Consider the following 57,671-nt stretch of genomic DNA (forward strand, 5'->3'; position numbering starts at 1 on the left):
TTTTAGTTTTATTATCAGTAATTTACGGCTCGTAGTTCGATCTATGTGATCAATGTTCTATATTTTGCATGTTATTTAAGTATATTCTGGAAAAATCGGTCAAAAGCGAGCAATATTACTATCGGGGATATACTTGTTGGGAATGCTTTAATCAATTTATTATTACAATTAGCTCAAGTTAAATTTATTAAAGTAGATAAACACGTTATATAAATCCTAAATTATACCAATTAAATTAATAACTTATTATATATGTACCAGTGAGGGGAGATTATATTCACTGGTATTTGTTTGGATATAAAGGGTAAAAATCATGTCGAATGGCAATAAATCTTCAGCAGAAAAGATCCTTGAAGGGATTGGCGGTGCTGGTAACATTAAGTTTCTGACGTGCTGTGCAACGCGTTTACGTTTTGAATTAAACGATAATTCAATTGTAGATAAAGCCGCATTAGATGCTATTTCTGAAGTAATGGGTTGTGTTCCTCAAAGTGGTGAGCGCTACCAAATTGTTGTTGGTGGCGGTGTTGCGACGATGCATAGTGCACTGCAACAATTACTGGAACAGAGCAAAGCAAGTGGTAGTGCTGATAACACTGAAACTAAAGCAGCGGCATCAAATGATGATGTAAAAGCCTCGCTACGTTCAAGTGGTGTTCGAGGTAAAGTAGCTTGGGTTGATGGTTTCTTTGAGTACCTTTCAGATTCGTTCCGTCCCATTTTAGGTATTTTACTTGGTGCATCATTAATTATTGCATTATGTGCGGTATTAGATGCGCTACACATTGTTGATTTCCGTGGTGATAAGTCTGCAGGTTGGGTTTTTGTCGATTCAATGTGGCATTCTGTATTCTACTTCTTGCCAATCATGGTTGCGTATAACGCATCGAAAAAACTTAAGGTTGACCCTTGGTTAGGTGCGGCGATCATGGGTGCATTAATGACACCTGATTTCCAAAAGCTAACATCGCTAGCATCTACATCATCAATTAAAGATGCAACACTAGGTACTGTCTCTCACGTCGCTCACGTGTTTGGTTTACCAATGCAGCTTAATGATTACTCTGGTAACGTATTCGTACCGTTGATCATGGTTGCTGTATTAGCGCTTGTTTACCGCTTCTTAAAGAAAATTATTCCTGAAAACCTACACATGGTATTTGTACCATTCCTTTCTTTGATCATCATGATTCCGCTAACAGCGTTCTTGATTGGTCCACTAGGTGTATGGATTGGTACTTATTTAGGTCTTGGTTTAGCTTGGTTAAATACGCACGCACCGTTTGTGTTCGCGATTCTAATCCCGTTATTGTACCCATTCCTTGTTCCATTGGGTCTACACTGGCCGCTAAACGCACTAATGTTAATGAACATTCAAACGTTAGGTTATGACTTCATTCAAGGCCCTATGGGTGTGTGGAACTTCGCGTGTTTCGGTGCAACGGCAGGTGTATTGCTGATTTCTCTTCGTGAAAAAGATGCAACAATGCGTCAAACGGCTTCTGGTGCGTTAGCCGCAGGTCTATTTGGTGGTATTTCAGAGCCATCACTATACGGTATTCACTTACGCTTTAAGAAAGTGTACCCACGCTTACTTGCAGGTTGTTTAGCCGGTGGTGTTACGCTTGCTGTTCTTAGTTCTATGTACGGCAGTGTTAAAACTCAAGCGTTTGCATTTACGTCACTATTAACGATTCCTGTGTTCCACCCAATGTGGATTTACGCAGTATCAATCGCGGTTGCTTTTGTTATACCAATGGTACTGATTGTTCTCTTTGATTATCGTACTGCAGAAGAAAAAGCAGAGCATAAAGAATAAGTTTATTTTTATTCATTAATCTATAAATCCCGTGATGAAAATCGCGGGATTTTTTTTATCTATAAAATAGCGAGTGCTTAATCTTTGTTATTATCTTTTGAGATTAGTCTCTGTTCGAGAAGACTGCTATTTTTATAGGTTATCAAAAGTTGAGTATAAACAACCTTAGTAAATGGCCAACGAAAGTATTACTTAGGGATTATTTTAATAGAAATATTAATTATGGTTTAGGACTTTTTAATTAGAGGATGGGTTTGATTGTTTATTATAATTTATAAATTAAGCGTATGGTTTGTCAGATTTATTCTATCCAAAGTTAAATATTATATTAATATTACAACTGATTAACAAATATCACTTATTATTCATGTTACATAGGTTACAAAGGTTACTTATTAGAGATTAAATAAATTGTTTAAAATAGTGCGGTTTTATTGCTTTTATCCTTTGTTATCATTGCGTTATGTTTTATCTGTTATAGTTAAATACATTTGTTTCATTGTGATCTGTATTATAATTTGAAATTATAATTAATTACTTATTTGTAACTTTGACAGCCATCAAGTTATATTATCCACCGCATTTTATACTAATGCTCGAAATAGACATTAAAGAAGTGTTAGCAAATGACTACGGGGGTATGTCGCTAATACTTAGTCTTATTTTGAATTTTTATACTCAGGAGCAAGCAATGTTCACTAACGCAATTACCATTGGTAATTGGAGCTGGTCTCTAACTGCGAAAGTGTTCACCAAATGCTTATTTGTTTTTAAAAATGATTTAGAAAAAAGACGTAATTAAAGTCTTATATTTATTTCATTGACAAGTTTAGAGTCCATCTCAAGGAGAGAAGGTAATGAAAGCCTTTTTTAGTAAGTTATCTCAGGCGGTAATGCTACCTATAGCCTTGCTACCAGCTGCTGGTATTATGCTAGGGCTTGGTGGTAGTTTTACTAACCAAAGTATGATTGATGCGTATCAAATTGGTATTTTGCAAGACGGAACACTTTTAAATAGTTTCCTACAGGTTATGACCGCAGCTGGCGGTATCGTCTTTGCAAACCTACCATTAATGTTCGCACTTGCTATTGCTATTGGTTTTGCGCGTGCAGAAAAGGGTGCTGCTGCACTTGCTGCTACGATTGCATACCTTGTAATGAACGTTGCTATTGCAAAAACACTGACTGTTGCGGGTATGGTTGATACTACCAACAATACTGTTGTGCTAATGGGCAATCATTATGCGGGTGTACTTGCTGATGTACTTGGCATTCATAATACGCTGAGTATGGGTGTGTTTGGTGGTCTTATTGCTGGTGGTATTACTGTTATACTTCACAATAAATACCATGATATTAAGTTACCTGAATTTTTAGGTTTCTTTGGTGGCGCTCGTTTCGTACCGATTATTAGTGCATTCTCAGCATTATTCTACGGTATTGTACTAGTATTTGTATGGCCATACATTGGTGCTGCATTTGGTTCTATTGGTGCAATGCTTGGTGAAATGACAGCTTCTGGTCACGGTTACATTGCTTCGTTTATCTTTGGTATTATCGAACGTGCATTGATCCCTGTTGGTCTACACCATGTGTTCTATCTTCCACTATGGCAGACAGAGATTGGTGGTACAGCTGAAATCGCAGGTCATGTATACAAGGGTACTCAGAACATTTTCTTTGGCTCTCTAGCTAACGGCGATTACTCGCAATTCTCTTCAACTAACTTCATGAGCGGTAAATTTACATTCATGATGTTTGGTTTACCTGCTGCAGCTTACGCAATGTACACTGTTGCTGATAAAGAAAATAAGAAAGAAGTTGGTGGTTTATTGTTCTCTGTTGCACTAACAGCGTTCCTAACTGGTATTACAGAACCAATTGAATTTACGTTCTTATTCTTGTCTGCACCTCTTTACTACTTTATTCATGTGCCACTAGCAGGTCTATCATTTATGCTAATGGACTTGTTAAACGTAAAAGTTGGTATGACATTCAGTGGTGGCTTCATTGACTTCTCATTGTTTGGTATGTTGCCAGGTCTAACGGGTACTGAAAACCATTGGTATTATATTCCACTACTAGGCCTAATTTATGGTCCAGTATACTTCTTATTGTTCCGTTGGTTCATTCTGAAGTATGACATTAAAACTCCAGGCCGTAAGGGTAGTGCTGTTGCTGTTGTTCGCAAGCAAGATTACCACGCATCAAAAGCTGTTGGCGGTGCAAATGACTCCCAAGCTGATGAGATGATTAACGCTCTAGGTGGCAAAGATAATATCGTTGATGTAGATGCATGTATTACTCGTTTACGTATCACCGTTAAAAATGGCGATTTAGTAAAAGACAATAAATACTGGACAGAGCATTTAGGTGCAAAAGGTTTAGTGAAGATTGGTAATACAGGTATTCAAGCTATCTACGGTGCACAAGCTGCTGGCTTTAAAGCGCAGATTAACGCTAAACTAGGTAAGTAAGAACACGAATGGGCTTTAAATTGAAATACCGGCGTATCGGTACCTTCATGATTGATATGGCAATTGTTCAGATGTTCGCGATGGTTGGTCGCGACATCTACCTTGGAGTGATTGCTTATATTTCTGATGGTACAGGAATGACGCTTTCGTTAAACGATAGAATAGCGTTACCCGCATTATTGTTATTGTTTATTGGTTTAATGTTGTTATTTATTGGTGTCTTTATGGGTTATCAATGGATCTGTTATCGCTTATTAGGAACGTCATTATCACGTTATTTATTGAGTGTGCAGGTGGTTTCGACAGATGATAAGCCATTAACGAAGCAACGTTACTTAAAGCGTGAGTTTAATAAAATTTACCTTTGTGTCGCAACGTTGGGGTTATATCCACTTTATAGTGGTGCTCAATATTTAGCTTTTTCAAATCCACCAAAGCATGATCGTACCAATCATACGACTGTTGTTGACGGTTGATTTAATCCAGTCTTGGTTTAGATTGAATGTAGAAACCGCAGCCATAGTGCTGCGGTTTTTTTATGGTGGTAAATAGGTAAATAGGTAAATAGGTAAATAGGTAAATAGGTTAGTTATAGTAGCCATAGATAAAACATTTACACACTGTAAGATAAAAAATTAGCGCTAGCAGTAATGATATATGAAGATAATGATTAGAGAGGAAAAAGCCAGCACTAGGCTGGCTATGAGGACTGAAGTAGAGTTTATAAAGAGATAAAGAACAGAATTAAAACCGGTACTAATAAACTTAAAATGAAGCCACTAACGATTGCAATCGGTACACAACGAATACCGCCACAGTTTTGAATTACGGGTAACGTAAAGTCCATAGCGGTAGCACCAGCATAACCAATCGCGGTGTTTGGATAGCGATTAATAAAGAGTGGAATCATGATCAGTGCTAGTATTTCACGAAGTAGTTCATTTAAGAATGCAGCCCCACCATAAATACTGCCTAAGCCGTCACCAATCAATATTCCCGCTAATGAATACCAACCAAACCCTGATGCCATTGCTAAGCCATTATTAATTGGAATGTCGAGTAATAACGCTGCAATAATACCGCCAAGTAAGGATGTCACTAAAATCACTGCCGCAATAATGACGCCTTTTTTATTGAGTATAATTTGCTTAAGGGTCATGCCACTATTTCGTAGTTGAATACCAACAAAAAATAGCAGTAATAATAAGATGTTTTCACTGGCTTGCTCTACCCATGACAGATCAACGTTTAACAGTAATCCGATAATTAATCCTAGTGCAACCACAATAACTAATTTTCCAGATTCCAGTAACATTTTAGCTAATGGTAATTTACGATGTACATGTGATGTGGGCGTTGGCCATAAACGATCTAGCCATGGTAAAGCGAGTAGGTTACATACCGAAATTGAGATAAAAAAGGTAAAGGTATATAACAGAATTTGGCCTAAATTCTGACTAAGGTTATCGAGCCCAGCCAAACTTAATCCCATTAATGCTAATATTACTAGTACTAAGCGACTGGTTTGGGTATTAATAAACTCAAGAATATTGGTTTTTTTTATAGGGATTAAATACCCCAGTACCAATGGCAAAAAAATGAGCAGAATCCCCGATAACATATTTATCCCTATTATGTATAAACAGCGTTGAAAGTGAAATTGTAAATATCTTAATATAATGCAGCTTCACAACATCATAAGTGATTAAAGATTAAGCATTAAATTTGTGACGAATATAACATAAAGTAGTAGAAAGAATATAGATATCAATAGGAATGATACTGATTAAACGAGCTGAAAAAGTGTATATATATGTGTCAAAACGTATCGTCTAACAGGGAGAGTTAGACGAACGCTGCCATTTAACAAGAAAAGTGCTCAAGAGGACTAAATGCCATAGCTATGAGTGATCTGTTTTAATTGATTATTAAATTCAAGTTCTGACATATTGGTTAATTCATACATCACTTCTGCTCCAGCAAGATCTAATTCAACTTCATGTTCATTCATTGCTGCGGCATTATTAGTTTTAAACAATAAAAAATGATGTGTCATACGAGCGATAGTTAAATAGCTAATATCACTATCATGATTGGTGGTTATTGGATTAGTAGCGACAGCAATATAGTCACTATCAAATCCCCATTGACTGAGGACAATCTTACTGGCTAGCGCGCAGTTTTCTTGGAAAATATATTTAGCAATATTAAAATCCAGATAATTACCTTGTTCAATAAAATGAGAATACTCATTAATTAATCCAAACAAACCAATATCAGCCAAGAGGCCTGTTAGTAGTGCTTTTTCTGGTTCAAGTTTGAGAGGTTTATTACTATAGATATGCATTTTTTGACAAATAAGTGCCATTGTTGCTGCAAATTGACGCGAATGAAATGCACTATTTTTAAGTAATTGGTTACATTCAATGTTTTCAATAGTGGTATTTTTTAATGAGTATATTGTTTGAGCTGTAATGATATCTCTAATTCGAATAATACCTAAGCGAGATACCGCAGTAAGAATATCGTGGCAGATAATATTACGACGATTAAATATCGCAGAGTTGGCAGCTCGAATAATGTTGGCTGTTAATACCGGATCATCAATTAATAAGTTAGCAACATCATGAACCGTTGTTTCAGGATCTTCGCACAATCTATTCAGGGTTAATAGTGTATCTGGAATGGATGGTAAGGTTAGCCTGTTATAGCGTGCTGCTCTTTTTATGGAATGGCAAAGATCTGACTGAATCGCACGAATATGATGGTGGTTATTAGCTTCCAGCCAAAAAAATGATAAATGTGGCATCGAATAATTACAGTGGTAAGAGGTGTTATGAGTGTACTTACTGTTGGTGAATGTACAAAGCGTAAACTGCTGTTTTTTTGACACAGTTAACGCTTGAGTGGTTGAATAATGGCATTGTTTTTAATTATTAATTAAGTGGTGATCTTGCAGCAATTGTAATAGAAAGCTAATTGTAATATCTGCGGTTGGATAATAAATTAAAGATTGTTTATGTTTTATATTTATCGGCAATACTTCTAACCAACGTTGGCTAACCCATGCCGCATCTTGATAGTTAGGTTGCTGATAAAGCTGACTAAGTTCTGGCATTGATGCAAATAAGAGTTTAAGTTTATTGGCTAATATTTGGTTGGCTGGATTTATCGCAATAGCAGGCCAATTGGAGCGAGGTTCATAAGCGGCGGTAAGTAAATTGTCATAGGCCATTGAGAGTGTTGAAACTGAAATTTTATTAGTGCCTTCAACAATAATTTCTAATAATCCACCATCACAGCAATTAAAATCGATAATAGTAACCGTTGTGGCGATGGAGGGAATATTGGTGATAGTTTCTGGTGAGCTATTTGGAGCGATCATCCCTAATGCGAATGGATCATTGTTAGCCATTGCCTCTGTTACCATTCGAACATCACAGACTCTTGAAATTACCAATTTTAGTCGCCCACCGGGCAATAAATGTTTGCTATGAGGTAATAATGCGACGGTATTCATATTTTATCCTTGCCATTTTTGATCTGCTTATAAGAAACCCTACTAAGGTTAGCACGATATATTTAATTGAGAGCAAGTATAAAAAACGGCTAATTGTTAATTCGTTTCATAAATTTTCGACTAAAAATATGCGAGTAATCTCATATTCGAATGCTAGCTGTATCATCTATTATTGCTATGGGCATAAAATAGCTCGTCAAATCATTGACACTGAAAATAAAAAATTTTTGATGTGTTTTTAGTTGTTATGGATAATATCTGGAGCATAAGTTATGACGTCAATAAAAGATGATTATTTAAATTATTTATCTAAATTTGGCCGACAAGAAAAAAGATCAATGTTTGGTGGCACTGGTATTTTTATTAATAGCGCGATGTTTGCTATCGTAACACCAACCTCAATGTATATACGCGGAGGAGATAGTCTTGATGAGGAATTGGTTAACTCTGGTTGTGAAAAATTTAGACATGTAAAAAAAAGTAAAACAGCAACGGTTAATTATTATGAAATCAAAAATTTATTCTTAACGGATCAATCTAAATGTGATCGGTTTGTGAAAGCGTCGATTGCTTTCTCCTGCCGCGATAAATCTTTTAAATCTTCTGAGTCAAATCGTCGTTTGCGTGATTTACCTAATATGCGTTTGACACTTGAACGTATGGTAAAAAAAGCAGGTGTACTAGATGTTGATACTTTTATTAACGTTGGTGCTGTTAATGTATTTCGGCGTGTATGCGAACATAATGGCCAAGAATTAGATCATAAATTATTGTGGATATTTGCTGGTGCTATTCATGGCGGGCATTGGCAGTTATTAAGCGAAGATCATAAGCAACAGTTATTAGATGAATATCATCAGCAAGTTCATTAAATGCATAGCTAATTGATAATATAAGTCTACTTAAGGGATGTTGCTGAGAAGAAGTGATTTTTTTGTTATGCTGATAGCAATTATGTTGTTGTGGCTCAATTATGCAATTATCTAAATTGTCAGGTTCTGTTCTCTCGGGATTACATTGTTTTTTGATTGCAGCAGATCAAATGAGTTTTACTCGCGCTGCTGAAATTTTATGCCTTACCCAGAGTGCTGTAAGTCATAAAATTAAAAATTTGGAAGATATTTTAGACGTCCAACTATTTATTCGACAACATCGCAAGTTAGTATTGACTGATGAGGGCTTGCGTTTAAAACAAGTATTAGCATCTAATTTTGGTGATATTATTCATGAAATTCGTGATTTAAAAAGTGCTGAATTAAGCGGTGATTTGACAATATCAGTGCCACCAACTTTTGCACAAACATGGTTAGTTCCTCGTTTAGCTTCTTTTATTGATAAGTATCCTAATTTACGGATTCATTTACGAACGCGAAATGATCTCGTCGATTTTCAAACCGAAAGTTTTGATTGTGCTATTTATTTTGGAAATGGTGTCTACCCTAATTTAGCCGTAGATAAACTACTTGAAGAAAGCATGTTTCCAGTATGTAGCCATGAGTATGCGGTTAAATATCAGCTTTACCATCAGCCTGAAAACTTAATTCATTGTTTATTACTGCACGATGCAGCCCCGTGGGCAAGAGCTGGGCGTAATGATGAATGGCAATTTTGGGCACAACATTTTAAGGTTGTATTGCCTGAGAATGGCTGTACTTTTGATCGAGCTGATTTAGCTATTAAAGCGGCAACTACAGGAATGGGGGTGGCGATGGCAAGACAGTCATTTGTTGCTGAACAGTTAGCGACATCTCGTTTGGTTTCACCTTTTGATATGATAGTAAGTTCTGCACATAGTTATTACGTTGTTTGCCGTAAAGATATGCAAACCTCACCAAAAATCAAAGTATTTAAAGATTGGCTTCTTAATGAGATCAATACTTAATAGTGAATAAGCTGTGTAGTCATTATCAAAAAAGGCGCTAGTGCGCCTTCTTTCATTACTTATTAACCATTCGGTTTATTTAATCAGTTCATTGCCTGATAGTTCACCTTTTTCAAAGCTGGCTAAATTTTCTAAGGTAGTTTGAGCAATACTGCCAAGTGCTTCTTCAGTTAAAAAAGCTTGATGGCCAGTAAATAGTACGTTATGACATGACGATAAACGACGGAAAACATCATCTTGAATAATGTCGTTTGATTTATCTTGGAAGAATAAATCTTTTTCGTTTTCGTAAACATCGACTCCGAGCGCGCTGATAATACCACTTTTAAGTGCTTCGACTGCATCACTCGAGTTAAGTAAGCCACCACGACTGGTATTAATTATCATCATCCCTTTACGCATTTTTGCAAACGCTTTACGGTTAAGCATGTGATAATTTTCTTTGCTCATAGGGCAATGAAGGGTGATTACATTTGATTTTTCATAAATTTCATCAAGAGTGGTGTAAGTAACACCTAGCTCTAGTGCTATTGGGTTTGGATAAGGGTCATAAGCAAGAATATTCATGCCTAAGCCTTTTAGAATTCGAATGGTGGCAATACCAATTTTCCCTGTGCCGATGACACCTACAGTCCGGCCATGGAAGTTATAACCCGTTAAACCTTCCAATGAGAAATTTGCATCTCGAGTCCGTTGGTATGCGCGGTGAATACGACGGTTAAGGCTTAGCATCAGACCTAAAGTATGTTCGGCAATAGATTCTGGAGAATAAGCGGGAACAGTAACAACCTGTATATTTAAGGCTTTTGCCGCATCAAGATCAACGCGATCAAAACCAGCACAGCGCATGGCAATAATTTTTACCCCTTGCTCGGCTAATATTTTGAGTACGGGTTCGCTAAGATCATCATTAACAAATGCACAAATAGCGTCAAAACCTTCGGCCATTTTTGCTGTGTGGTGATTGAGCTGAAAATCAAAATAAGTAAGCTGCTGATGGAATTTTTTATTTGTATGAGCAAATGATTTTTGGTCATATCCTTTGGTGCTAAAAACAGCTATTTTCATAATATCACTCCATAAACACAGTTTGTTATTCAGTCATGATTAAGTATAAGGCGTTAATATCTGACTAACTTATACGGTTATTATGTGATCACGATAACAACTTTGTTGTAAATAGCAAACAATTTGTATGACAAAATAAGCACACTAAAATAACGGTTATAGTTGTGCTGCTGTGGCTAAGTGGTTCATGCTATGATTTAGATTGTTTATTGCAACTTACTTTATTTTTGGGATTCAATATGTTGAAAAAAATTCTTGCCAGTGCTGGTGCTGTTGCAATCATTGCTTGTGGACCGTTAGCAACGGGTCAAATTGGGCAGAGTATTTATACGGGAGCGGTTAAAAATTACCATAGCCCTTATCTGTCTATTACTACAAAAAGTTTTGAACGTGGGTATTTTTCCTCTAATGCTGTTTCTCGTATTGAGCTTAAAAATCAATTGAAAGCTGAGTTTGCAGAGCAAGGGTTACCAACAGTATGGTTGGTGAAACATCATATTGATAATGGTTTCTTAGGCGTAAAATCAACCAGTGAGTTTGTGATTGATAAACAAATTGCCCCGTTGGTGAATCAAATTTGGGGTAAAAATGTTGCACCAATGCAAGTTGTGACTGATTCCGGCTTTACGGGAACAACTCATTTCACTATGACAGTAAACCCAATGGATTACACTCATAAAGAGGGTATGACTGCTATTAGCGATAAATTTGTCATAACGGGTGAATTTGATCCTGAAAATAGTAAGAGTCAGTTTAGTTACAGCTTACCTATATTAACGATTACTACACCTGATAAAGAAAGTATGGTCGTAAATAATATTAATGGTGAAGGCCAAGGCCAAATGCAAGGTAATTTTTGGATTGGGCATCAGACATTTAGTCTTGAGAATGCAAAATTCACTGCAGCTGATCAGCACCAATTTATTGCAATTAATGGTGTTAACGTGGCAATGAATAATGCACTAAGTCAGCCTATTGGTGAGAAAAATCCAACCGAAGCGACTCAACAAGTTACTAATACCAATACTATTCAGGTTGCGAAATTAACGACTCTTGATGGCCAACATTATCAAGATATTGCCTTTAAGTTAGCGCTTAAGGACTTAAATTATAAAGCAATTAGTCAGTTAGCTGCGATGGAACAATCTCCGCAAGCCGCGCAAGATCCTGCTCAAATTAAGCAAGCGATGTTAGCGTTGGATTTATTGATCGCTCATGGTGCAAGTGTTGATTTATCACAGTTAAGTGTTAAGACCCCACAGGGAACAGTTAATGCTCAAGTATTGCTAAATATTAAGCCAGGGTTAGAGCATGCATCAACTAACCTTACTGCTGTTACTGATCAATTGAGTGGTAACATTAATATTGTTATTCCTGCCGCATTAGTGGCTAAAGAGCCACTGTTAGCGGCGAAGTTACCGGTCTTAGTGAATCAAAAAATTATCACTGAACAAAATGGTAACTATCAACTTCAGGTTAAGATTGTTGCTGATCAATTAGAATTTTCGTCTGGTGCAAAACTGCCTTTGGCAATGATGGCACTATTACTGCATTAATTTTAGTGTGATGTGCAAGTTATAATAAAACGCTTGCCATTTGAGCAAGCGTTTTTAATTTAATAAATAAAAGTAATATTTATCATGTGGTTATGTTTTTTTATGATAGATATGTTCCAAATTAACGATTCATATTGAGTAAATTTAAATATTTAGACTTAACTTAATATTATAGGAACAGGTTTTTTTTAATTAAGATTTCAATGGATTAAACCTGATCGACGACAATATAAAGTACGTTGGGGGAAGCTATGGAGTCATTAAAAGTAAAAGACTATATGAATGTTCGTCCGGTTACATTTACCGAAAGTATGCCATTGTCTGCGGCACTAGATAAACTGTTAACGGCAAAACAGATTGGTGGTCCGGTCATTAATGAGCATAAACAAGTTGTTGGCTTTATATCTGAACAAGATATGATCCATAAACTACTTAAAGTGGGTTATCACTGCCAAGATAGTCATACCGTTAGTGAGTGTATGCGATCTGATGTATTAACCGTATCTGGTGATGACACCATTATTGTACTAGCTGAAACCATGACAGGGCAAAAGCCCAAAATCTATCCTGTTGTTGATGATGGGCGCTTAGTCGGAGTGATTACGCGTCGGGATGTATTAACGGCAATCAGTAATCAAATTGGTGCTTGCTTTAAGCATCCATTATGATCAAGATATAAAAATAGTTATTGAATTTATTGATAATGAAAGGCGCCTTTGGCGCCTTTATTTTTTTGTTATCATATTTATATTTAATCGCATGATAATGCCTGCTTGGAGATGTTGTGAATAAAGAAAATTCAGCTGAAAATAGTCAGGCTAAATTCTTAACCGGTTCGACAATGCGACACATTGTTGTGATGTCAGGAACCGGTGCTATTGGTTTAATGGCATTGTTTTTAGTCGATTTACTTGACATGTTTTTTATTAGTATGTTGGGGCAAATAGAACTTGCTGCAGCGATTGGTTTTGCCGGAACGTTAGTCTTTTTTTCTACTTCAATTTCTATCGGCACATCCATTGCTGCTGGAGCGCTAGTATCACGTGCTTTGGGTAAAAATGATCGTCAACAGGCCCGTATTATGGCCAGCAATGTGATGATTTTTGCGGTATTAATTAGTGTCGTTGTTGTCGGACTAATGTTATGGCAATTACCATTACTATTGGATTTGATAGGTGCTAAGGGAGCGGTTGCTGAGGCTGCAACGCAATATTTAGTGATTTTATTGCCGAGTGCTCCTTTGATTGCAGTTTCTATGTCAGCGAGTGCTGCATTGCGAGGAGTGGGTGATGCTCGCCGTTCAATGGTTGCAACATTAATTGGTGGTGGTGTCAATGCGGTATTAGATCCATTACTTATTTTTGGGTTATCAATGGGAATGCAAGGTGCCGCGATTGCATCTGTTTTTGCTCGATTAGCCGTGATGTGTTTTTCTTTATATGCTGTGGTCTATAAACATCAATTGGTCGCTAAACCGGATTTATCTAGTTTCAAATTGGCGCTCCCGACAGTTGCTAAAATTGCATTGCCTGCAATATTAACCAATACAGCGACGCCGATTGGTAATGCTGTTGTTACTAGTAATATTGCGCAGTTTGGTGAGAGCTTTGTTGCTGGTTATGCGGTGATTGGGCGAATAATGCCAGTTTGTTTTGCACTCGTATTTTCATTATCAGGGGCTGTTGGGCCAATTATTGGTCAAAATTTTGGTGCTGAACGTTGGGATAGAATTAATCAAATATTACGAGATGCAATGCTATTTACGGCGGCATATTGTGTTGGCATATCGGTATTACTGTGGTTTGGACAAGGTTTATTGGTAGCGATGTTTAGCCTTACTGGTGATGCCGCTGAAATTGTTGGTGTATTCTGTAGTTTGATTGCCGTGACCTTTATTTTCAACGGCGCATTATTTGTGGCCAATGCAGCATTTAATAATCTTAACCGACCAACATGGTCAACAGCTTTAAATATGGGTAAAGCAACCTTAGGTACGATTCCATTTGTATTGATAGGAGGCCACCTAGCGGGGGCGAGTGGGGTATTAATTGGGCAAGCGGTTGGTTCGGTGGTATTTGGTATTATTGGCTTTAGTTTAGTCATCTATCAAGTTAAGAAAATGGGACGGGCTCATGAGCAGCAATCGCTGGAGAGCCATGAAATATTAACGCCATCAGTACCAGTTGCACCATTTTGTTCTTCTCGCACCTATATGGGGACAGAAGATGTGTTGGAAGAAACTTTAGCGGTTGACGTTGAACACAGCAGTAATATAACAGCGAATAAAAATGACTGATCAAAGAGTAAGCGCTTGAGTGATATTCATTGATGTGATGTCTATCACTTTATCAATGTTAACTGACAGACAAACGACAATCTTTTTGTCGAACTATGATCGCTATTTTATCTAAGTAGCGATTATTTCACTTCTTTATTGATCTAACACGATGAAATAAGATCAATAGCCATAGACAATAATTCCACTGATAAGCATAAGTCTGCGTGTTAATAGCAACCATCGTCATTAACGACCAGCGAGTAGTGTTAGTTTAGCCATTCACTTCACCTTTAGTTTAAGGAAAATAAAGGTGATGGCGTATTTATTGTTTAAGGGAATAATGTTCTATGCGTCAAAATCTTCGCTACATCATACCTATTCTGATCCCATTAATTATTTTGTTATTACCAGCATCAGCTTTCCCTATTGATGGGTTAACGGTAATTCAGCAGCGTGTTATTGCTATTTTTTTATTGGCGGCGTTATGTTGGGTAATGGAACCTATTCCTATTTACGCAACCTCAGTTGTTATCATTGTGCTGGAATTATTATTATTGTCAGATAAAAGTTTATATCTATTTAGGCTTGATCAAGGACAACCTCATTTTGGCAATTTAATGAGTTATAGCGAGATAATGGCGACCTTTGCTAGTCCTATTATTATGTTGTTCTTAGGCGGTTTCTTTTTAGCAATGGCTGCGACGAAATACCGTTTAGATGTTAACTTAGCACGGGTGTTACTTAAACCGTTTGGGCATCAACCTAAATATGTGATGTTTGGTTTAATGTTGATTACCGCTATTTTCTCAATGTTTATGTCAAACACGGCGACGACGGCAATGATGCTTTCTATTTTAGCGCCAGTGATCACTTTATTTGGCGCTAAAGATCCCGGTAAAATAGCATTTGCATTATGTATTCCTGTAGCAGCAAATATTGGCGGAATTGGTACACCGATCGGTACGCCGCCAAATGCAATCGCATTAAAATATCTTACTGGCGAAAACTTGATCACCTTTGGTGAGTGGATGTTTTTTGGCGTGCCATTTGTAGCGGTATTATTAGTGTTTGCATGGTGGTTAATTAATGCATTTTACCCTGCAACTCAGCAATCGATTAAACTCGAAATTCAAGGTAAGTTTCTCAAAACCCCTAAAGCGATCACTGTCTATGTGACATTCGCTATTACCATTATTCTATGGCTAATGGGTTCTATGCATGGCATGAACTCTTATACCGTCGCATTAATTCCTGTCGCAATCTTCTCGTTAACAGGGATCATTAATAAAGAAGATCTTAAGAAAATATCTTGGGATGTACTGTGGCTAGTTTCAGGTGGTATTGCGCTTGGTTTGGCCTTAGATAAAACCGGTTTAGCTAAATTGGTTGTGCATAGTATTCCATTTGATGTGTTTTCACCGTATGTCGTCTTATTGGGTGCGGCTCTGCTGTGTTTATTAATGGCTAATTTTATGTCGCACACTGCAACTGCTAACTTATTAATGCCTATCATGGCTGCTCTGGGCACCTCGATGGTGTCACTAACGCCATTAGGTGGGGAAGTGACGTTGATCTTAGTGGTTACTTTTGCTGCATCGTTAGGGATGTCATTACCGATTAGTACGCCACCAAATGCGTTAGCGCATGCTACGGGTCATGTTGAAAGTAATCAAATGGCGCGGGTTGGAGTTATTGTTGGCGTGGTTGGTGTTGCATTGAGTTTTGTGATGATTTGGGGATTACAATTAATCGGTCATATTTAAGCAAATAGGGGTGAATGAGGATAAGGCTATGAATCAACCTAAAGCACTGAGACGGATCATTAATACTTATTTTCAAGATCCTGCCACGACGATTGCAGTTGCTGCGGGCACTGAAGTATTACGCCAAGGGGGATATAACGATCGTTTATATTGGGTGAAGCAAGGAGAGTTATCTGGTTACTTAAAAAGTAAAGAGAATGGCTTGAGTGCGCAGGTCTTTGTGGTCAAAGAAGGGATGTTTTTTGGTGTGCATAGCTTCTTTGCCCAAACACTCGTTGCTTCAACAACTGTGGTAGCAGAAAAAAACAGTGAGATTGCTTGGATTGATTTATCGACTAAAGCCATTGATCCCGAACATTATGGATCATTAGCTGAGCAGTTTATGCCAGTAATGGTGCATGAGTTAGCAACGCGCCAGATGCTAACAGGGATTGCCGCATTAGAAAAAGAAAAAGCACTTCAAAAATTGTATGCCACTGAAAAAATGACAACCTTAGGTCAATTAGCTGCCGGTATTGCACATGAACTCAATAATGCGATTGGTGTAATTAGCAGTAAGACCGAAAATATACAAACAGCATTCAGTCAATTTATTGATGATAATCAGCCGCAAATGACACCATTTTTACAGCATGGAATCGTTCATGGACAAACAGTCAGTTCAGCGCAAGTACGTGAGAGAACCAAAGTACTACAGCAACAGTATCGCTTGAGTCGTGAACAAGCTCGAATTCTTGCACGAGCATTACCTGAGGGAGATATAGCAGCTAATTGGTTGGAAGATATTGATGCTGCATTAATTTGTTGGGATTGCGGTCGTGATTTGCGGGATATTCGACTGGCAGCACGGCATGCGGCTAGTATTGTTCGTTCAGTCAAGCAATTAGGGGGCGGAGATCACGCACGCATACCTGATGTCGATATTAATGACACCTTACATAAATCTTTGGTGCTATTGCAAAGTAATTTACGTTACGTTGAGGTGGTATTACGTCCTGCAATTTTACCGCCATTAACGGCAAGTGTTACCGAATTGGTGCAAATATGGGTTAATCTGATTAAGAATGCCTGCGATGCAATGGAAAACACCTCGTCACCTCAAATTGAAATTGTTACGCGGTGTGTAAAAAATAAATTATTAGTCACCATTACTAATAATGGTCCTATGATTGATGAAGCGACGCGGCGTAAAATTTTCAATCCTAATTTTAGTACTAAAAAAGGGGGATTATCGTTTGGTTTAGGGCTGGGGTTAGCAATAGTACAACGTATTGTGACGAGCTATGGCGGTACGATTGCGGTGAAAAGTGATTATCAGCGTACGACATTTAGAATCAAATTACCGATAACGTAAAGGATGGTTATGATGGAAAAAATCACGATTATTTGCGTTGATGATCAGCGCGAAGTATTAAGTGCAGTATTAAAAGATTTAGTGGAATTTGAGCCATCTTTTTTATTGGAAGATTGCGAATCAGCAGATGAAGCACTCGCATTAATGGATGAACTTGATGCTGAAGGCCAGTTTATCGGCCTTATTATTTCAGATCATGTGATGCCTGGTAAAACTGGGGTTGAGTTATTGACGCTAGTGGCAAACGATAGCCGCTTTATCCATACTAAAAAGGTGTTATTAACAGGGCAGGCGACTCATCAAGATACTATTGCAGCAATCAACCAAGCACGTATTGAAAGTTACTTTGAAAAACCATGGGATGCCGAAGTGCTCACTAACTGTGTGCGAACATTAGTTACTGAATATATTTTCGATATGGGGTTAGATTATACGAAGTGGGGTGATGTACTTGATAACACAACTATTTTACAACGTTTACGTTAACTAATCTCTAAGGGTGTAAGGGGATGTGTACTTATATTTGATAATTATTATCAGTTGTAAGTAAGGATCTATTGCTATTTTTCTTGACCTTGGTCTTAACTCAAAGGTTTATAGTTATCATTAGCAAAACCAAATAGCGCCCAAGGAGAACGATGATGTGTGCTCAATGTAATAATAAAAAAGATCATATCCATACTTCAAAATCAACGGTTGCTAATAAAGCGACCGTTACCGTGGTTGCAGCAGCGACTGATTGTTGCTCAAGTGTAACTGCTGATTGTTGTTCTAGTAATAAAGATTCTGAAGGGGGGAATGATAATGATACTGAAGGCCCCGCAGCCGGTGGTTGTTGTTCAGCCACGGCAAAAAATGCTATCCATTCAGTAACAAAAAAAAGTACCTTTACCATTACTGGTGCACATGTTTCAGCCAGTGATAAAGCTACATTAGACAATAACCATCAGCATGGTGATACCCATTGCGGTGGTAATGATCACAATTCAGATTCGAATGATGTGCATGATCACGATCATAGTGGTCATGAGCACAGTAACCATGAGCACAGTGGACAATGTTGCTCTGCACCAACAATGAGCAAAGAACAAGAATTAGCGTTAGAAGCCTCTCTAACAAACAATGCTCATGGCAAAACATTTAGCTGGAAAGTGTTAGGCATGGACTGTCCTAGCTGTGCGGCTAAACTTGAAAAAGCAATAATGTCATTATCTGCCGTAGATACTGCAAAAGTGATGTTTGCGACTGAAAAATTGATTGTTAATATCAATGATAATCAACAGCTTGATCCTGAAAAAATAAAGTCTGAGATAGAAAATAAATCCAAAAAAACCGGCTTCACGTTAGTTTCTACTACAACGAAAGCCGCCGATATACCGACTCAATCTTTCTTTATTCAACATCTATCAGTAATTGTTATTGCTTTGATGATGGTGATCTCTTTTGTATTAAATAAAACGGTTTCTGCAGAAGCAGGCTTGTTAGCCTTTACGCTGACGACGATTGTCGGTTTATTCCCTATTTTGAAAAAAGCGGTTATTTTAGCTAAGTCAGGAACGCCGTTTTCGATTGAAACATTAATGTCTGTTGCTGCTATTGGTGCTTTATACCTTGGTGAAACAGCTGAAGCTGCGATGGTTATTCTACTGTTCCTTATTGGTGAACAGCTCGAAGGGTATGCTGCTTCACGTGCTCGTAGTGGCGTAAAGGCATTAATGGATTTAGTGCCAGAAGAAGCAACGGTTATTTTGGCTGATGGTACCAAAACCAAAATATCAGCCTCTGAATTAAAACCTGGCGATGTGATTGAAGTTGTGCCAGGCGAGCGTTTACCTGCTGATGGTCAAGTACTTGATGTTATCGCTAGTTTTGATGAAAGTGCATTAACAGGTGAATCGGTACCTGTTGAGCGTACTCCCGGTGAAAAAGTCATGGCGGGTAGTATGGCATCAGATAAAGTGGTGCGCTTAACCATTATTTCAGCTCAAGGTGATAATGCGATAGATCGTATTTTACATATGATTGAAGATGCAGAATCACGCAAAGCACCATTAGAGCGTTTTCTGGATAAATTCAGCCGTTGGTACACACCAAGCATGATTTTATTAGCGGCGTTAGTGGTTGTTATTCCACCATTGGTGTTTGGTCAATCTTGGGATGAATGGATTTATAAAGGCCTCGCTTTACTCTTGATTGCTTGTCCATGTGCGTTGGTTATTTCAACGCCCGCAGCGATTACATCAGGCTTAGCAGCTGCTGCACGTCGTGGTGCATTGATTAAAGGTGGTGCAGCGTTAGAACAACTGGGTCATATTGAAGTTGTTGCGTTTGATAAAACAGGTACGCTAACTGAAGGTAAGCCTGTTGTTACCGATATGGTTTGTTGGGATAACGATGGCGATAAATTATTACGTCAAGCTGCTGCGATTGAAGCAGGTTCGTTACACCCACTGGCAAAAGCAGTTGTTAATCGTGCTCAAGAAAAGCAGCTTACCATTGTTGAAGCAACCGAACGTGAAACCTTAGTTGGGCGGGGTATTCAAGGTATAACTGAAGGTGATAAGTTCTTATTATGTGCCGCAGATCGTTTGCCACAAGATATTGTGCTCACTACTGAGCAACAGCAACAAGCAACAGATTTAGAAAATGAAGGTAAAACCTTGGTGGTTGCCGTTCGTAATGCACAGCCAGTGGGTTTAGTCGCATGGCGTGATAATTTACGTGAAGACGCATTAGTTGCAATTGAAAAGCTTAATAAATTAGGTATTAAATCAGTGATGCTTACTGGTGATAATGCGCGCGCAGCAGCCGCGATTGCTAAAGAAATCGATATTGATTTCCGCGCTAGCTTATTACCAGCAGATAAAGTGACTGAAATTCGAAAGTTGAATGATGTACATAGCGTTGCTATGGTCGGTGATGGTATTAACGATGCACCAGCCATGAAAACAGCGACTATTGGTATTGCGATGGGGGGCGGTACTGATGTAGCACTCGAAACTGCAGATGCTGCAATTACGCATAATCGTCTTTCTGAATTGCCAGTAATGATCGAATTATCACGAGCAACCTTAAATAATATCCGCCAGAATATTGGTCTAGCACTGGGTTTAAAAGGTATCTTCTTAGTGACAACCATACTTGGTGTGACCGGGTTATGGGTCGCAGTATTAGCTGACAGTGGGGCAACAGCTTTAGTAACGTTGAATGCTTTGCGGTTATTACGCTTTAAACCAAAAAAATAACTGAGTTAATAAACTCATATTATTAACGTAACAATAATGAGCAGGATGGGTTAAACACCATTCTGCTTTTTTATTTATAATAATATTGAAACGGTAATCAGTATGCTAAACGTTAGGGTAACGTTGCTGTTTTTTGTGATGCGGTCGATAGGGAAACGTTTTGTTGTGATCTGCGTCTTGTTAATTTGTAACTAAAAATTTCATTGCTTTCATTTAATGTGATTCAACTCACTAAAAACAGTTTCAGCTTCCGCTATCGTTACAGCATATTTTGACCAACGTTATTGTTACGTTGCGCATTAGGTTTGCTGTCAAACCACAAAAATTAACGATAATTATCCATCTCTGTTCCTACAATCAGAGCGATTAAATTTAAAGGGTATCATTATGTCTGACAATAAAGTGTTCCACCTTGGTGTTAATAAAGCTGATCTTAACGGCGCTGAATTAGCGATTATCCCTGGTGATCCTGCTCGTGTAGAAAAAATTGCCAACCTAATGGAAAACCCTGAATTTCTAGCAAGTGCGCGTGAATACACAGTATACCGTGCGCAACTAGATGGTAAGCCTGTAGTTATTTGTTCTACTGGTATTGGTGGTCCTTCAACATCTATCGCAGTAGAAGAGTTAGCACAACTTGGTGTTAACACTTTCCTTCGTGTAGGTACAACAGGCGCTATCCAACCGAATATCAATCCTGGCGATATGATTGTAACAACCGCTTCTGTTCGTCTTGATGGTGCAAGTCTTCACTTTGCTCCAATGGAATTCCCAGCAGTTGCTGATTTCACAGTAGCAACAGCAATGAAGCAAGCGTGTGATGATGCTGGTGCAACAGTACATACTGGCGTTACTGCTTCAAGTGATACTTTCTACCCTGGACAAGAGCGTTATGACACATTCTCTGGCCGCGTTGTTCGTCGCTTCCAAGGCTCAATGAAAGAGTGGCAAGATATGGGTGTTCTAAACTTCGAAATGGAGTCAGCAACACTATTAACTATGTGTGCAAGTTCTGGTTTACGTGCTGGTTGTGTAGCTGGTGTTATTATTAACCGTACACAAAAAGAAATTCCTGATCATGCAACCTTGAAAGAAACAGAAGCTCGTTCAATTAAGATTGTGGTTGAAGCTGCGCGTCAGATGCTAACTAAATAAGGCAGTATTGGTACTGTATTTAATTAACAGTACCAATAGCTTACAAAGCCGATGCTTATGATAAAGAGTATCGGCTTTTTTTGTGGTTCAGTTTTATCAATAGCGCTGGTGGTATGGTTAATATCGAAATAGAAATATTGTTATAGTAGTAATTGACTACTAATATATTAATGAGTTAGGAATTTAACCATTCATTTCTATTTAATGTAGAATAGTGATTCGTTTTGCTGAGTGAAATTATAAATATGATTGATTATAAAATTACATTTCCGAATGGACGTCAAGATACCGTGGCATTGCCTATTCACCCTGTATTACAGATGAAAATTGCCTATTTAGATGATGTGTTTGTTGTAAGAGATATTATTGCCACAGTGAATGAAAATTCAACTACTGTTACTTTAGTATTAGATGATGGCCAGCATCATACACAGAAGCCACAAGCTGCAGGGATTGTTTTTAATCGGCTTGGATAAGTGGTGTCAAACAGCATTAAGCGATAATCAATATTTAAGTAAAAAAAAGGCCTTCATAGAAGGCCTTTTTTTAATGCTAATACTTATGCTGGGTTATGTGCTTCACCACCGGCACCTTTAAGCCAATCATAAAGGTGAGTATATAAATCACCGAGTTGATCTGGACCAATAATCGCTAAGCCTAAATCTTGTGCGCGTACTAAATCGTGATGACGTAAAGGACGGAAACTGACTAGCATTGCACGTGCTTGTAGCCCACCTAGTAGGTCACGTAATGATTCAAGTTTATATAAGGTATCATCGCCATCATCACGCATACCTTTGGTCTTACATTCGATGATATGGAGCTTATTATTTACAATTGTTGCTACATCTAGCTCATTACGTACCTCACGCTCACCAATTTTACGGTAAACCTGTACGCCTAATGAGTGATCCTGAATGGTTGGTAATTCGTTTTGAATTGCACGAACTGTACTGTGAACTAAACTTTCTAACCACTCACCATTCGCAAATCGACGTGCTTCTTCATGTTTGAATGTCAAAATACCATCGTGGTATGTCGCAAGGCCTGTTTCTTCTAGATCGGTTAGTAACGTACCAAGTTCTTTATAACCTTGTTGTTTCTCACTGAGCTCAACATGTAATATTTGCTCTTTACGGCATGTTGTTGCGAGGTAATTAAGGGTGGCTAAACCTGGGCCTAATTCTAATGCAGAGCTTGCCCAACGTTGGCCTAATTCCCATAGCTGGTCGTTAAGCGATTCTGGCATTGGATTATCAGATAACTCACAGCGGGCGCCAAAGATTGTTAGGTAGTCAGTAATTTGGATACGATCTTGAACTTGTTGTTGCTCGCGGTCATTGGGGAATAACCAACACATTTCATCACTGAAAGGTTCAATGACATAGATAGGCCAATGGAAAGAGCGGAAGACTTCATAAGCTGATAATAGACGGTGACGCAAACCACAACTTGCATTAAACCACACATCACGACTGTCTTGCTTTAACTGGTCAGCAAGCTGGTTAAGACGTTGTCGAATTTGAGTGACATTAATAATGTCGGGAATAACGAAAAATTCAACAATAATGTTACGTGGAATCAAAATAGAAGCAAGTCGGTCGTATTGTTTTTGTTGTTTTTCAGTACCAATAAATACCATTTTATCGGCAGGTACTGCTTCGTCTAATAATGGAGTGATCAGACGGACTGGATCCTGATCAATAATGCCAACGTGAGTAATCATAATAATCCTTAATGCGCCCTACATACGGGGCGTAATGTTGTGATGCGCATTAAATAAAAGAAATGAAAAGGTAAGCGTGCGCAGCACATCTATAAGGTATGTATATGAGGTTTTTTAGTGTGAAATTCAAGTCAAAATTTATAGACTAATTATTCTCATATAAATTAGGATTGTTACCTATTCATTTATTTTCTTTAATACACTATTTTTAGTCATGTTTTTTATATAATTAATGAGATTTTTTAAAATGCCATTGCAATTAATGGCATTTTTTTTGGTGAAAACATAGTTATCAATAATGGCTTACATGCTCGGTGGTGCAGGTAGCTGTGAAGCTAACAGCCAAATAGCGAGTACGAAGAAGATTAATCCCATAAATTTATGTTGGTTATTACGGAATTTTTCACTTTTTAGTAATGATTGACCAAAAACGCCAATGGTTGTCACTAGAAATAGATTAAATAATAGCCCTAAAACATTAAGCAGTAACCCAAGCACAAGCATTTGTTCACCGGATGAAGTCGCAACATGAGTTGAAACAAATTGTGGTAAGAACAGTACAAAGAAAATTAATGCTTTAGGGTTGAGCAGGTTAGTAAATACTGCGCGGCGATATAATGTTGATGCCATTTTATTAGATTGTTCTAGTTCTTGAGGTGCATCACTAGGGTGGCTGCGCATACAGTCCCACCCCATTTTCAATAAGTAAGCACCACCGACTAAACGTAAAACATGTAATGCGATTGGGTTCATTGCGATAAGAGCCGATACCCCAAGTGCAGCTAAAATAGTTAATAAAATACCGGATGTAGCATTACCTAGACTCGCATAAATACCGACTTTACGGCCATAAGTTAAGCTTGAACTTGCAATTAGCAGCATGTCTGGCCCAGGGATAAGCAGTAAGGCGATCACAGCAGTTAAGTAGAGAGGTAATATATTTAAATCAATCATGGTAAAAACAATATTGGAGTGTAGAAGTCTATATTTTACACAATAAAAAGTTTGATTCTATGGCTTATAAGTAATAGCTGGTGTTTTTTGCTTCATTGTGGTGTTTATGTGTATTAATTGTCTGTTTTTAGTTGTTTAGTCGTAAGAGTCTCGGGTTGAAGCAGGGGCTGTGGAGGTAAAAAGAGGACAATGAGGTATGAATGTTTAGAAAACTGATCACTGATGAGCGAAGGTGCAACCCAATAGAGTGATCAATTAATGGCTGTTTTTTGATCTATTTTGACTGTTTTTTATTATGCTTTATTGCTGTGAAAATGAAATCGCTCATGAAAGTAAGCTTTTAAATGCTCTTCCATATTGTGGACTTTATTATCAATTGCTTCACATAAAACAGCATCATTGTTCATGGCATTAACGCGATTAATGACCATTTCTTCGATGGCTGATTTTTGTGTTTCTGTTAGCTGTGGTTGTTGAGTTGTCATTCTTGTTTTTATCCTTAACGGTTACGATGGATTAGTAAAATATTTCAATATATACATAGTATCGATATTTATTTAAAGAAGGAATATTTACAAAAATTGTTTACAGATAAAAATGGTTAAAGCACATTATAAGGTGTGATTCAGTTCTCAAAATTGGACTTCATCGTGCGCATGGGTAGAATAACCGTCCATTAGATTGATACGTTTTTAAAGGCACGGTTATAAATGGGTAATAACGCGATGAGAAGTAACTTTGAGTTGTTAGCTCCAGGTGGCGATATAGAGTCGATTAAAGCGGCAATTGTAGCTGGCGCGAATGCTATTTATTGTGGCCTAGATAATTTTAATGCCCGTAATCGTGCAACCAATATTACTTTTGAAGATTTGAACGGTATTGTTCGCGTAGCGCATCAACGTGATTGTAAGATCTTTCTTACGCTAAATATTATGATTTTAGAAAGTGAGATTCCGGCAGTTATTCGGTTATTGAATAAACTGGTTAATACTAAAATTGATGGTGTTATTTTACAGGACTTAGGGCTATTTCACTTAATCAAGCAGCATTTTCCAACGCTTGATGTTCATGCGTCTACTCAAGTTAATAGCCATAATGAAGGCCAAATTTTATTTATGGGGCAGCTTAATGCGAGCCGTGTAAATTTATCGCGTGAACTTAATATTAAAGAAATAAAACATTTAGCGCAGTTTGGTCATCAGCATAACGTACTGATGGAAGTGTTTGTGCATGGTTCATATTGTATTGGCTTCTCAGGCTTGTGCTATATCAGTTCGGCTAAAAATGGTAATTCAGGTAACCGTGGCCGTTGTAGTCAGCCTTGTCGTGATCAATATCAGACAACTGCGGTGGGAAAAGATTACCCGCTTAATATGAAAGACAACTCGGCATTTTCAAATTTAGAAGCACTTGCAGATGCTGGTGTATATTCATTAAAGGTCGAAGGGCGGATTAAAAAATCTCACTATGTGTATACCGTCGTTGATAATTGGAGTCGCCAGTTAGACAACTACTGTAATCAAAAACCATTATTGGCCGATACACGTGAGTTATATACGGTATTTAACCGTGACTTTTCAAACTCATATTTAATGGGTGATATCAATAAAGCGATGTTTATTGATAATCCTCGAGATAACTCTGTCGATCACTTTGCACTGATTGCTGATGCTAAATCAGAGACTGCAATTCAGGCGGTTAAGCAAAAATTATATGACGATAAAACCACTATCATCCAAACTGTTGAAGAGCGAATTGCCGATTTAGACATTAGTTTATTAGCCTTAGAGTTGACGATTATCGGTCAGGTAGGACAACCGCTGGTTATTCGCGTAACAACGCCATTGCAGCAGTTTGAAGTGGTATCAACATCGTTATTACGACAGTCTGAGAATACTGTGCTTGATAGTGATTGCTTTGAAAAACGCTTCCGTAGCTTAAATAACGGCGAATACTTGCTAACACCGATGAATTTAACCCAGTTAGCAGATAATGTAGTGGTACCGTTTAAAGAACTAACGATGATGCGCGATCAGATTACGTGTGTATTAAATGGCGATCAACCACTAGTGGAGCCGTTTGAATTACCAAAAGCTGTGCGAGCGCCACAACCAGCACTAACAGCGTCGCTATCAGTGTTGATTGCTAATCCTGCTGATATTGACGCGGTTAGTCAGCCAAATACTGCGGTGTATTATCAGTTACCAGAAGCTATGGCGATGGAAGGGCTAAAGTTAGTTTCTTTGTTCCAACAAAATCCGCATTTGGTCCCTTGGTTCCCAGCAATTTTGATTGGTGACAATTACCAAGCAGCAGTGACGTTTCTAGAGCAAGTGAAGCCATCACGTATTGTGACTAACAATAGTGGTGTCGGTTATGCTGCACATCAATTAGGTTTAGAGTGGGTAGCTGGCCCGCAAATGAATATCAGTAATGGTTTGAGCCTTGAATGTTTACAGCAGGAATTTGGTTGTGTCGGAGCGTTTATTTCTAATGAGATCAAACGTTCTCAGATCAAACCAATAACAGTACCGACTGGATTTGAGGTCTATTACAGTATTTATCATCCAATGATGCTGTTAATGAGCCGTCAATGTTTATTCCATCAAACTGTGGGCTGCAAAAAGAAGCGTTTTGACGATAAATGCTTACGCAAATGTGATAAATCAGCATCGATCATTAATCTTACTGAAGCGTCGTTTGTGGTTGATAAACAGCGTGGTGATCACAATGCGTTATATAACCCTGAGAACTTTTTAAACTTGGATATTGTGGCTGAGGTTAAAGATAAGTTTACTGGCTTTATGGTGGATTTACGCGATATTAAAACTGATACCCAAGTGACAGTAACTAAAGCGGAATTGACGACGTTATTTAATCAGTATCTTGTGGTTAATAATGAACTTACGCGTAGTGAAATTGAAGCTGCCATTATTGGTCATACCTGTAATCAGTACACCAAAGGCTTGTAATCCATTCTTGTGACAATAAAAAGCCCCGTAGGATATATTTCCTACGGGGCTTTTTGTTCGCTAACGAATAGCGAACTATTAATTACTTTTTAGCGTTGTCTTTTAGGAAATCAAGTACCAGCTTGCGATCTTTTTCGTTTAGACCTGCGCGTGGGAACATACTGTTAGTAATACCTTTCCACTGCTTGTAAGTGAAGTCGCTTGGGTGCGGTGCTGCGTGACAAAGAGTACAGCTACCGTAGAATAATTTCTCACCCGGTGACTGCGCTGGACCTTGTTCTGCGGATACAGCTTTCAGGCGCTTACCTAATTGTAATGACCAGATATCAACTTTAAAGTCTGATTTCACAATCTTAGGTGGCATGTAAGCTTGGTTTGGTGTTTCCGCGTCAGTACATTTCTTAAAGTAAGCCAAACAAGTATTAGCACTGGTTGCTTGTGCTAGACCACTGGTTGGTTGACTACTTGTTAGCATGTTGATTGAGCCTGAGTTACAACGGCCTTTGCTATCAAGTTGTAGCCATGCACCTTCGTGAATGTAGATAACACCAGGCATTGCTTCATCAGTGATACGCGCACCAGCAAGTAGAGTACCACGCTCGTTATATACCTCGACTACATCGCCATCTTTTACGCCACGCTCTTTAGCATCGTCTTTGTTAATTAGAACGATTTGACGACCATCAACAGATTCATAGCTGTTGACATCAGCATTTGCCATTTGTGAGTGCAGACGCATCCATGGGTGTGGGCTTAGTACGTGAACTTGACCTTTCTTGGCATTACCTAACCATTCAAATGGTGGAATCCATTGTGGCATCGGTGGACAATCTTTTGCTTTAAATCCAGCCAGTGTTTCACTGTAAAGCTCAATTTTACCACTTGGTGTATGCAATGGGTTTTTATCAGGATCTGCATAAAAATCACCGTGACGAACAAAGCTGTTAGCAACGTCAGGCGTTGAAACGTGAGTGATACCATTTTGCCAGAATGTTTTAAAATCTTCTGTCGCATCAGATGCTTCGTAAGAGGCTTTAACATGTTGGTACATTGTTTTACCTTCGGTAAATTCTTTATGTACGTTAAACATGAAAGCAAGGCGTGAGAAGATTTCGTAATCATCTAAGCTCTCACCTACAGGCTCAATAACCTGACGCATTGCGTAGATTTTGTTATTGCTGTAAGTACCGCCAGATGAAATATCATCACGCTCAAGAGTCGTTGTAGTTGGTAGTACGATATCTGAATATTTTGCAGTTGCACACCACCAAGGTTCATGACAAATGATGGTATCAATATTATCGTTAAGCGCTTTGATTAACTCATTGGTATCTTGTTGGTGAGACAGTAAGTTATTACCTGCGTTGTAGATAAGCTTTGCTTTTGGCAAGGTTAGGTTTGAACCGTCACGTGTGTATGCTTTGCCTGGGTTTTTCAGCATGTCTGAAACCATAACCACAGGACACGTCTTAGTGATTGGGTTACGACCTTGGGATAAACCAATAGGCATACGCTTACCAGATGCTGGCATACCACCGTTACCATAGTGCCAGCTAAAGCCTGCACCTTCGCCTGGTTTACCAATTTTACCAGCAATTGCCGCAAAGTTGATAATAGACCAGTGGATCATTTCACCGTGATCTGCACGCTGTAGCGCCCAACCCGCAGCAATTTGAGTGCGTTTTGTCACACACAATTCAGCTAATTCTTTGATTTTCGCCGCTGGTAGACCTGTAATTTCTTCAGCCCACTCAGGTGTTTTTTCAACACCGTCTTCAGTACCGTCTAAATAAGCAAGGTATTTATCAAAGCCAACGGTATATTTCGCTAAGTAAGCTTTATCATTTTGGCCAGTCTTGCATAAGTGGTAAGACATCGCAGTAAAGAGTGCAGTATCCGTGTTAGGGCGGATATTAATCATTTCACTGCCAACAGCTTTATCTGTTTGGGTTTGTTGTGGGTTAATAGAGATAAATTTAATCCCTTTCGCCTTAAACGCTTCCCAGTGCTTTTGCATTGAGTGATCAGCTACACGGAATTCAACACGGTTAGTTTTCCAAGGATCACAGCCAATAAACAACACTGCTTCAGTGTTCTTTTCAACAATTTCCCATGCGGTTTGTGGAGAATATACTTCCATGTCACCAATAACGTGTGGAAGGATAACTTCTGAAGCACCTGCAGAGTAGTCGCCAGCACAGATACTTTGACCACCAATAAGGTTAAAGAAACGTCCTTGTAGAGTCTGAGGACGGTTAACACCACAATGTGACCAACCACCGTATGAAGAACTGAATAGTGCTTCATTACCATGTTTTTCAACGGTACGTGCAATACAGAAAGCAGTTAATGCAATTGCAGTATCCCAATCGACGCGTACAAAGGGTTCTTTGCCACGAAGGTGAGGATTATGATTGCCTAATGGATCTTCTAATAGTGATTTACGTACCATTGGGTATTTAATACGAGTATCGCTATAGGTACGGCTTAATACGCCTTTAGTTAACATTTCTGTTGGAAATGGGTCAACATCATTGATTGGTTGAACACCGATTAACGTACCGCTTTTAACTACTGCTTTAAAAGGACCATAGTGGGTAGCTGATGGAATAGTAATTGTATCAGAAGCAAATACTTTGCCAGCAGGGAAAAGGGTGAGTCCGTTAGCAGCGATGGCCGTTGCTACTGAACCTTTTAAAAAGTTACGACGTGATAGGGTCATGTTTATATTCCGAAGACAAACCGAATGAGTAAGCATTTAAGCGGCATAATAACCATCTAAATATTAGTCGGTATAGTGATCTATTATTTGACTTATTTCTTGATAGGCTACACGTAAATATAAAATATATTAGGTTGCTAAATGGAAAATAAGTTACCACAAAAAAGTACTTAGAAGTTTAATGTTTAATGTTCAATGTAAATAGCATAATGATTAGCACAATAATCATTATGCTAACTGATAACTATTATCGATACTGAAATTTACATGCATATTATACAGTATGGTCAACGGTATTGGTGTTAGTATGTTTTTGTTTTATAATGCATTTGTAATTTTAAATTTTGATTATTGTTGATTGTGTTTCTTATTGGAAAACACTGTTTACGTAATAACTATATTTAGTGTACTAAATAAATGTATGCTTATATCGATAGCATTAGGTTAATGTGTCTAATTGTGTCTAATATATTTATTTATGTGAATTTGTCGCGTTGCCCTGTTCATATTCAAATGTTAGTTTGTGCGCAACACTTTTTTTAACGTTGTTTTGACGTTTAATTCATTTTGGACCATCCATGAAGAAACTATGGCGTTTTTTAGTAAAGCCAAGTAGTCGCTATTCTGTTCTAGCGATTGCTGTTGTCTGTGTGATTATCACACTGGCAGGCGTGTTTACCTTCCACGAATCGATAAAGTTTAGTTCGACTACAGAGTTTTGTACTTCATGTCACTCAATGAAAGAAAACTACAACGAATATAAAACCAGTATCCACTATAAAAATGCATACGGCGTACGTGCCGAATGTCGTGATTGTCATATTCCAGAAAACGATCCAATTGCTTTCATGAAAGCGAAATTGGGTGGCGTTGGTGATATTTACAGCGAATTTATCAGTAAAGATATCGATACGCCGGCGAAGTTTGAAGCAAACCGTTTACGCATGGCGCAAAATGTTTGGCGCATGATGGCGGAAACAAACTCAGCAACGTGTAAGAGTTGTCACTCATACACTGCAATGGATCACGCTAAACAGTCTCCAGCAGCAGCAGCAGCAATGACTGGCGCAGCAGCAAAAAATATGAACTGTATTGAGTGTCATAAAGGTATTGCGCACCAGTTGCCGCATATCAATAATGATTTCCAAGCGACGTTTAAACAGTTAACAATTAACGCTGGTGAAGCACCTGCAACTAAGACGCTTTACACATTAGCATCTAAGAAATTGTACACTACTGATTCAGCATCAGGCGATGAACAAGGCCAGTTATACCCTGCATCAGAAGTACAAGTACTTGGTACTAGCGGCGACATGCTTAAAGTACAAATTACTGGTTGGCAGCAACAAGGTTCAACAACGGGTATGCTTGTTCAAGATATGGCTAAGCAAATTCAAACAGTATCATTGAATGCCGATTTACAAAAATCAGCGACTATTTTAAATACAGTGAAAGCTGACAATGGTCAGACATGGCAACAAGTGCAAGTATCTGCATGGATTACGCAACGTAATATGCTAGCAAGCATTAAACCTATCTGGGCTTACGGTAAAGAAATTCTTGATGCTACATGTAGTCAATGTCACGCAATTCCAGATCCGAAGCACTTAACTGCAAATGGTTGGGTTCAAGGTCTAAAAGCAATGCAGCAATATTACATGCTGAATAAAGATGAAGAGCGTACCTTGTTGAAGTACCTTCAAGATAATGCAAAAGATGCACCTGTGGCAGCACCACAAACTGCACAATAAGCATTGATATATAAACTCTCAATTATTTGAGTGATTAAAAAAGCCTGCGTTTAGCGCAGGCTTTTTTGTGGGAGTCAGTTTTAGTTATTAAAAAGCATAGTGTTGATTAAGTTTATAAGCACATATAGATTCTTAATTGGGTTCGAAACTTTGCTGTAATAACGTTGGAAAGGACTGTGTTGGTAAGCAATGGTCGTGGTATAAGCGTTTGTTAGAGAGTGACAATAGTGAGAGCGTAGCATGTACTCTTGAAATGAAGGCGTAATATGGAAGCCCGTATTACGCCATCTCGGGAAGTGAATAATAAACTTATCTGTGACCCATTTATTCCACAATTGAACGTCAAGTTGAGCTATCTAGTTTTCTTGCTCATTAATGACTATGTGAAATCCTGTAATTAAACAGCCGCTATTGGGTGCGTTTTAGGTGCAAGGTTATCTCCTAAGCCATGTAGCTCAGGTAACATACAGTGAATTAAATGAAGTTGCTGTAATACCATTCTAATCGAGGTGCAATCTTCTTCTCGCCATTGACCTAATCGTTGTTCTAAGTTGAGGTTTAATGATGGTGATGTTTCGACCAATGCACCATTAAGTTGCGCTGAAATACATTCTAAATGATTATGAATAATGCGGTGAGCCTCTGATACTAATTGATGAGTTTGATCATCTTGAAGTTGAGTGCGATGTGCTCCTAACGCTGATATATAACTTAGCATGGCATGGTTTAATGTTAGAAAACGAAAACTATCATCAGTATTTATTTGATACTTGCCTGGTTCCGCTAGCATATTATTGATAGCTGTACTTAGCTGCGCGTCTTTGTTATGGGCATCGCGACGAGCGATACGATAATTCATATTGTCTCTTTTACCGATGCGATATTGGGCAATAATCTGCGCTAAATAATCTTTATTGGCACTAATCGCGTCAGCCATTACTTTATGTAATCGCTTTGATTCCCAATCCGGTAAAATAAAGCTTACCGCAAGCACTGCTAATAAGCAGCCGAGCAAGGTGTCACCAAGGCGCGGTAAAATAACCGCAAATCCTTCTCCTAGCTGATTAAAACAAAATAGTACTAACAGGGTAATGAAAGCCGTTGCCCAATCATATTTAACCGTTCGAAATGCGAAGAATAACACTCCCATTAAGACCATCAGTACTAATTGGCCTTCTTGTCCTGGGAATAAGTACAAGAGCGGTATACCTGCAAGTAAACCGCCTAAAGTACCAATAACCCGTTGTACTAATTTCTGACGGGTTGCACTGTAGTTAGGTTGGCATACAAATAGAGTGGTTAATAGGATCCAGTAGCCACGTTGAAGATCAAATACCTGAATACAGCCATAGCCAACAATCAGCGTGATCCCTAATCGAATAGCATGGCGAAATAACATCGAGTCAGTATTAAGCTGGGAAGAGATACGTTTCCACATTTCTTTTATACCGTGCGCTTCGGTGTCAACTAATTCAATATCCGTATGTTGCTCAACATTTTCTGCATCTGGATTATTAATATTTTGTAATTGGCGTTCTACCGTAGCAAGGTTATTAAATAAATAATCAAGCTGATTAAGGAGAGGCCACCATTGGGGATTATTTTGCTGTTTTAGATAATTCAGAGATTGTTGCAGTTCATCTAAGGCATTGATTGAGTCAGAGCCATGGTTATAAGCTTTACCTTGTTTGAGCGCTTCGGCGATGCCATGGCAGGCTATGGCTTGTACATGTAATAGGCGTTGAAAGCGAAATAAGACATCACTGCGTTGAAAGGCTGATGCGAGTTCACGGTAACGATAATGGGATGAACTTGCACGCTCATGAATATCTTGTGCAATAAAATAAATTTTAAGAAATTTATCACTTTGGCCACGACCCGCACGATGCAGGAGGGTCATTTTTACCGCGTTTAAGGCGTTAACTACTTTGGCATTTTGCTTGGCGGCTTGAATGCGAAATGGATGTGAAGTGAGATCAGTTACCGGTTCGAAGAGTTTGCTTTTATTATCGAGATAATAGCCAAACTCAGTGAATACATTAGCTAGACCTTGTTGGACGGGTTGATTGGGCCATAAAACATGCCATAGCAGCGATAATACCCCATACCAGCATGCACCAGCTAAAAGTAACATTGGTTGATACCAAAGCTCAGAGCTACTATTTGCACCTAACATAGTGTAAACCGCAAGCAGTAATGAGGCAAAAGCGATGTTGGCATAACGTGGCCCCATTGCTCCCAGCATAATAAAGCCAAAAGTCGAACAAAATAAACCGATTGCAAATAAAATGGGGTAGTCAAATAAGACTTCAATAGAAAGGGATGCAATCAAAAAACAAACGAGAGTAATGGTAAGGCCTTTAATGCGACCGGTTAAATTATCATCAGACTCAGCAAGTGCTGCAGCAATAATACCGAGCACTAATGGCGTGACCGCGTGGTTTTCTCCAAGATACCAACATGGCAATACTGCACCAACTAAAGCAATGAATACTCGAATTGAGTAATTGATGCGATCATTGACCCAGTAGCTGCGGAAGTTTACATGTAAGTCTTTAGTTTGCATGGATATTAACAATCTTCTGATAATGATGAGTATAGAAAACGATAGAATTATCTAACGTTATAAAAACGTCACTAAAGATAACAGAAATATTGTTATTGCTGATCAAAAAAATTAACTTTACCTCGTGGAATAATATTTAGCCAAATAGACGTTTCAATACTATGGCTACACGAGAGTTATTGATACTCTAAGCGACATTATCCCGATAAACGGGTGACAAGTAATGATTCAATTGAGGTTTGGTAACAAGATTACCGACCAGTAATGAGTATTACAGCCTAATTAAAGCATGGAACAATTGGTGGAATCACAATGCAATTAAGTGCCAGTCGACTAGCACAATGGCTAGTTCAAGGTGATTATTACAGTATCGCTTTAGACGGTAATAGCTTGGTATTAGATAGTCAGACCACTTCTGACGTTATCTCTTTTGATGACTGGGATGGTTCGATTGAAATCCATCGTGGTGTATTATGGGGCGCGCTTGAGCTTACGTCTTCAAACCAACAATACTGTTGGACCGTTCATGGCTTGCCTTGGCACGAATGTAAACCTTTCGCTGCATTTTTAATTCGTAGTTATCAAGATTGGGCGCAAAACCGAGTTGATAAATTAGATGCAATGTTGCCAGAAATGTTGCAACGTATTGCATTGTTTTCAAATAAATCAGGCTATTTACGTCGCTCCGAGCATCATGAGTTACATCAGTTTCTTAATGATGGCTTAAAAGACTCTGAGTTAAATCCTGAGCTTGCAGCAACGTTTAGACCGCGTAGTTTCGAAAAAATATCGCCTTGGCTAGGTGAGCATCAGGCATGGGTTGAAGAGCATAATCAGCAATGGTTAACTCAGCAATCACAGAAATGGAGTTCATGGTTTGATAGCTTTGAGAAATCGCCATTAAATGAATCACAACGTACAGCAGCGCTAATTGATCAAGACTATAACTTAGTACTTGCAGGTGCGGGTACGGGAAAAACCAGTGTATTGATCGCACGCGCGGGCTATCTTATAGCCAGTCAAGCGGCAGTGCCGGAAGATATTTTAATGTTGTCATTTGGGCGTAAAGCGGCTGAAGAGATGACTGATAGGCTAAAAGAAAAGGTTAGTGATCGGGTTAAAGTGGCGACATTCCATAGCCTTGGTTCACAAATTATTCGTGATGTTGAACACGATAAGCCTAATGTTGCTTCGATTACTTTAGATACACGTGCACGTAGTGCATGGTTGGCGCGCATGCTGATTGAACAATGGAATAATTCAACGTCAGCTAATAAATGGCAGCGCCACCTTACACAATGGCGTGTACCCGGGTTTAGTAAAGAAAACTCAATGGAACAACAAGCTGAAAATGAACAATTACAAGCTTGGGTATGGCGTCACATTGAGTTATTAGGCCAATCAGGGATGAAGAAAGAAGAGTTGCTTGAGGCGATTATAAACAATAATAACCCAGCAATGCGGCCGCGAATGAAAAGTGAGTTAACATTGTTATGGCCGTGCTATCAGGCTTATTTGCAGCACTTAAAAGTGAAAAAGCAAATTGACTTTAATAGCATGATTGAAGTAGCAACGGAGTATGTTAAAGACGGTAAGTTTATCTCTCCGTGGCGTTATATTATGGTTGATGAATATCAAGATATATCACCACAGCGATTGGCGTTAATTGAAGCACTATGCCATCAAAAAGTGGCAGGTCATACTACGCCAACGTTATTTGCTGTTGGGGATGACTGGCAAGCTATTTATCATTTTGCCGGCGCAGATGTTAATTTAACCACTGACTTTGAAAGTCGCTTTGGTAATAGTTGTACTACAGAGCTTTCCACTACCTATCGTTTTAATAGCATGATTGGTGAAGTAGCAAACGTATTTATTCAACAAAACCCAAGTCAAATTAAGAAGCAACTAACGAGTTTCACTAAGCAGAGTAAAAAGGCGGTTACTTTATTGGCAACTGACTTATTACCACAAGAATTAATTAGGTTGAGTAAACATTACGAAAATAAGACGACTAAAGTACTTATTCTTGGACGTAATAATAAGCAAAGACCAGAGAAATTTGAAACCTGGAAAAATCAGTGGCCACAACTTAACTTGGAATATATGACTTGTCATTCAAGTAAAGGTCGTGAGGCGGATTATGTATTTATTGTTGATGTTAATAAGGGTATTTTCCCTTCACCAGACCGTGAAACGGGTTTAGCTGCAATAATGCAATCGCGTACTGAAACTTATAATGATGCTGAAGAACGCCGGTTATTCTATGTGGCATTAACTCGAGCTAAAAAACATGTCTGGGTTTGTGCAGACCCCGATAAAACATCGCCGTTTATTAATGAATTAATTGAAGATAAATATCCAGTTAATAATAAAATAAAACGGACTAAATAAATATTATTAATGCCTGAAAGCCCCGCTATTATCATTAGTTATAGTGATAAATGAAAGCGGGGTTTTTTATTATCAGTAATATGATGTTATTTACTTACGTGGACGACTATTTTTCCCGAATGGGTCTGATTTTTTAATTCAGTAAGTGCCAGATCCAATTTTTCAAATGGTACAATTTTCTCAACCATACTATATAAGTGCCCATCGGCCACTAAATTACTTAAATTGTTACCAATATCAGCGAGGTGAGTAATATGTTCAGGCCCACCATGGGCATAGGTTCCATGAAGGGCAACTTCGTGAATGCTGAGAGCTTTAGTTGTTGCGAGTAGAGGTACTTGATCAAATTGATTGGCTACCATAACGATATGGCCATTATAACGAATTAACGCGCTCATCATGCTGCCTGATTGCGCTGAAACACAATCAATAACCCCATGCAATAACCTATCTTCAGTTAGATTTATGAGTTCAAGTGCCACATTTTGTTGTGGGCAAATAACCGCATCAATACCATAGCTGAGTAGTCGAGGATGATGCTGTCGTTCTGCAATCGCATAGACATGAGCACCTGCGAGCTTTGCTAATTGTGCTGCAAACCCACCTACACCACCTCCTGCACCTGTAATTGCAATATGCTGTCCAGCAACGACTTGTAATTTATCGTGTACTGCTATCCATGCACTATAACCTGCACAGGGTAGAGCCGCTGCATCGGTAAATGATAATGTTAATGGAATACGGCTAACCGCAATAGCTTTAACACAGACATATTCAGCGAACCCACTAGCAGTGCGAGGATCGGCAAAAAAGATGACTCTTTCATTAATTTTGAACTGATGTACGTTCGTTCCGACACTATCAATGCTACCGGCAACATCGAGGCCGATTATTTGCGGATAATCCCATGTTGCGTAACCCCACTCGGTCAGTTTGTAATCAATAGGGTTTAGTCCTACAGCTGCGACTTTTACACAAATTTCATCTGCGGCAGGAACGGGTTTAGCGGTCGTCATAAGTGATAAGGCTTGTAACCCATCAGGTTGTTGTAATATCCATGCTTGCATAAGCGACTCCTTGATACATTACTTATAACCATATAACGAATTATTTATTTTACCTTAAATATATTATGTAAATAGTGATAATAAAAAGCCTTCGATATTAATGAAGGCTTATTTATTGAATTAATTGTAGCGTTTGAGTGCTTAATCTAGACGCTCTTTGAGATAAGCTTCGTAGTCTGGAATTTCAATATCAATTTCTTTATCAAGTAGTGGTGAAGTAATAATAAAGTTAGCACTTGCACGATTGGTTGCTACTGGAATATTCCATACAGCAGATATACGTAATAATGCTTTTACATCTGGATCATGTGGTACTGCATTAAGTGGATCCCAGAAGAAAATCATAATATCAATTTTGCTTTCTGAAATTAATGCTCCTAGTTGTTGATCGCCACCCATAGGACCACTGATTAAGCAGGTGATTGGTAATCCAGTTTCTTTTGCTAGTAAATGCCCAGTCGTACCTGTTGCATAAAGTACATGATTAGCTAACTTATGTTGGTGTTCTTTCACCCAGCGAAGTAAAGCTGTTTTGCAATTATCATGGGCAACGAGAGCGATGTGTTTTTTAGCTGCCATTTTGCGTGTTGTGGTAATCATGATCTTCCTTTTTAATATCAAGTTAATCTTGATGAAGCTAGGCGATAACGGTTATAAGTAGCAAAGACTAGACAGAGTGTAAATCAGATTAGGCTAAAATTTTGTGGTAACCCATAAATAATTGATATTCATCTTTATAGGCACCACATTAATTAATGCTTATCGACTGATTTGGTGATCATTAACGTAAAATGACGGCCTAAATTCTGCTGGCGATAATGAATTACGAATGACAGCCGAAGGTAAATGTTGTGGGGTTAAATCAACAATTAATGGTGATATATCTAACACCATTGGCTTTTTCTCAAGGTAGCGCACTGTTTGATCGATAGATAGCCGAGCTTGTTCTGCCATTTTATCTGTTGGCGCAAATAATATTTTATCGCGACGTAAGCCACGGTAAACCCCATGACTTAAATAAGTAGATACAATTTTTATGTCAGTAATATGATTAGTACGTAATTCACTGATTGCTACTTCAGCGGCAACTGCACCACCAACAATATAATCAATGTTTTTATAGTCGGTAAATAATTGCTGTAATAAATTTCGTTGTAGCTCTTTGCTGTTGTCATCCCATAATGTCGTTACAATTTCAACATCGCTATTGGCGATAGCGGCTTTAAAACCTTTAGTGACAGGTTTAGTACCACCGCGTAATTGTGGCCCTGGTAGCCATGCAATTCGCACTTTACCTGAACCTTTCGGGTGTTTTTTAGCAAGGTAAGTACCAGCAGCTTTCCCCATTTGATACCAGTTAACCCCGACTTTTGCTTTTACATGTTGACGAATATCAGGATCTGTAAAATCAATATTATTCGTCATTAAAAAAACAGGAATATTGCCAATTAATGTTGATAGTTTACCGTTATAAGCTTGCGCATCGACAGTACCTAAAATGATGGCATCTGCTCCCCAACGGCGACAAGCAATTAATTGACTTTGCTGTTTATCAAGGTTGCTATAACCGCCAGCTTCAAGCACTTTTAGGGTGATACCGAGTTTTTTAGCTTGCTCAACCATTCCATAATTGATCGACAACCAATAAGAATCTTTTAAATGTGGGTACACTGCACATACTTTCCAAGGTTTAGTTACCGAGGTTAGAAAAGAGTAATGAATTTTTGTCGGTTTTTTGTCCGTTTGAAAAGGCGGTTGATAGGAAATTACCTCAAGTGCAAACGCGGATTGAGCAGAGAAAATCATCAAAATAAAAAATAAAATGCGCATTGTTACCAACATTATTTAGGTCTAAAGCCATATAGCTGGCAAAATAGTACCGTTTTATTGTGTTTGGTGAAATAGCCAGTATCCAACAAGGCATATTAATGCGGGTTATTAACTATTCTAAACCAGATTTTTGATATAGAGACGATTTATGACGTTTACCCGAAAAGGTATCGGAGCCAAACTGTTACTAGCCTTTTCTGCCATGGCTGGTTTGATGATTATTGCGGTTATGATTGGTGTGGCAGGCTTTTCGTTAGTTGCTAAAACAGAGCGTACAGTGATTAATTCCGCAGTCCCAGCATTAGCTGAAGCGCGGAAGTTATCAGATTTGAGTTCGCGAATTATTTTTAATGCTCAAGTTTTAGCTAAATCGAAACTTGAGTCAGAACGGATGCAGCAGGGGCGAGCATTAACGATTCATATTGAAGCATTAAATCGTAGTTTGTATGCGTTAGAGCAGTATTCGTTTGATCAGCCGCTAATGCTGAAATTAGAAGGTGATGTAAAACGTATTGTTGATAATTTAGCCTTACTGGGATTGTTAGTTGGCCGTCAAATAGATCTGCAAAGTCAGTTAGATGAATTAACTGCAGCAATGACTAAGGCGACCCACCAAATTGATAATTTATCACAATCGCAAGTGGCTAATGCAAATACCATTGCAGTGGCTAATGTGTCGCGTATTTATGATCTCGTGGCGGAAAATAATAAACCTGCTGTTTATAATGCCCTTGATAGTTTAGTTGAAGTCGATATGGACTTATCTGAACGTTTATTTGAATTGCGTTTTTTATCATTGCAAGTGATTAATATGTTAGATGATTCTGAACGTATTATTGATATTAAATCGTTGGTGGCATTAAAAACACGGTTTAACAATGCGGTTAATATTATCAGTCACCGAGTTAAATCTGTTGAAGATCCTAGTCGTTCTGAACAATTGATGAAGCAAGCTGCAAAACTCGAACGTGGTAATTTATTGTTTGGTGTTAGTGAACAATTGATTTATGCCAAGCAAGATGTGCAGCGATTAGATCAACAAAATTTAGTATTATTTCAACAATTAAATAACACTGTTGACGATATTATTGCTGCGGCTAATGACAATACTCAACGTGCAGTTAAGCAAGTTGATCAAACATTGACTGTTGCGCGTAATACGCTAATTGTGATTTCTGCAATTGGTTTATTGGCCTTGGTATTGATCATGTGGCGCATTGTTTATATGCAGGTTATTTGCCGTATTAATCGCTACAGTCGTGCATTATTGTCACTGACTCGCGGTGATTTATGTATTCAATTAGATGTTGATGGTGATGATGAATTAGCCCAAATGGGACGTGCTATTTTAGTCGCGCGTGATACGGCTAATGAACGGTATCGATTAGCACAAACGGAAGCTAAAATTCGGCAAGAACTACAACAACACAAAGCAAGTTTGGAGCGCTTAGTCGCAAAACGAACAGCTGAGTTAGAGCGCATTAATAGTCGTTTAAACGAAGAAGTATATAACCATTATAAAGCTCGTGATGAAGCTGAAAAAGCTAATCGTGCTAAATCTGCTTTCTTGGCGACTATGAGTCATGAAATTAGAACGCCTATGAATGGTGTATTAGGTACAGCATCGTTGTTAGCTGATACAGAGTTAAGTATGCAGCAAAAGCGTTATTTAGATGTGATTAACCGCAGTGGTGAAACCTTACTCGATATTCTTAATGATATTTTGGATTACTCTAAAATTGAAGCTGGACATTTAGATATTAGACCTAGCGATTTTGCGTTAAAACGTATGGTCGCCGATGTATTTAATATGCTTTATGGACGAGCAATGGCTAAGCGTATTGGGTTTGACTATTACATTGATCCTGCTGTTGATGCTATTTGGGTTGGCGATGAAAGCCGAATTCGGCAGGTGTTAGTAAACTTAGTTGGTAATGCGATTAAGTTTACAGATAAAGGTAAAGTAACAATTAGTGTCCGACCGCACCCTGATATGCCTGATGAAATACTGTTTTCTGTCCAAGATACTGGTATTGGCATTGATACTACTGAACACGCGATATTATTTAGTGCATTTCAACAAGCAGAAGCTGGACGTAAATCGATTGAAGGTACAGGACTTGGTTTAGCAATCAGTAAACATATTGTTGCGGCGATGGACGGTGAGATAGGGGTTGATTCGGTTATCGGTATTGGTAGCTGCTTCTGGTTTGCCTTACCTTTAGAACGAGGCCAAGCGTCATTAAATACGGATATTGATCAAATAATAGTGCCGGCAGCGCATATTCTATTGGTTGAGGATAACCCGGTAAACTGTATGGTTGCTGAAGGGTTTCTCAAGCGACTAGGTCATACGGTAGTTATTGCTGAAGATGGTGCACAAGCTGAAGCGTGTTATCGCAAAGAGCAGTTTGATTTAGCGTTACTTGATATTAATTTACCTGATACTGATGGAATTACACTGCTGCATCAATTACGTCGTATTGATAGTACCAATAAGCAAGCATGGCAAGAACCGACACCTATGGTCGCTTTTTCTGCTCACGTATTTAGGGAAGAAGTTGAAATTTATTTAAATGCAGGCTTTGCTGGCTTCTTACCTAAACCTCTGGTTGAGAAGCAACTAATTGATACTATGAACAGTATTTTAAAAGGAGATAAGCGAGTGGTTATTGAAAAAGGAGCTGGTGAAGAAAAGCCGCAACTTACTGAGAGTGAAGAGTTATTACCCTTAGTAAAAGAATCTGTATTGGGGAGTGATTTACAAGTACTTGGTGCTGCGCAGGTGAAGCAGTTAATTAGCTTATTTGGTGAGTCTGCAAGTAAAACACTAGTGATGTTACACCAAGCAATTGCAGCTAATGACTTACCCGAAGTTGCTAAGCAAGCGCATACGCTTAAAGGCGCTGCTGGTACGATGGGATTAATGCAATTGCACCAGTTATGCCTAGTGTTTGAAAAATCAGCTCAAGAAGGTTCTATTGCTGAACTTGATGTAGCACCATTGCAGCAAGTGTTTGATGCCTCTGTAGCTGCTTTAGCAACGACCTTTCTTGATAATTAACGCTTTACTCTTAGTAATATAAAAAAGAACGCTTCGGCGTTCTTTTTTTATGGGAGTAGATTGAGAGTCATAAAAATACTGTGAGGATCTGGTTGGTAGTCAGCAAACGGCGGACATTCGATAAAACCGTGTTTGGCATATAACGCGCGTGAAGGTATAAAAAAAGCCATTGAACCCGTTTCTAAGCTCAATTGTTGATATCCTTGTGCTTTGGCATGGGAGATGATGTGTTGAAGTAATTGTGATGCAATACCTTGTCCACGAAATGCATTGGTTGTTCGCATCGACTTTATTTCGGCGGTGGTTGCATCGAGACGTTTTATTGCGCCACAACCTGCTAGTTGGTGCTGATCCCAAATAGACCAAAAAGTGACAGTCTGATGTTGAAGCTCTGTAAGATCTAATGCGTGAACGCTGTCAGCGGGTGCTGTTGCATTCATATCGACTAAGTGTGCTTGTAGTAATGCTTGAATTGCTTGTCCCTGTAAATCATCAATAATGATATTCATAGATATTGCCGTGAATAAAAATATTACTTTACGGCGTAGAGGCTATTTTACCAAGTGATTTTAATGGCGGATGTGATAGTGAAACGTGGCTGGCTGGGGAAAATAAAAGATCAAACATAGAGATAAAAAATAACCCCGAGAACAAAGTCCTCGGGGTTAACGTATTCACTTAGAGTAATTTAAAAATTACTTCTTAGCGTTACGCTCTTTCTGCTCAGCGATTACTTTTTCAGAAACGTTAGCAGGACAAGGTGCGTAGTGTGAGAACTCCATAGAGAACTGACCACGGCCTGATGTCATAGTACGTAGAGTACCGATGTAACCAAACATTTCTGAAAGTGGTACGTCAGCTTTAATACGAGAACCAGTTACGCCAGCAGTTTGGTCTTTGATCATGCCACGACGACGGTTAAGGTCACCGATAACATCACCAACGTGATCTTCTGGAGTAAATACGTCAACGTTCATGATTGGCTCAAGAAGTTGCGCGCCAGCTTTAGGCATTGATTGACGGAATGCGCCTTTCGCTGCGATTTCAAATGCTACTGCAGATGAATCGACTGCGTGGAATGCACCATCAAGAAGCTCGATTTCAACGTCAAGAACAGGGAAACCAGCTAAAACACCAGTGTTCATCATGCCCTTGAAGCCTTTCTCGATTGCAGGCCAGAATTCTTTAGGAACGTTACCACCAATTACTGATGATGTGAACGTAAAGCCTGAACCTACTTCACCTGGCTTCATTACGTAGTCGATCTTACCGAACTGACCAGAACCACCAGATTGCTTCTTATGCGTGTAGCTATCTTCAACTGCTTTCGTGATTGTTTCACGGTAAGCAACTTGAGGTTGACCAACAATTAGGTCTACGCCGTATGTACGCTTAAGGATATCAACCTTAATGTCTAGGTGAAGTTCACCCATACCTTTAAGGATTGTTTCGCCAGTTTCTTCGTCAGTCTCAACTTGGAAAGATGGATCTTCTGCAACCATTTTACCGATCGCGATACCCATTTTCTCAGAACCGCCTTTATCTTTAGGCGTTACAGCAATTGAGATTACTGGAGTTGGGAAGATCATTGGCTCAAGAGTACACTCGTGCTTAACATCACAAAGAGTGTGACCAGTTTGAACGTTCTTCATACCAACGATAGCGATGATATCACCAGCTTGTGCTGAAGTAAGTTCGTTACGGTCGTTCGCTTGCATCTCAACCATACGGCCGATACGCTCAGTTTTACCTGTAGCAGAGTTAAGGATGGTGTCACCCTTGTTTAGCTTACCAGAGTAAATACGAACGAATGTTAGAGCACCAAAGCGGTCATCCATGATTTTGAATGCAAGAGCTTTGAATGGTTCGTCAACAGATACTGTTGCAACTTCACCAGTTGGCTCACCAGTTTCTGGATCAGTTAACGGCTGTGGGTCTACTTCTGTTGGAGAAGGTAGGTAATCAATTACCGCATCAAGAACAAGTTGCATACCTTTGTTTTTGAATGCTGAACCACAGAACGTTGGGAAGAAATCACAAGTACGAGTACCAGCACGGATACAACGCTTGATTTCTTCAATAGAAGGTTCAACACCTTCCATGTAAGCTTCTAGAAGATCGTCGTCTTGCTCAAGAGCAGTTTCGATCATTTCTTCACGGTAAGCTTCAAGATCATCAACCATATCTTCAGGAACAGGTAGGATCTCGTAGTTTTCTGGAAGACCTGAGTCATCCCATACGAATGCTTGACGAGTTAGAACGTCAACAACACCAACGAAATCATCTTCACGACCGATTGGAAGTGTCATGATTAGTGGAGTAGCGCCTAGTACCTTCTTAACTTGATCTGTAACGCGGAAGAAATCTGCGCCCATACGGTCTAGTTTGTTAACGAAGATGATACGAGCAACTTCTGATTCGTTAGCGTAACGCCAGTTAGTTTCTGATTGTGGTTCAACACCACCAGAACCACAGAATACACCGATGCCGCCATCAAGTACTTTAAGTGAACGGTAAACTTCAACTGTGAAGTCAACGTGTCCAGGAGTATCGATAACGTTGAAACGGTGATCTTTCCAGAAACAGCTTACTGCTGCAGACTGGATAGTAATACCGCGCTCAGCTTCTTGTTCCATGAAGTCAGTTGTTGACTCACCGTCATGAACTTCACCAATCTTGTGGATTTGGCCAGTTAGCTTAAGGATACGCTCTGTTGTAGTAGTTTTGCCCGCATCAACGTGCGCGAAAATACCAATGTTTCTGTATTTAGATAAATCTGTCATTGTTTTTCTCTATAAACAATTACTGTCACATGTGAGGTCGCGGATTATAGCACTACTTGTGCTCATCAGAACATAGCCATGTGTAATAAAATAGTTATTCGCTTGCTTTTTGCCCTAGGTGACATACCTGTTGACGAAGATCCGAGCAAATAACGTGGATAAAAACCAAGATTAGTCGAGGTTGATTATTATTGTAAGCCGATTAAAGGATATTTTAATGATCTTTTAATGTTATTCGAATGAATGATAGCAGCGATAAAGTGTCCATAAAAATGGACAAAACCGATTTTTATCGGGTTAGACTTGAAAAAATAGTAAGTAAGCTAGAATCTGTCATTTGTTTCACTTTCTGTTTATTAGTGAGGTAGAATTCAAGTAAGTTCCTGTTTTATTATTTGAGTATGCAAAATGTCTGAAGAAATAGAAGTAGAAGCTCTGGAAGTTGAAGTATCCGTTCAACCGATTGAACTATATAAAGTCCTTAAAATTGCCAATTTGGTAAGTGGGGGCGGTGAAGCCAAATATGCTATATCCGAAGGTTATGTTGCTGTAAATGGTGAAATTGAATTGCGTAAGCGTTGTAAAATCTATGATGGTGACGTAATCGAGTTTAATGGTGAGTATTTTGTGGTTATTTGTGACCAACCAGTGCAAGAAGCGCCGCCACGAGAGCAGCAAGCAAATAAAGTAGAGCCTGCGGCTAAAGTTACCAAAAAAGATAAAAAAGTATCAGCGCCCAAAACAAAGAAAAATAAAGCAGCACCAGCAACCAGTAAAAATCGTTCTGTAACTAAAAAAGAAGCAGAAAAAGCGGACAAGAAAGCAGATACTGCGACTGGTCGTAAACCGATAAGTTTTTAATTTATTAGCTCCATATATAGGCGTGCTATAGCACGTCTTTTTTATCGAATTTTATAGACAGGTATCAGGATGATAACCAACTCTCGTAACATGTATATGCCGTTGTTTTTGGTTTTGACATGTAGCGTGGCATTTTCAGCCAGTGCTGCTCAAATTAATACATTATCAGCAACTGAATGCCAAGCCATGACTAAAGTCGGGGTGATGGCTGCTGATGCGCCTGTTCCTTGTCAACGCCTAAAAAAAGTCACTTTTAATTACCGTGATTTTGCTGGTAAAGCGCATTCAAATGGCCAAGTTGTGGTGATGGATGCAGTGGCGCCGTATGTTGGTAATATTTTTGACGCCCTATATCAACAAGGTTTTCCTATCCATAAAGCGGTTCCCATCGAAGTGTATGGTGGTGATGATACTCGCTCTATGACGGCCAATAATACTTCAGCATTTAACTATCGTCCGGTTGCGGGTACTGGCAGTTTGTCTTTACATGCTTATGGTGCCGCAATAGATCTGAATCCTCTTCAAAATCCGTTTGTGACCTTTAGTGGTAATGGCAATGTCAAGTTTAGCCCTGTGCAGGGTACTCGCTATGCCAATCGAGCCACTTATCGTTATGGTAAGCCTGATAGTCGAGGTATGGCTGAGGCTGTGATTGATATATTTGCTCGTAATGGTTTTCAATATTGGGGCGGTTTTTGGGATTCTCCAATTGATTATCAGCATTTTCAATTAACTAAAGATATGGCGTTAACGATGAGCAAAATGACGCCAGCCCAAGCAACATTATTTTTTAAGCGCTATGTTGCATGGTATGACAGTTGTAGCAAAATGTACCCAACGGCTTATAGCCATTATAAATTCAATGATTACACTGAATATTTAAAAAATAAGTTATCCGTGAAATCATTACATCAAGCCTATAGTGCTAACCCACAACGGGTGATGGCTGCGATTAATCAACAACCCGTTCGTTCGGCTATTTGTGTTAAACGTTAAATTAGCAAGGTGTTTATTGATAAGTTGCTGCCTAAGTCATAGTTTTTAGTCTGCATACTTTGTTTTTAATTAATTCGTTTGCGGCAGTGATTTGAGGCTTTAGGATGGTTGATAATTACTATTACTCGACAAAGGATGGTTCAATGGTTAATCAAGTCGCAATGGTTGCACAGCAATTACAATTTTCAGAATTAGTGCAAGGGTATTGGCGTTTAGCTGAATGGGGTATGACTGCGCAGCAACGATTAGCTTTTTTAGAGCAGCATCTTGAATTAGGAATTACAACTGTAGATCATGCAGATATTTATGGTGGCTATCAATGTGAAGCATTATTTGGTGAAGCGTTAGCGTTAAAGCCAAGTTTACGTCAGCAATTACAGATAGTGACTAAGTGCGATATTAATCTTTGTAATCCTAAATATCCTCAACGTAATATTAACCATTATGATACGAGTAAGTCGCATATTATTGATTCTGTAAATAACTCACTGGCAAATTTACGGGTTGATAATATCGATCTGTTATTAATTCACCGTCCTGATGTACTTATGGATGCCGATGAAGTAGCTGAGGCGTTTACCGAGTTGAAGCAACAAGGAAAAGTGAATCATTTTGGTGTTTCAAATTTTGCGCCAGCGCAATTTGATTTACTGCAATCTCGTCTTGAGCAGCCGTTAGTGACTAACCAAGTTGAGATTAATCCGCTTAACTTTGAGGTTGCTCATGACGGTACGCTTGATCAATTACAAATGAAGCGTATTCACCCTATGGCATGGTCGTGTTTGGCTGGTGGGGATATCTTTAGTGGTAATAGCGAACAGCATGTGCGAGTGCGTACGACGTTAACTGAGATAGCGTCTGAGATTGGTGCTGACAGTATCGATCAAGTTATTTATGCATGGATTCGTCGTTTGCCTTCAAATCCGATTGCAATTATGGGCTCGGGGAATATTGAGCGGGTAAGATCTGCGGTTACTGCACTTGATTTTACGTTATCGCGTGAGCAATTTTATCGAGTATGGGTGGCCTCAAAAGGTCATGGTGTGCCGTAAATTGTATTAATCTTTTAAGACCATTCGAAACGGCAGGGAATACCCTTAACAAGTAAGGTGTATTGCACTGCCGTTATTGTGTTTAGTGGACGCTAGCGGGAGTAATAGTCCCTTCTGTTATTGGGTTGCTTTTATTGGCACTCCATTGATACCAACCACCATCGTAAACACTGATGTTTTTCCAGCCTAAAATATGCGCAAAGAAAAAGGCTTCCGATGCTCGCCAACCCGTACCACAGAAAAATGCCACATCTTGATGCGGTTTAATATTCCATTGTGCCCATTGAGCTGCAATTTCATTACCACTTTTCATGGTTTGATCTGGGTTGAGATAATCTTGCATGTGGTAAGAATCAGAGCCTGCATGACCCCATTTTGCACCCTCTATACGTCCTTTCGGCTTAATGTAGCTATAGCCACTGGTTTCACCGATATATTCTGGCCATGTACGCACGCTTACCACTGATTGCTGATTAACTGGTTTCTTTAATAGTGCTTTTACTTGGTTGGTATCAATCAGATATTGTGGGTTTGCTGGTATTTTCTTGCCAAAATCTACTGGGTCTTGATTATAGTTTGGTAAATGTTCGGTAGGGTAATCGGCATTAGACCATGCTGTCCAACCGCCATTTAATAAGCGTACATCTTTAACACCAGCATACATTAAGAAATTGGCAAAACGTGCGGCAGACATATTATTGCGTGCATACAATATTACGGTAGTGTCATAACGAATACCAAGATTAGCAATAACTTGTGCTAATGCCTTGTTGTTAACTTTATTCCACCATGGTTTTGACTCAATCGTATTGGTATTAACGTATAAAGCACCTGGAATATGATCCAGTAAATATTTTGCAGGTGGTCCCCATTCAACTTCAACTACTTTATAGCCGTGTGTTGGCGCATAACGGGGATGTTTGCCGTTAATCAGATCATACAGCCATGATGCTGGTACTAATTGCTGAAAGTCAGGTAAAGCACTGAGTTGACCATGATAGTGATTAAGCGGCTGATTGATAGTTATTAGTGAGTGATAACCTTGCTCTTGTAAGGCTGTTGTTAATTGCTGAGCTTTATCTGCGGAGCAATATAAATAAGTAGGGAGGTTAGGTGTAAGGTGTTTATCTCGTAATAGTGTTTCAAAAGCTGAGCTATCAAGCATTTTTAGCCAACTTGAATCAATATTAACCGCGCCGGCAATGTGGCCACCGAGTTGTTGTTGAGGTTCTGGCCAGCCGTTATAGAAGTTACTGTTGCGGCAATCAATAATTTGTAGGGGTACTTTTTGTGATTGTTGCTGAGCTAACTGCTCAAATGTTGCCGTCTTTGAAGGCGCTGAAGTGCTGGCAAATGACATGCTTGATGTTAGTAACAATACAGCTATAGCGGTTATTTTAATGAGCATAGTGAAACCTAATCACCTTAGTGATAGTCAAAAACAAGCGCGCATTCTAACGGTTTCGAAAGGTAATACAATTGACTTTTTTAATTGATAATATGTTTGTTGTTGATAATGACTTAATAAATATCACGTTAGTATTTATTGAGGAACTATTGTGAGACTTTTGTGTCAGAAATACATTACGGCATGATCAAACCATTAGATATCGTGTTAAAGCATTCAATGAGGAGTATCTATGAAACGTTTTATCTTTGTATTTATAAGCTTATTAACGGTCTGTAGTTCAACGTTAATGGCTGCAGAGATAACAACGCCTCATGTTACTTCATTACAGAAAGATCAATCATCCCTATTGCCTGTCAGCCCCAAAGATATTCATCTCGCTGCCGTTGTGGATTCCCAACGGTACGATTACCCACTATCTGCACTACAGCAAGCCTATTATCATGGGATTGATGACATTGGCAGCACGATTCATTTACAGCAAGGTCTGTGGGCTGGAGATCCCTATCAACCCGGTGGCGATGTGATGCCACAAGTGATGCTATTAAGTGATTTGAAAGTTATTGGTACATTGAATGCTGATAATGATCCGATGGCTGTCGTACTGTTAAATTACTCTCCCGGTGGTAGTGGACAATATTTATATATTGCGGTGATGGCTTATCGACACCATCAGCTCGTCAATATTGCGACCCAATATATTGGTGACAGAGTTCGTGTTAAAGGGCTGGTGATCAAAAACCATCAAATAATATTAGATGTTATTCAGCCAGGGAAGGGAGATTCTACGTGTTGTCCAGGCGATGTTGCTCGTCATATTTGGCGTTTAGAACAAGACAAATTGGTCGAAATACCTAGTCATCAAGCGATTGTTAGATTAACTCCTGCTATTTTAGCAAATACAGAATGGCAGCTTGAAAGCTGGCGTTATGGTGATCCTGTTATGAATGGTAGTAATATTAACTTACGCTATATTAACGGGCACTTTGTTGGGATGGTTGACTGTAATAATTATACGGTCACTGTGAAGCCGCTATTAAAGCCTGGGTTTATTGATATATTAGAGCAACATGCTGCGATTACTGAACGGAAATGCGATGATCCTTTAGCTCCTCACCGTCAAAAACGTTATTTTGAACAATTAGCCAGTGTGACTCAATTTACTTATTTTGCTGGCAAATTGGCGCTGACTTATCAGCTTAATCATCATACGGGTGTCATGATTTTTTCAGCAGTACAAACTAAGCCATGAGGTTTAGTTAATAATATTATTCAATGAAATTTAAAACACCGCTACTTAGCAAGATTAAGCCGCGGTGTTTTTTTATGGCATTAATATTATTGTTGCAACCACTCAATAATAAATTGGCAGATATCGTGTGGGTTATTTAAATCTAATCGTGGTAAAGAACAGTCATTAGGTGCAGCTTGATCACTCGCAAACGCTAAAATAGTTTTATCTGTTGGATAGAGCAATGGCTTGCCATAACTTGGGCGATGAATTTCTATCTTTGGGAAAGGTTGATCACGAAACCCTTCAATTAAAATAAGATCAAGTAAGTCATGATTAAGCTGGCTTAGGCAATGATTTAATTCTGGATCTTGGCGCTCTGCTTGCGGATATTCAAAATACAGCATATGGCGTGATTTTGTTGCGAGTAACGTTTGACTACACCCAGCATGGCGTAATCGGTAGCTATCTTTTCCTGGTGTATCTGGATCAATATCATGATGGCTGTGCTTGAGTAATCCTATCCGTAAGTTGTGTTGTTTAAGTAGAGGGATAAGTTGCTCAAGGAGAGTGGTTTTTCCTGAACCGCTAAATCCAGCGAAACCCAGTATCGGTGTAGGAGATGTAATCATTATGAGACCCGTTGATATTGATTCTTTTGCTATTATATACCTAACAAAACTGAACACCTATCTACAGTGCGTATTTATTGATATATAAAGGGTTTATTCAAGTAAACTTGATTTTAAAAGTTGAGTGAAAAATAGTACGCGTATTTTTTTGGTGATAATGGTGTAACGGGCTACATTTAGTTTGTATTGAGCTTGTTGTCATTAATTAAGGCTGTGAAAATTATAGATACAGGTGATTAATACAATCTTTCCTAACAGGGAGTGTGTAATGTGGGCAACGTTAGATTTTGAAGCATCAGGACTCTCTGAATTTTCTTATCCGATTGAGGTAGGGTATTCATTGCCTAATGGTACCGATAATAGTTTGCTAATTAATCCTTTATCAGCAAGTGATGAGTGGGTGTATTGGGATGATTTTTCAGAGTCTCATATTCATAAAATTACTCGTCATGAATTAGAAAATAACGGAAAACAAGTGGTTGATGTTTGTCGGCATCTTAATGCTATTTTGGGGCAATATGAACTGGTTTTTTGCGATAGTGAATGGGATTTGTTTTGGCTGGGAAGATTATACCATGCTGCTCATATGCGGCCGTCCTTTATGCTGACTGAGGTATGTTGTTGGCTAAAGCAACATAATGGAATGGATCGTGTGCATTTTCAGTTAGCACTTGAGCGACAAGGTCCTGTTAAACATCGCGCAAGTTATGATGCTAAACAAATTCGTTTGGCACTTGATACATTAGTTGGTAATCGCTAAGTTTAATATCTGGATAATTATTGCGTTTATTATTGGTCGGATAGACAATGCCGATTACAATGTGCGCTATCAAAGTAATAAGTATATGAGAATCTTGTGTGAAATCTGCGTCTAGTCGTAACCCATCACTTCGCGTCGCAATGTTTAATATTTCGATGTCTGACAGCGAATCAGAAAAAATATTAGCATTAACGGCTAACCCTAATATTACTCGTTTACAACGTCTAGCTGCCATTATTCAGCATGTTGCTCCTGATGTTATCTTGTTGTGTGAATTTGATCATTTAGGTGCTGGTGGCGATGATGGTTCATTAGCCAATTTCTGTGCTAATTACTTATCTGTATCTCAATATGATCAAGCTCCTATCGAATATCCCTATCGTTTGTGTCCTGCTACCAATACCGGTTTACTTACTGGGGTTGATTTAAATAATGACGGTATAATTTCATTACCAGCAGATGGAATGGGGTTTGGTCATTTTCATGGTAATTTTGGTTTTGTATTATTATCTAAGTACCCGATACAGGATCATAATATTCGTTCATGGCAGCATATGCTGTGGAATAATATGCCCAAGTCATTAATTCCCCGTGATTTTTACAGCCCTGAAGCGGTAAATATATTACGATTATCCTCTAAAAATCATATTGTTATACCTATCCAATTTGAGCAGCAAGTTATTAATCTTGTGTGCTGTCATCCAACGCCGCCAGTATTTGATGGCCCTGAACGTCGAAATGCCAAGCGTAATAATGACGAAATTCAATTAGTTTGTGACATTATCGATAATGCGGCGTATTTAAAAGATGATAGTGGAAAAACGGGAGGTTTGAGTAATGAGCAACCGTTTATCGTCTTGGGTGATCTTAATGCTGATGTGATTGATGGTGATGGATTGAAAGCACCAATTAAACATTTGCTTAGCCATACACGGATTAATCAGCAGGTAAGTCATGGGCCATTAACACCAAAAAGTATGGGTGGCAGTGAATATCGACCATGGCAGAGACGCAAAGGACGCAGCAATGAGTGGACACATTTAGGCGGTATGCGTTTAGATTATGTTTTACCATCAGCTAATCTAATTACGCTAGAAACGGGCGTATTTTGGCCTGAGAAGGATCATCCATTACGACATTTAATGCTTGATGATAAGGGACGAGAAAAGCCTATAGCGGGTTCTGATCATCGTTTAGTATGGGTTGATATCGCACCAAGCGCAGTATAGTAACGTCATGAATCTAACTCGGTTGGCGCGTTATTGTGATCATAGACATTAACTGAATACGATTGGTTGTTGTTCTTTCCCCCAAACTTCAATGATGGCTTTGGGGGTTATTCCTGCGGTTAATAACTTTTTATTACCTAAGCTATGATAGTTGATTTCAATTACAGTAATTTTACTGTCAACATAATCAAGTAATTGTGGTGGGCTAATACTATCTTTAGTCATCAATCCAGCAGTTCTAAATTGCTGGAACTCGCCATTCTCATAATTTATTTTAATCTTTTTGATGTTAACTGTTCCCCGTGCGCAAGTAACACGAAGATGGTTATAGAATTTTTTCGCTGATAATCCATCCAGAGTGACATTGTCGTTATCAGCATGAAAATTAGCGGTTTGAGTGGTTAATCTTACCCATGGTGAGGATTTGTTTGCGGTGAGTATTCCACAACTGTTTAAACTAAACAGTAATACAATTACACCACAACAGCGTAGTAGGATATTCATTCGATGTTATCACTATATAAATGAAAGATTTAATCATCTTAGATTTTCGACGTTGCTGACTATGTCATGAGCGAGATAGTGATATGTTAACTTGTCGACAAAACAGCGTCAGAGAATATGCTGTTTTGTCTGAGGAAAGTTAATTGCGATATTAGAAATATTTACCGCGAATAGTATTGAAGTTTTCTTTAAGCGCGCAGGTGGTAAAAGTTTTAATTACCATAGTGTCTGACCAATAATTAGTTGACCATCCCGCTTTTTGTTTGAGTAGCTGTATAAACTGAGGCGTTGATAACCCTCGGCGCCATGCACTTGGTAATACTACAGTTTGTACATGTCTATCAGTTAATAGCACGCCTTGTTTATGATGAGATAAATATTCAAATAATTCAGGTTCAGTATTAAATGGCTGGATCACTAGTGGTGATAGTACTTCCACCTCAATACTTAAATCATCAAGCTGATCTTCGGCAAGAGGCATAAAACGGCGATCTTCATAAGCGCTAGCGATTGCTTTATTATGCATTTCTAAGACTAAAGGTCTTGTTGCAATGGTTGAACCAATGCAGCCTTGTAGCTGACCATTAACTTCTAAAGTCACAAAACATGCCGCAGGTTGCAGCATTTTGCGAGTGTAGTGATCAAGTTTAGGTGCTGAGGTAGAAATTGCTTTTTCTGAAAAATGACCTCGAATCGCATCACGGGCAATATCCAGTAACTGAGTAAGTTCACCTTTATTATATGTTTGATGTGTGACAGTTGAAATATCCACCAGTGCTCTCCTTTTTGAATATTATAAAGTATCAATACGTCCGTATATGGGTAATGAGTGACGAAAGCGTTCGAAAATAGGTATTTATAAAATGTTTATCAGTGATTTCGTTAGTGATAACAAAGCTTGTACTGGCAATAACTTATTTCACTGTCAGGATTAATATCATCTATTTTTGACGATTATTCAATATTTGCTAGGTTAAAAAGTGTTAACTTGTTTGTCAGATTTATACAGTTTGTCATTTTTCTTTATTTGAACGTGTAAGTTGAATCATGTGGGCAATATTTGTGCTTTTGAACGCTATTTTTAGATTGTATTAGTTATAGGTTTTACTCGTAACTCAGATTGTTTTATCGTTAATGCCATTTTTAATGTAGAAGATAAATTAGTCGATGAGCAGTGAGCAAAGTTTGACAATAGAGCAGCTAAGTGAATACCAAAATGTAGTTATCACGCAGCCTAACTGTCCGTACTGTGTAAAAGCAAAAGCATTACTTGACCAACAAGGTACAGAATATTCAACATTAGTACTAGGACAACAGCTAACCAAAACCGTCATGGTTGATTTTATTCAGCATATTGCCAATGTTAATGTAAGAACTGTACCGCAGATTATTTTAGCTGGTCATTATATTGGCGGTCATGATGATTTAGTCGCATATCTTGAGCGTCAAATTGATAATAATGATTTTGATGATTTTGAATTATAAAGTGATCCAAAAATAAACTAAAAAGGGTGAATAGCCCTTTTTATGTATTAATACTAGAGATACAGACAATGAAATTAGATTTTTCGCAATTGAATAAGCAAACTAAAAAGTCATTTAGTGATCAACATGCTGTAATTAAAAAGGTTATGCAAGGTAAAATTGTTGCTTGCGAACAATGCCAACAACCTTTGGTTCTTATTACGCCGGAACAGAGTGAGCAGCCAGGTATTGGTTGCTTAAAAGGCTGTACTTTTATCTCTCTTGAGTTTGGTTAATCGATTTTTAGTTTTGATATTCTGAATTTTTTTGTGCGAAAAATAACCAGATTTCTTTGATTTATGCAAACTTAATAATTAATTATAGAACGTTTTTTATGGTTTGCATATCTTGCTAAGCTTTTTTATTCACGATAAAAAGGTATGAATAAATAAAGACTTATTCACTCCTGTAATATGATAAATAATCGCAATTATTCCTTCTTTATTTATACTAAATATGACTTCTCGTATTATTTGTAAGTATTGTCTCTAATCTATTGATTAAACATCATAAAATTAAATGTAATTTATTACTGTTGCATATAAAAAACAGTTAAAAATTTCAAATGAACTAAAGTTGTAGCAATGGATAGTTAGAGTACAAACAAAAAGAAGATTGTTGTGATTAAAATCAATCAATAACAGTGAATATATTGATATCAGGGAAATGTCAATTTAAGCTATCTGGCTGTTTTGTCTCTCTATTGACAGTTCTCGTCTACTAATGGTTATATAATGGCGTCTCAATTTTTGTTTACATGACTAAATATTATAGTTGAGGCGATATCTAACAGGATGTAATAAATGAGTAAACACGATAAATATAGTATAGATAATACGGATTACACGATTGGTCAAGATAATGTCCAAAAGTGGGGATTCGATGTGCATAACGCCGTTTTTGGTGTGAGTGCTGGACTTATAATCATTTTTTTAGTTGCGATTCTAGTTTCAGATCCAGCAACAGCGAAAGCAGCATTAGACAGCGTAAAAGGAGCGATTGTTAATCAATTTGCTTCTTTATTTATATGGGCAGGTAACTTTTTTGTCCTTTTTTGTTTAGCGTTAATTGTTTCACCTTACGGTCGTATTCGTATTGGTGGCCAAAAAGCAAAAGCAGACCATTCAACATTGTCATGGTTATCGATGCTTTTTGCTGCCGGTATGGGTATCGGTTTAATGTTCTGGAGTGTTGCCGAGCCTGCAGCTTACTTCACTGGTTGGGGTGGCTCAACACCATTAAACGTAACACCGGGTACACCAGAAGCATTTAAAGTTGCTATGGGCGCAACGATGTACCACTGGGGTTTACACCCATGGTCAATTTATGCTGTTGTCGGTCTGTCTATGGCATTTTTCTGCTATAACAAAGGGTTGCCGCTCTCTATTCGCTCTGTGTTTTACCCTATTTTAGGCGATCGCACATGGGGTTGGGCTGGACATATCATTGATATTCTTGCTGTTTTAGCCACACTGTTTGGTTTGGCTACTTCATTGGGTTTAGGTGCTCAGCAAGCTGCAAGTGGTAT

At 38.6% G+C, this 57,671-nt stretch carries 45 protein-coding genes (1 of these 45 cut by a window edge); 27 read left to right on the forward strand and 18 right to left on the reverse strand.

Annotation, left to right across the window (positions count from 1 at the left end; translation table 11 throughout):
• Positions 1-313: 313 nt before the first annotated feature.
• From C0W29_RS06865 to C0W29_RS06875, 3 genes are all read left to right on the forward strand, one after another.
• Positions 314-1,819, forward strand: coding sequence for a PTS transporter subunit EIIC (locus C0W29_RS06865; RefSeq protein ID WP_045043524.1), 1,506 nt, complete (start codon positions 314-316; stop codon positions 1,817-1,819).
• 857 nt (positions 1,820-2,676) lie between these two features.
• Positions 2,677-4,296, forward strand: a complete 1,620-nt coding sequence (locus tag C0W29_RS06870; RefSeq protein ID WP_045043525.1) for a PTS transporter subunit EIIC — start codon at positions 2,677-2,679, stop codon at positions 4,294-4,296.
• A gap of 8 nt (positions 4,297-4,304) precedes the next feature.
• Positions 4,305-4,772 carry an RDD family protein gene (locus tag C0W29_RS06875; protein ID WP_045044877.1) on the forward strand — a complete coding sequence of 156 codons (468 nt, stop codon included), beginning with the start codon at positions 4,305-4,307 and terminating at the stop codon, positions 4,770-4,772.
• Positions 4,773-5,017: 245 nt separating this feature from the next.
• Here the strand turns inward: C0W29_RS06875 and C0W29_RS06880 are convergent, their stop codons facing one another.
• The 3 genes from C0W29_RS06880 to C0W29_RS06890 form a co-directional block, all read right to left on the reverse strand.
• On the reverse strand, positions 5,018-5,917 hold the full coding sequence (locus C0W29_RS06880) for a LysO family transporter (RefSeq protein ID WP_036793950.1): 900 nt from the start codon (positions 5,915-5,917) through the stop codon (positions 5,018-5,020).
• A 267-nt stretch (positions 5,918-6,184) separates the two neighbouring features.
• Positions 6,185-7,189 carry an HDOD domain-containing protein gene (locus tag C0W29_RS06885; protein WP_235869005.1) on the reverse strand — a complete coding sequence of 335 codons (1,005 nt, stop codon included), beginning with the start codon at positions 7,187-7,189 and terminating at the stop codon, positions 6,185-6,187.
• A 36-nt stretch (positions 7,190-7,225) separates the two neighbouring features.
• A complete protein-coding gene (locus C0W29_RS06890; RefSeq protein WP_045044876.1) occupies positions 7,226-7,816 on the reverse strand; it encodes an LON peptidase substrate-binding domain-containing protein in 591 nt (196 codons plus the stop codon).
• A gap of 272 nt (positions 7,817-8,088) precedes the next feature.
• On the opposite strand from C0W29_RS06890, the gene C0W29_RS06895 reads away from it, so the two are divergent.
• Both C0W29_RS06895 and dsdC read left to right on the forward strand, forming a co-directional pair.
• Positions 8,089-8,688, forward strand: coding sequence for a TfoX/Sxy family DNA transformation protein (locus tag C0W29_RS06895; protein WP_045043529.1), 600 nt, complete (start codon positions 8,089-8,091; stop codon positions 8,686-8,688).
• A 101-nt stretch (positions 8,689-8,789) separates the two neighbouring features.
• Positions 8,790-9,698 carry a DNA-binding transcriptional regulator DsdC gene (gene dsdC, locus C0W29_RS06900; protein WP_045043530.1) on the forward strand — a complete coding sequence of 303 codons (909 nt, stop codon included), beginning with the start codon at positions 8,790-8,792 and terminating at the stop codon, positions 9,696-9,698.
• A gap of 75 nt (positions 9,699-9,773) precedes the next feature.
• On the opposite strand, the gene C0W29_RS06905 is transcribed toward dsdC, so the two are convergent.
• Positions 9,774-10,766 (reverse strand): 2-hydroxyacid dehydrogenase, encoded by a 993-nt coding sequence (locus tag C0W29_RS06905; protein ID WP_045043531.1) that lies wholly within the window; start codon positions 10,764-10,766, stop codon positions 9,774-9,776.
• A gap of 239 nt (positions 10,767-11,005) precedes the next feature.
• On the opposite strand from C0W29_RS06905, the gene C0W29_RS06910 reads away from it, so the two are divergent.
• The 9 genes from C0W29_RS06910 (at position 11,006) to C0W29_RS06950 (ending at position 22,593) form a co-directional block, all read left to right on the forward strand.
• Positions 11,006-12,322: a DUF945 family protein gene (locus tag C0W29_RS06910; RefSeq protein ID WP_045044875.1), complete on the forward strand. Its 1,317-nt coding sequence runs from the start codon at positions 11,006-11,008 to the stop codon at positions 12,320-12,322.
• A 251-nt stretch (positions 12,323-12,573) separates the two neighbouring features.
• The gene (locus tag C0W29_RS06915; protein WP_036793962.1) at positions 12,574-12,990 is read left to right on the forward strand and encodes a CBS domain-containing protein; all 417 of its coding nucleotides are present in this window, start codon (positions 12,574-12,576) and stop codon (positions 12,988-12,990) included.
• Positions 12,991-13,163: 173 nt separating this feature from the next.
• Positions 13,164-14,618 (forward strand): MATE family efflux transporter, encoded by a 1,455-nt coding sequence (locus C0W29_RS06920; RefSeq protein WP_045043548.1) that lies wholly within the window; start codon positions 13,164-13,166, stop codon positions 14,616-14,618.
• 329 nt (positions 14,619-14,947) lie between these two features.
• A complete protein-coding gene (locus C0W29_RS06925; protein ID WP_045044874.1) occupies positions 14,948-16,363 on the forward strand; it encodes an SLC13 family permease in 1,416 nt (471 codons plus the stop codon).
• A gap of 28 nt (positions 16,364-16,391) precedes the next feature.
• A complete protein-coding gene (locus C0W29_RS06930; protein WP_036793967.1) occupies positions 16,392-17,717 on the forward strand; it encodes an ATP-binding protein in 1,326 nt (441 codons plus the stop codon).
• Between the two features lie 12 nt (positions 17,718-17,729).
• Complete coding sequence (locus C0W29_RS06935; RefSeq protein ID WP_036793968.1) at positions 17,730-18,203, forward strand: response regulator; 474 nt, start codon at positions 17,730-17,732, stop codon at positions 18,201-18,203.
• 155 nt (positions 18,204-18,358) lie between these two features.
• Positions 18,359-20,962, forward strand: coding sequence for a zinc/cadmium/mercury/lead-transporting ATPase (locus C0W29_RS06940; RefSeq protein WP_045043533.1), 2,604 nt, complete (start codon positions 18,359-18,361; stop codon positions 20,960-20,962).
• A gap of 387 nt (positions 20,963-21,349) precedes the next feature.
• A complete protein-coding gene (udp, locus tag C0W29_RS06945; protein WP_036793970.1) occupies positions 21,350-22,117 on the forward strand; it encodes a uridine phosphorylase in 768 nt (255 codons plus the stop codon).
• Positions 22,118-22,362: 245 nt separating this feature from the next.
• Positions 22,363-22,593, forward strand: a complete 231-nt coding sequence (locus C0W29_RS06950) for a hypothetical protein (RefSeq protein WP_036793972.1) — start codon at positions 22,363-22,365, stop codon at positions 22,591-22,593.
• Positions 22,594-22,676: 83 nt separating this feature from the next.
• On the opposite strand, the gene C0W29_RS06955 is transcribed toward C0W29_RS06950, so the two are convergent.
• The 3 genes from C0W29_RS06955 to C0W29_RS06965 form a co-directional block, all read right to left on the reverse strand.
• Positions 22,677-23,843 (reverse strand): Card1-like endonuclease domain-containing protein, encoded by a 1,167-nt coding sequence (locus C0W29_RS06955; RefSeq protein ID WP_036793974.1) that lies wholly within the window; start codon positions 23,841-23,843, stop codon positions 22,677-22,679.
• A 303-nt stretch (positions 23,844-24,146) separates the two neighbouring features.
• The gene (locus C0W29_RS06960) at positions 24,147-24,797 is read right to left on the reverse strand and encodes a LysE family translocator (RefSeq protein WP_036793975.1); all 651 of its coding nucleotides are present in this window, start codon (positions 24,795-24,797) and stop codon (positions 24,147-24,149) included.
• 293 nt (positions 24,798-25,090) lie between these two features.
• Positions 25,091-25,282, reverse strand: coding sequence for a hypothetical protein (locus tag C0W29_RS06965; protein WP_036793976.1), 192 nt, complete (start codon positions 25,280-25,282; stop codon positions 25,091-25,093).
• A 240-nt stretch (positions 25,283-25,522) separates the two neighbouring features.
• Here C0W29_RS06965 and C0W29_RS06970 point away from each other — a divergent pair, with 240 nt between their 5' ends.
• Positions 25,523-27,769 (forward strand): peptidase U32 family protein, encoded by a 2,247-nt coding sequence (locus C0W29_RS06970; protein WP_045043549.1) that lies wholly within the window; start codon positions 25,523-25,525, stop codon positions 27,767-27,769.
• Positions 27,770-27,851: 82 nt separating this feature from the next.
• Here the strand turns inward: C0W29_RS06970 and C0W29_RS06975 are convergent, their stop codons facing one another.
• On the reverse strand, positions 27,852-30,491 hold the full coding sequence (locus C0W29_RS06975) for a molybdopterin-dependent oxidoreductase (RefSeq protein ID WP_045043534.1): 2,640 nt from the start codon (positions 30,489-30,491) through the stop codon (positions 27,852-27,854).
• Between the two features lie 578 nt (positions 30,492-31,069).
• On the opposite strand from C0W29_RS06975, the gene torC reads away from it, so the two are divergent.
• Complete coding sequence (gene torC / locus C0W29_RS06980) at positions 31,070-32,242, forward strand: pentaheme c-type cytochrome TorC (RefSeq protein WP_045043535.1); 1,173 nt, start codon at positions 31,070-31,072, stop codon at positions 32,240-32,242.
• Positions 32,243-32,639: 397 nt separating this feature from the next.
• Here torC and yccS read toward each other — a convergent pair whose 3' ends face one another.
• A complete protein-coding gene (gene yccS, locus C0W29_RS06985; RefSeq protein ID WP_045043536.1) occupies positions 32,640-34,808 on the reverse strand; it encodes a YccS family putative transporter in 2,169 nt (722 codons plus the stop codon).
• Between the two features lie 312 nt (positions 34,809-35,120).
• Between yccS and helD the strand changes: the two genes are divergently transcribed.
• Positions 35,121-37,202 (forward strand): DNA helicase IV, encoded by a 2,082-nt coding sequence (helD, locus tag C0W29_RS06990; RefSeq protein WP_045044873.1) that lies wholly within the window; start codon positions 35,121-35,123, stop codon positions 37,200-37,202.
• 86 nt (positions 37,203-37,288) lie between these two features.
• Here the strand turns inward: helD and C0W29_RS06995 are convergent, their stop codons facing one another.
• From C0W29_RS06995 to torT, 3 genes are all read right to left on the reverse strand, one after another.
• Entirely contained in the window at positions 37,289-38,269 is a 981-nt protein-coding gene (locus tag C0W29_RS06995; RefSeq protein ID WP_045044872.1) for a zinc-binding dehydrogenase, read from the reverse strand.
• Between the two features lie 141 nt (positions 38,270-38,410).
• Positions 38,411-38,869 (reverse strand): methylglyoxal synthase, encoded by a 459-nt coding sequence (locus C0W29_RS07000; RefSeq protein WP_036793984.1) that lies wholly within the window; start codon positions 38,867-38,869, stop codon positions 38,411-38,413.
• Positions 38,870-39,028: 159 nt separating this feature from the next.
• Positions 39,029-40,099: a TMAO reductase system periplasmic protein TorT gene (gene torT / locus C0W29_RS07005; protein ID WP_045044967.1), complete on the reverse strand. Its 1,071-nt coding sequence runs from the start codon at positions 40,097-40,099 to the stop codon at positions 39,029-39,031.
• A gap of 148 nt (positions 40,100-40,247) precedes the next feature.
• Between torT and torS the strand changes: the two genes are divergently transcribed.
• Positions 40,248-43,163, forward strand: a complete 2,916-nt coding sequence (gene torS, locus C0W29_RS07010) for a TMAO reductase system sensor histidine kinase/response regulator TorS (protein ID WP_045043538.1) — start codon at positions 40,248-40,250, stop codon at positions 43,161-43,163.
• A 47-nt stretch (positions 43,164-43,210) separates the two neighbouring features.
• On the opposite strand, the gene C0W29_RS07015 is transcribed toward torS, so the two are convergent.
• Entirely contained in the window at positions 43,211-43,672 is a 462-nt protein-coding gene (locus C0W29_RS07015) for a GNAT family N-acetyltransferase (protein ID WP_045043539.1), read from the reverse strand.
• A 186-nt stretch (positions 43,673-43,858) separates the two neighbouring features.
• Positions 43,859-45,946: an elongation factor G gene (fusA, locus tag C0W29_RS07020; protein ID WP_036793992.1), complete on the reverse strand. Its 2,088-nt coding sequence runs from the start codon at positions 45,944-45,946 to the stop codon at positions 43,859-43,861.
• A gap of 408 nt (positions 45,947-46,354) precedes the next feature.
• On the opposite strand from fusA, the gene C0W29_RS07025 reads away from it, so the two are divergent.
• The 3 genes from C0W29_RS07025 (at position 46,355) to C0W29_RS07035 (ending at position 48,855) form a co-directional block, all read left to right on the forward strand.
• Positions 46,355-46,807 (forward strand): RNA-binding S4 domain-containing protein, encoded by a 453-nt coding sequence (locus tag C0W29_RS07025; protein WP_045044871.1) that lies wholly within the window; start codon positions 46,355-46,357, stop codon positions 46,805-46,807.
• Between the two features lie 69 nt (positions 46,808-46,876).
• Entirely contained in the window at positions 46,877-47,803 is a 927-nt protein-coding gene (locus C0W29_RS07030; protein WP_373455698.1) for a M15 family metallopeptidase, read from the forward strand.
• A gap of 143 nt (positions 47,804-47,946) precedes the next feature.
• Positions 47,947-48,855, forward strand: coding sequence for an aldo/keto reductase (locus tag C0W29_RS07035; protein WP_045044870.1), 909 nt, complete (start codon positions 47,947-47,949; stop codon positions 48,853-48,855).
• A gap of 82 nt (positions 48,856-48,937) precedes the next feature.
• On the opposite strand, the gene C0W29_RS07040 is transcribed toward C0W29_RS07035, so the two are convergent.
• Complete coding sequence (locus C0W29_RS07040) at positions 48,938-50,263, reverse strand: rhodanese-like domain-containing protein (RefSeq protein ID WP_045044869.1); 1,326 nt, start codon at positions 50,261-50,263, stop codon at positions 48,938-48,940.
• Positions 50,264-50,495: 232 nt separating this feature from the next.
• Here C0W29_RS07040 and C0W29_RS07045 point away from each other — a divergent pair, with 232 nt between their 5' ends.
• A complete protein-coding gene (locus C0W29_RS07045) occupies positions 50,496-51,515 on the forward strand; it encodes an META domain-containing protein (RefSeq protein WP_052671616.1) in 1,020 nt (339 codons plus the stop codon).
• 86 nt (positions 51,516-51,601) lie between these two features.
• Here the strand turns inward: C0W29_RS07045 and mobB are convergent, their stop codons facing one another.
• A complete protein-coding gene (gene mobB / locus C0W29_RS07050; RefSeq protein ID WP_045043543.1) occupies positions 51,602-52,126 on the reverse strand; it encodes a molybdopterin-guanine dinucleotide biosynthesis protein B in 525 nt (174 codons plus the stop codon).
• A gap of 268 nt (positions 52,127-52,394) precedes the next feature.
• Between mobB and C0W29_RS07055 the strand changes: the two genes are divergently transcribed.
• On the forward strand, positions 52,395-52,886 hold the full coding sequence (locus C0W29_RS07055) for a hypothetical protein (protein ID WP_045043544.1): 492 nt from the start codon (positions 52,395-52,397) through the stop codon (positions 52,884-52,886).
• Positions 52,887-52,984: 98 nt separating this feature from the next.
• Entirely contained in the window at positions 52,985-54,115 is a 1,131-nt protein-coding gene (locus C0W29_RS07060; protein WP_036794007.1) for an endonuclease/exonuclease/phosphatase family protein, read from the forward strand.
• 48 nt (positions 54,116-54,163) lie between these two features.
• Here C0W29_RS07060 and C0W29_RS07065 read toward each other — a convergent pair whose 3' ends face one another.
• Together C0W29_RS07065 and amrA are read right to left on the reverse strand one after the other, a co-directional pair.
• Complete coding sequence (locus C0W29_RS07065) at positions 54,164-54,619, reverse strand: hypothetical protein (RefSeq protein ID WP_045044868.1); 456 nt, start codon at positions 54,617-54,619, stop codon at positions 54,164-54,166.
• A 151-nt stretch (positions 54,620-54,770) separates the two neighbouring features.
• Positions 54,771-55,391, reverse strand: a complete 621-nt coding sequence (amrA, locus tag C0W29_RS07070; RefSeq protein WP_045043546.1) for an AmmeMemoRadiSam system protein A — start codon at positions 55,389-55,391, stop codon at positions 54,771-54,773.
• A gap of 395 nt (positions 55,392-55,786) precedes the next feature.
• Between amrA and C0W29_RS07075 the strand changes: the two genes are divergently transcribed.
• From C0W29_RS07075 to C0W29_RS07085, 3 genes are all read left to right on the forward strand, one after another.
• On the forward strand, positions 55,787-56,104 hold the full coding sequence (locus C0W29_RS07075; protein WP_045043547.1) for a glutaredoxin domain-containing protein: 318 nt from the start codon (positions 55,787-55,789) through the stop codon (positions 56,102-56,104).
• Between the two features lie 68 nt (positions 56,105-56,172).
• Complete coding sequence (locus tag C0W29_RS07080) at positions 56,173-56,379, forward strand: hypothetical protein (RefSeq protein WP_036794015.1); 207 nt, start codon at positions 56,173-56,175, stop codon at positions 56,377-56,379.
• A 567-nt stretch (positions 56,380-56,946) separates the two neighbouring features.
• Positions 56,947-57,671 carry the 5' portion of a BCCT family transporter gene (locus C0W29_RS07085; RefSeq protein WP_065191599.1) on the forward strand. Its footprint extends 850 nt past the window's final position, so the window shows 725 of its 1,575 coding nt (coding positions 1-725); its start codon is at positions 56,947-56,949; its stop codon lies beyond the right edge, outside the window.

Origin of the sequence: Photobacterium kishitanii (genome assembly GCF_003026355.1) — a bacterium.
GTDB lineage: Bacteria > Pseudomonadota > Gammaproteobacteria > Enterobacterales > Vibrionaceae > Photobacterium > Photobacterium kishitanii.

Excerpts from the sequence above, each read along its gene's own strand:
- C0W29_RS06865 (WP_045043524.1), top strand. The coding sequence starts at position 314 with ATGTCGAATGGCAATAAATCTTCAGCAGAAAAGATCCTTGAAGGGATT.
- C0W29_RS06870 (WP_045043525.1), top strand. The coding sequence starts at position 2,677 with ATGAAAGCCTTTTTTAGTAAGTTATCTCAGGCGGTAATGCTACCTATA.
- C0W29_RS06875 (WP_045044877.1), top strand. The coding sequence starts at position 4,305 with ATGGGCTTTAAATTGAAATACCGGCGTATCGGTACCTTCATGATTGAT.
- C0W29_RS06880 (WP_036793950.1), bottom strand. The coding sequence starts at position 5,917 with ATGTTATCGGGGATTCTGCTCATTTTTTTGCCATTGGTACTGGGGTAT.
- C0W29_RS06890 (WP_045044876.1), bottom strand. The coding sequence starts at position 7,816 with ATGAATACCGTCGCATTATTACCTCATAGCAAACATTTATTGCCCGGT.
- C0W29_RS06895 (WP_045043529.1), top strand. The coding sequence starts at position 8,089 with ATGACGTCAATAAAAGATGATTATTTAAATTATTTATCTAAATTTGGC.
- dsdC (WP_045043530.1), top strand. The coding sequence starts at position 8,790 with ATGCAATTATCTAAATTGTCAGGTTCTGTTCTCTCGGGATTACATTGT.
- C0W29_RS06905 (WP_045043531.1), bottom strand. The coding sequence starts at position 10,766 with ATGAAAATAGCTGTTTTTAGCACCAAAGGATATGACCAAAAATCATTT.
- C0W29_RS06910 (WP_045044875.1), top strand. The coding sequence starts at position 11,006 with ATGTTGAAAAAAATTCTTGCCAGTGCTGGTGCTGTTGCAATCATTGCT.
- C0W29_RS06915 (WP_036793962.1), top strand. The coding sequence starts at position 12,574 with ATGGAGTCATTAAAAGTAAAAGACTATATGAATGTTCGTCCGGTTACA.
- C0W29_RS06920 (WP_045043548.1), top strand. The coding sequence starts at position 13,164 with ATGCGACACATTGTTGTGATGTCAGGAACCGGTGCTATTGGTTTAATG.
- C0W29_RS06925 (WP_045044874.1), top strand. The coding sequence starts at position 14,948 with ATGCGTCAAAATCTTCGCTACATCATACCTATTCTGATCCCATTAATT.
- C0W29_RS06930 (WP_036793967.1), top strand. The coding sequence starts at position 16,392 with ATGAATCAACCTAAAGCACTGAGACGGATCATTAATACTTATTTTCAA.
- C0W29_RS06935 (WP_036793968.1), top strand. The coding sequence starts at position 17,730 with ATGGAAAAAATCACGATTATTTGCGTTGATGATCAGCGCGAAGTATTA.
- C0W29_RS06940 (WP_045043533.1), top strand. The coding sequence starts at position 18,359 with ATGTGTGCTCAATGTAATAATAAAAAAGATCATATCCATACTTCAAAA.
- udp (WP_036793970.1), top strand. The coding sequence starts at position 21,350 with ATGTCTGACAATAAAGTGTTCCACCTTGGTGTTAATAAAGCTGATCTT.
- C0W29_RS06950 (WP_036793972.1), top strand. The coding sequence starts at position 22,363 with ATGATTGATTATAAAATTACATTTCCGAATGGACGTCAAGATACCGTG.
- C0W29_RS06955 (WP_036793974.1), bottom strand. The coding sequence starts at position 23,843 with ATGATTACTCACGTTGGCATTATTGATCAGGATCCAGTCCGTCTGATC.
- C0W29_RS06960 (WP_036793975.1), bottom strand. The coding sequence starts at position 24,797 with ATGATTGATTTAAATATATTACCTCTCTACTTAACTGCTGTGATCGCC.
- C0W29_RS06965 (WP_036793976.1), bottom strand. The coding sequence starts at position 25,282 with ATGACAACTCAACAACCACAGCTAACAGAAACACAAAAATCAGCCATC.
- C0W29_RS06970 (WP_045043549.1), top strand. The coding sequence starts at position 25,523 with ATGAGAAGTAACTTTGAGTTGTTAGCTCCAGGTGGCGATATAGAGTCG.
- C0W29_RS06975 (WP_045043534.1), bottom strand. The coding sequence starts at position 30,491 with ATGACCCTATCACGTCGTAACTTTTTAAAAGGTTCAGTAGCAACGGCC.
- torC (WP_045043535.1), top strand. The coding sequence starts at position 31,070 with ATGAAGAAACTATGGCGTTTTTTAGTAAAGCCAAGTAGTCGCTATTCT.
- yccS (WP_045043536.1), bottom strand. The coding sequence starts at position 34,808 with ATGCAAACTAAAGACTTACATGTAAACTTCCGCAGCTACTGGGTCAAT.
- helD (WP_045044873.1), top strand. The coding sequence starts at position 35,121 with ATGCAATTAAGTGCCAGTCGACTAGCACAATGGCTAGTTCAAGGTGAT.
- C0W29_RS06995 (WP_045044872.1), bottom strand. The coding sequence starts at position 38,269 with ATGCAAGCATGGATATTACAACAACCTGATGGGTTACAAGCCTTATCA.
- C0W29_RS07000 (WP_036793984.1), bottom strand. The coding sequence starts at position 38,869 with ATGATTACCACAACACGCAAAATGGCAGCTAAAAAACACATCGCTCTC.
- torT (WP_045044967.1), bottom strand. The coding sequence starts at position 40,099 with ATGCGCATTTTATTTTTTATTTTGATGATTTTCTCTGCTCAATCCGCG.
- torS (WP_045043538.1), top strand. The coding sequence starts at position 40,248 with ATGACGTTTACCCGAAAAGGTATCGGAGCCAAACTGTTACTAGCCTTT.
- C0W29_RS07015 (WP_045043539.1), bottom strand. The coding sequence starts at position 43,672 with ATGAATATCATTATTGATGATTTACAGGGACAAGCAATTCAAGCATTA.
- fusA (WP_036793992.1), bottom strand. The coding sequence starts at position 45,946 with ATGACAGATTTATCTAAATACAGAAACATTGGTATTTTCGCGCACGTT.
- C0W29_RS07025 (WP_045044871.1), top strand. The coding sequence starts at position 46,355 with ATGTCTGAAGAAATAGAAGTAGAAGCTCTGGAAGTTGAAGTATCCGTT.
- C0W29_RS07030 (WP_373455698.1), top strand. The coding sequence starts at position 46,877 with ATGATAACCAACTCTCGTAACATGTATATGCCGTTGTTTTTGGTTTTG.
- C0W29_RS07035 (WP_045044870.1), top strand. The coding sequence starts at position 47,947 with ATGGTTAATCAAGTCGCAATGGTTGCACAGCAATTACAATTTTCAGAA.
- C0W29_RS07040 (WP_045044869.1), bottom strand. The coding sequence starts at position 50,263 with ATGCTCATTAAAATAACCGCTATAGCTGTATTGTTACTAACATCAAGC.
- C0W29_RS07045 (WP_052671616.1), top strand. The coding sequence starts at position 50,496 with ATGAAACGTTTTATCTTTGTATTTATAAGCTTATTAACGGTCTGTAGT.
- mobB (WP_045043543.1), bottom strand. The coding sequence starts at position 52,126 with ATGATTACATCTCCTACACCGATACTGGGTTTCGCTGGATTTAGCGGT.
- C0W29_RS07055 (WP_045043544.1), top strand. The coding sequence starts at position 52,395 with ATGTGGGCAACGTTAGATTTTGAAGCATCAGGACTCTCTGAATTTTCT.
- C0W29_RS07065 (WP_045044868.1), bottom strand. The coding sequence starts at position 54,619 with ATGAATATCCTACTACGCTGTTGTGGTGTAATTGTATTACTGTTTAGT.
- C0W29_RS07075 (WP_045043547.1), top strand. The coding sequence starts at position 55,787 with ATGAGCAGTGAGCAAAGTTTGACAATAGAGCAGCTAAGTGAATACCAA.
- C0W29_RS07080 (WP_036794015.1), top strand. The coding sequence starts at position 56,173 with ATGAAATTAGATTTTTCGCAATTGAATAAGCAAACTAAAAAGTCATTT.